The organism is Comamonas aquatica NBRC 14918 (assembly GCF_000739875.1).
Taxonomy (GTDB): domain Bacteria; phylum Pseudomonadota; class Gammaproteobacteria; order Burkholderiales; family Burkholderiaceae_C; genus Comamonas; species Comamonas aquatica.
Map to the genome: position 1 here is coordinate 1 of NZ_BBJR01000043.1, position 57,671 is coordinate 57,671.

Sequence of the window (57,671 nt, forward strand, 5' to 3'; positions counted from 1 at the left end):
GTACTTTCAGGAAGAATTTTTTCTTCTTGCTCGCTGTCAGTTGTCGTGAGCAGCGAAGACCGCAATTCTATACCTATTTTTGGCACCCCCAGGGAAATCCCTTGGATTTCCTGCACCCGCTTGCAGCGGGTGCCTGATACCGCACTCAGGCAGCGGCCTGGACCGCCTGCTCCAGCGCATCCACGAACAGCGCCGGCACGTCGCAGCCGGTCTGCTGCTGGATCTCTTGGAAGCAAGTGGGGCTGGTGACGTTGATCTCGGTGACCTTGTCGCCGATCACATCCAGGCCCACCAGCAGCAGGCCGCGTGCAACCAGGATGGGACCCAGCTTGTCGGCGATGGCACGGTCGCTGTCGCTGAGCGGCTGGGCCACACCCTTGCCACCCGCAGCCAGGTTGCCGCGCACTTCATTGCCCTGCGGAATGCGGGCCAGGCAGTACGGCACGGGCTTGCCGCCAATGATGAGGATGCGCTTGTCGCCCTGGGCGATGGCAGGCAGGAACTTCTGCACCATCACGCTGGTAGCGCCCTGCTGGTTCAGGGTTTCGATGATGGAGCCCAGGTTCATGCCATCAGCGCCGACGCGGAAGATGCCCATGCCCCCCATGCCGTCCAGCGGCTTGAGGATGATGTCCTGGTGCTGGGCATGGAAGGCGCGGATGTCCTGGGGGTTGCGGGTGATGAGGGTGGGGCCCAGCACCTCGGGGAATTCCATCACCGCCATCTTCTCGGGGTGGTCACGCAGCGCCGCCGGCTTGTTGAAGACCTTGGCGCCTTCGCGCTCGGCCTGGCTGAGCATGTGCGTGGCATAGAAGAATTCGCTGTCGAACGGCGGGTCCTTGCGCATCAGCACGGCATCAAAGTCGGCCAGCGCCTGCTGTGCCACACCCACTTCTTCGTACCAGTCGTGCAGATCGCCGGTCAGGCGCAGGGCCCGCACCTGGGCCACCACCTTACCCCCCACCTGCCAGCTGATGTCCCGGGGCTCGGTCGCGAACACCGTATGCCCACGGCGCTGGGCCTCGCGCATCATGGCGAAGGTGCTGTCCTTCTTGGTGTTGAAAGATTCCAGGGGATCGGCGACAAACAGAAATTGCATGGTGGGCTGGGGCAGCGCCCCGATCAAGAAAGAAGAAAAGGTTCAACGCGCTTTTGTACGCCAAGGTTGGTACTGTTGCACGAACAGGGTCAAGCCACCGGCGACCACGCCCCAGAAGGCCGAACCGATGCCGGCAATCACCACGCCGCTGAGCGTGACCAGAAAGGTGATGAGCGCCGCTTCACGGCTGCTGTCCTGCTGCAGCGCAGCCACCAGCCCCCCGCCAATGCTGCCCAGCAGCGCCAGCCCGGCAATCGCCATGACCAGCTCCTTGGGGAAGGCCGCCAGCAGCCCGGCCACCACGGCCCCGAAGATGCCCAGCAGCACATAGAACAGACCGCACCAGACCGCTGCGGTGTAGCGCTTGGCCGGGTCGGCGTGGGCTTCGGTGCCCATGCAGATGGCCGCCGTGATGGCCGCCAGGTTGATGCCGAAGGCCCCGAACGGCGCCAGCAGCAAGGTGACGACACCGGTGGTGCCCACCAGCCGGGACACCGGCAGCGCATAGCCGGCGGTGCGGATGACCGCCACCCCCGGCAGGTTCTGCGACGCCATGGTGACCACAAACAGCGGCAGCGCCACGCTGATGCAGGCCTGCCAGGTGAAGCTGGGCGTGGTGAACACCGGCAGGGCCAGGCGCCACTCCACCTGCGACCACTGCATCTGCCCCTGCCAGGCCGCACAGGCGATGCCGGCCATCAGGGTCAGCATGACGGCATAGCGGGGCCACAGCCGCCGCGACAGCACATAGGTCAGCAGCATGCTGAGCACCAGGGGCAGGGCCGTCTGCGCCGACTCGAACACCTGCAGGCCAAAGCGGGCCAGCACCCCGGCCAGCAGCGCCGCCGCAATCGCCGCGGGGATGCGGTCCATCACCCGCTCGAACCAGCCGCTGAAGCCACACAGCGCAATCAGTGCCGCGCTGACGATGAAGGCGCCCACGGCCTCGGCCATGCTGAAGCCGCCTGCCACCCCGGCGGCCGCCAGCACCGCGGCCCCGGGCGTGGACCAGGCCACCATCACCGGCTTGCGCAGCAGCAGCGAAGGCACGGCGCAGCACAGGCCGATGCCCCAGCCCAGGGCCCACATCCACGAGCTGATCTCTGCCGGCGTGGCCCCGAAGGCCTGGGCCGCCTGGAACACCAGGGCCACCGAGCTGGTCACCCCCACCAACACCGCCACAAAACCGGCACTCAGCGCCGACAGGCTGAAGTCTCTGAAAAATTGCATGGCGCACATTGTGCGCACAGCCACCGCGCAGCGCCACCCGGCTCTGGCACGCCGGGGACGACGGCATAAAAAAAGCGCAGACCCGGAGCTGCGCTTTGAAAACAGAAGCTGGTTGCGCTGGTTTTACAAGGATTTCTAATAGATTTATATCTGAATTCCTTGCACAACCAGCGCTGGCAGCTATTCTTTTTACACCACGGCCGTGTCGTGTCGTGTCCTGACCCAGACCTCAGTCGTAAACCTCGGCGTCGGGGTTGGTGGCTTCCAGCTCATAGCTGGCGGCCAGCATGGCCAGGCGCGCGATGACGCCGTACATGTAGAAGCGGTTAGGCGCGCTGGCACCGGGGTGCATGCCGGGCTGGGGCATGTGGGTGCTGTGCGCGAACGCCAGCGGCACGTAGCTGGAGCCGGGGGCGTTCAGGTTCTCGTCGATGCCGCGCTCGGGGTGCATGCGGTAGAAGCCGCCAACCACATAGCGGTCCAGGGTGTAGACCACGGGCTCGGCCACGGCGTCGTTCATGCGCTCCGAGGTCTGCACGCCTTCCTGGATGATGAAGTCCTGCACGGACAGCCCATCCTTGATGATGCCCATCTTGTTGCGCGCCTTCTTGGTCAGGTCGTCCAGCTCCTTGGCGTCGCGCACCGTCATCACGCCCATGCCATAGGTGCCGTTGTCGGCCTTGACGATGGCGAAGGGCTTCTCCTTGATGCCGTATTCCTTGTACTTGCGGCGCACCTTGGTCAGCAGCGCATCCACCTGGGTGGCCAGGTTGTCCAGTCCCGTGCCTTCGTTGAAGTCCAGCTGCTCCACCTTGGCGAACAGGGGGTTGATCAGCCAGTGGTCAATCCCCAGCAGCTTGCCGAAGCGCTTGGCCACCTCTTCGTAGCTCTGGAAATGGCGGCTCTTGCGGCGCACGCTCCAGCCCGCGTGCAAAGGAGGCAGCAGGTACTGCTCATACAGCTCTTCCAGGATGCCTGGCGCTCCGGCCGACAGGTCGTTGTTCAGCAGGATGGTGCAGGGGTCGAAGTACTTCAGGCCGATGCGGCGCTTGGTGCGGATCACCGGCTCCAGCAGCACGCTCTCGCCGTTGGGCAGCTTCAGCTCGGTGGGCTTCTTGATGTCCGGACTGATGGAGCCCAGGCGCGCATTCAGCCCCGCCATCTTGAAGATGCGCTGCAGCTGCGCCAGGTTCATCAGGTAGGAGGGGTTGCGGTTGTGGTTCTCCGGAATGATCAGGAGGTTGCGCGCCTCGGGGCAGATCTTCTCGATCGCGGCCATGGTGGCCTGCACCGCCAGGGGCAACATCTGGTCGGTCAGATTGTTCCAGTTGCCGGGAAACAGGTTGGTGTCCACAGGGGCCAGCTTGAAACCGGAATTGCGGATGTCCACCGAGCTGTAGAAGGGCGGCGTGTGCTCCATCCACTCCAGGCGGAACCAGCGCTCGATGGCTGGCATGGAGTCGATGATGCGCTGCTCAAGCTCGTTGATCGGCCCGGTCAAAGCGGTGATGAGATGTGGAACCATGTATGTCCTCGAACGACGGTGGTTATGTAATTGTAGGTAATCGCTGCAAACTTAAGTGTTTACCCTTATGCCCTGAATCATACGCAGGTGCTCACTCACCGGCGCCAGAATGCAGGGGTCAGCAGTGCGAGAAAGCTCAAAATCTCCAAGCGCCCCAACAACATACCGAGCGTGCAGACCCAGATCTGAAAGTCCGTCAGCCCCGCGTACGAAGAGGCCGGTCCGATGCTGCCCAGCCCCGGTCCCAGGCAGTGCACGCTGGCCACCACGGCCGAAAACGCCGTGATGGGATCCAGGTCCGTCAGCATCATCACCATGCTCAGCAGCACAATCGTGCCGCCATACACCAGCATAAACGCCAGAACGGCAAAAATCATGCGGTTATCCACGACACGCCCACCGAGCACCACCGGTTGTACGGCGCGCGGGTGCACCAGCCGTGTCAGCTCACGCCGCGCCTGGCTGAACAGAATCAGCATGCGCATCATCTTGATGCCCCCGCCGGTCGAGCCCGCGCTGGTGGCCATGCCCGACAGGAACAGCATGAAGAACGGGGCGAACACCGGCCAGCTCAGGTAGTCGACCGTGGCAAAGCCCGTGGTGGTGGCCACAGAGACGGTGTTGAACATGCCGTAGCGGAAGGCCTCCAGCGGGCCGTACACGCCCTTGATCCACAGCAGCAGCGACACCAGCACACTGCTGCCCAGCAGCACGCCGACCGTGGCGCGCATCTCGGGGTCGCGCCAGAAGCCCTGCCAGTTGCCCTTGCGCATGGCCACGAAATACAGCGCGAAATTGCAGCTGGCCGCCACCATGAAGACGAAGGCGATGGCCTCCAGCAGCGGTGACTGGAAGTGGCCGAAGCTGGCGTCGTGGGACGACAGCCCGCCCAGGCTCACCGTGGTGAACATGTGCATCAGCGCATCCAGCGGCTCCATCCCCCCCAGCCAGAAGGCCAGCATGCAGGACACGGAAAACACCGCGTACACCCCCCACAGGCCCTTGGCCGTGCCGGTGATGCGCGGCGTCAGCTTGGTGTCCTTGACCGGGCCGGCCGCCTCGGCACGAAACATCTGGCTGCCGCCCACGCCCAGCAGCGGCATGATGGCCACGGCCAGGATCAGGATCCCCATGCCGCCCACCCACTGCAGGAAGGTGCGCCAGAGGTTGAGCGACACCGGCAGTTCGTCCAGGTTGGACAGCACGGACGAGCCCGCCGTGGTCAGCCCGGACACGGCCTCGAAATAGGCATAGGTGAAAGGCAGCTCGCGCCCCAGCAGGTGGTAGACCGCCATCATCGGCAGGGCCGCCGACAGCGGCAGGCAGACCCACACCAGGGTCACCAGGATCACGCCGTGGCGCGGCTGCAGCTCGCGCTTGTGGTGGCGCATGCAGAACCACAGCAGCAGCCCGGCCAGCGCCGTGGCCGCCACGGCGGCCGGCCAGGCAGGCCAGACCCCGTCCTGCATCCACCAGGAGGCCGCCAGCGGCACCGTCATGCCGAGGGCGAAGAACACCAGCAGCACGCCCAACACGCGCAGTACGGGAAACAGGTCTTGCATGCAGCGCTCCTGCGCGTTAGAAGAACGTGGCGCTGACGCGGAACAGCCGCTCCACCTCCTGCACCAAACGCTTGTTGGGCAGGAAGAAGACCACGTGGTCGTTGCTCTCGATCACGGTGTGGCTGTGCGGGATGATGACCTCGGGCTCCACCCCTTCGGCCTGGGCCTGGATGTCCTCGGTGTCCGGCAGGCCGCGGATGATCAGGCCGATGTGCACCTCGGGCGGCAGCTTCAGCGCCTCCACCGGGCGCCCCACCACCTTGGAGCTCTTGCGGTCGCCGCGCGCCACGATCTCCAGCGCCTCGGCCACGCCGCGGCGCAAGCTGTGCACGGCCTGCACGTCGCCCTTGCGCACATGGGCCAGGAACTCGCCCAGCATGGCCTGCGCGGGCGACAGCGCGATGTCGATCTGCGTGCCGTGCATCAGGTCGGCATAGCTGCGCCGGTTGATCAGCGCCAGCACGCGGCTGGCGCCCATGCGCTTGGCCAGCAGGCTGGCCATGATGTTGTTCTCGTCGTCCTCGGTGAGCGCCAGGAACAAGTCCGTCTCCTCCACGCTCTCGTCGGCGAACAGGTCCTCGTCCGTGGGGTTGCCCTGCAGCACCAGCACCTCGCTGGGCAGGGCCGCCGCCAGCACCTCACAGCGGCGCGGATCGCTTTCGATGATCTTGACGATGAAGCGCCCCGGCTCGCTCGCCAGGGCCTGGGCCAGGTGCAGGCTGACCGGATCGCCGCCTGCTATCAAAATACGACGCACTGCCCGCGCCGGCTGGCCGCTGGGGCGGTGAAAGACATTCAGCATCTGCTGCAGATGCTCGCTGGCGGCCAGCACGAAGACTTCGTCGCCCGGCTCGATGCGGGTGCTGCCGTCACAGCGCACGAAGCGGTCGGGCTCGTCGGCAAAGCGCCGGTAGATGGCCACGATGCGCATCGCCAGCTCCGGGTGGTGCATGCGCACGTCGCCGATGCGCATGCCCACGCCGGGCGCCCCCAGCCGCGCGCGCACCGAGGACAGGCAGGCGCGCCCGCCGGCGAACTCGCGCACCTGCAGGGCATCGGGGTACTCGATGAGCTTCAGGATGTAGCGCATCACCGAGGTTTCGGGACAGATGATGGTGTCCACCGCAAAGCCCTCGGGGCCCAGCAGCGGCTGCGACACATCGAAGCCCGCCGCCCGCACACGCGCCACGCGGGTGCGCACGCCGAACACCATGTGGGCGATCTTGCAGCAGACCAGGTTGGTTTCGTCCTGGGCCGCGCAGGCGATCAGCAGGTCGGTGTCGGCGGCGCCGGCCTCGGCCAGCACCTGCACGTCGATGCCGTTGCCCACGACCCCGCGCAGGTCGAACCGGTCCTGCAGCTCCTGCAGGCGCTGGGCATCGGTGTCGATGACGGTGATGTCATTGCGCTCGGAGACCAGGCTCTCCGCCACGCTGTAGCCGACCCGGCCCGCCCCCAAGATGATGATCTTCATGCCCTGTCCTTGTGATGCAGGCACCTGCCCAGGCCGCGCGGCCAACCGCCGCCGTCCGGCCTGCGGTCTTCAGCTGCGCACGTCGCCTTCGCCCAGCACGATGTATTTGAGCGAGGTCAGCCCCTCGATGCCCACCGGACCGCGCGCATGGAACTTGTCGGTGCTGATGCCAATTTCCGCGCCCAGGCCGTACTCGAAGCCGTCGGCAAAGCGGGTGCTGGCATTGACCATGACGCTGGCCGAGTCGACCTCGCGCAAAAAGCGCTGGGCGTGCACGTGGTCGCGCGTCAGGATGGCCTCGGTGTGGCCGCTGGAGTAGCGATTGATGTGGGCGATGGCGGCATCCAGGCCGTCCACCACCTTCACGCTGATGATGGGGGCCAGGTATTCCTCGCTCCAGTCGGCCTCGGTGGCCTCGGCCAGCTGGGCGCCGGCGACCTGGCGCAGGATGGCCAGGGCTTCGGGGCAGCCGCGCATCTCCACGCCCTTGGCGGCAAAGATGGCGCCGATCTTGGGCAGGAACTCGTGCGCCACGCCACGCGCCACCAGCAGGCTTTCGGTGGCGTTGCAGGGGCTGTACTTCTGGGTCTTGGCGTTGTCCGTGACCTTGACGGCCAGCTCGATGTCGCAGGGGTCGTCCACATAGGTGTGGCAGTTGCCGTCCAGGTGCTTGATCACCGGCACCTTGGCGTCGCGGCTGATGCGCTCGATCAGGCCCTTGCCGCCGCGCGGAATGATGACGTCCACATAGGCGGGCATGGCGATCAGCTGGCCCACGGCCTCGCGGTCCGTGGTCTGCACCAACTGCACGCCATGCTCGGGCAGTCCGGCTTCGGCCATGGCCTGGGCCACCAGGCGGGCCAGGGCCTTGTTGGAGTCGATGGCCTCGGAGCCGCCGCGCAGGATGCAGGCGTTGCCGCTCTTGATCGACAGGCTGGCGGCCTCGATGGTCACGTTCGGGCGGCTTTCGTAAATCATGCCGAACACGCCAATGGGCACGCGCATCTGGCCGACGCGGATGCCGCTGGGCTGCTGCTTCATGCCCGAGATCTCGCCGATCACATCCGGCATGTGGGCCAGCTGCTCGCAACCCTGGGCGCAGGTCTCCAGCACCTTGGGCGTCAGGCGCAGGCGGTCGACCATCGGGTCGGACAGTCCATTCGCCACGGCCCGCTCCAGGTCCCGGGCGTTGTCCACCTGCAGCGCCGCGACGTTGTCGCGCAGCAGGCGTGCCAAGGCCAGCAAGGCCTTGCTTTTGGTAGCAGCATTCGCCCGTGCCATCTGGGCTGCAGCCACTTTTGCTTGCAAACCCATGGTCTGCATGGTTTCGGCAATGTTCAGCGCGTTCATGCCCAGATTCTCGCCGAGAAGCGAGGTCTGTGCGGTGACAGGGCTGTCTGCCGCGCCCTACACTGCATACCAACACCCCGCCACCGAGGAGAACGGCCATGACCGCCCACACCGACGCCCTGCTGCAGCTGCAGGCCCTGGACGACGCCCTGCTGCGCCTGGAGGACGGCAGCCTCAGCGCCGCACAGCTCAACGACCAGGCGCGCGCCGCCCACGCCCTGCTGGCGGCCCTGCCCGAGCGCTACGGCCCGGTGCTGCTGCAACTGCTGGACCGACTGGAGTCCAGCGCCCTGTTCACCGAGGAAAGCTGCTCCTTCAGCCAGAGCGACCTGCACACCCACCTGCACGGCTGGATGGCCAAGGCCCGCGCCCAACTGGTCGACTGATTCCATAGCAACCCGCGCAGTCTGGATGGGCGCTAGCGCGTGATTTGACCCAGATTTTGCGCACAAAAAAAGGCACGCAAGCGTGCCTGGTGTTGGCCTGGGCTGGGGGCGTGACCGGCTCCGCGGCCCGCCGTGGCGCCGGCCTCAGTCCTGGGGATCGACGGCGGCGATCATGCCGCCACCGAGGCAGACCTCACCGTCGTACAGCACGGCCGACTGGCCGGGCGTGACCGCCCATTGCGCCTCGGGAAAGTCCAGGCGGAACTGTGTGGCGCTGGGGCAGGCCCCCAGGAGGGCCGGCGAATCGGGCTGGCGGTAGCGGGTCTTGGAGCCATAGGTGCTGGGCACGGGCGCATGGCCCGCCACCCAGCTGGCGTTGTCCGCGTCCAGACGGTGCGACAGCAGCAGCGGGTGGTCATGGCCTTGCACCACGCGCAGGATGTTCTTCTCCACCTCCTTGGCGGCCACGAACCAGGGGGCATGGTCGCCCGCACCGCGCGCCGCGCCCTTGTCCTTGACGCCGCCGATGCCCAGGCCCGAGCGCTGGCCCAGGGTGTAGAAGCTCAGGCCCACGTGCTTGCCCAGCTTGCGGTTGCGGTCGTCCAGGATGGGACCGGGTTCCTTGCTGATGTAGCGGTTCAGGAAATCGCGGAATGGCCGCTCGCCGATGAAGCAGATGCCGGTGGAGTCCTTCTTCTTGGCGTTGGGCAGGCCGATTTCCTCGGCGATGCGGCGCACTTCGGTCTTGTGCAGCTCGCCCACGGGGAACAGCGTCTTGGACAGCTGGGCCTGGTTCAGGCGGTGCAGGAAGTAGCTCTGGTCCTTGGACGGATCCAGGCCCTTGAGCAGCTCGAACAGGCCGGTCGTGGCGTTCTGGCGCACGCGGGCGTAGTGGCCGGTGGCGATCTTTTCCGCCCCCAGGCGCATGGCGTGGTCCAGGAAGGCCTTGAACTTGATCTCAGCGTTGCACAGCACATCGGGGTTGGGCGTGCGCCCGGACTCGTACTCGCGCAGGAACTCGGCGAAGACGCGGTCCTTGTACTCAGCGGCGAAGTTGACGTGCTCGATCTCGATGCCGATCACATCGGCCACGCTGGCCGCGTCCAGGAAGTCCTGGCGGCTGGAGCAGAACTCGCTGTCGTCGTCATCTTCCCAGTTCTTCATGAAGATGCCGACCACGTCATGGCCCTGCTGCTTGAGCAAATAGGCGGTCACCGCCGAATCCACGCCGCCGGACAGGCCGACGACCACTCTGTGCTTAGTCATAGCGAAATTATCCCCGGAGGTGGGCGGCGGTGCTGGCGCGCGCGGGCTTAGGCATGCTCGCCGTGGGCCAGGGCCTGGGCGATCTGGCGGCTGCCCTGGTCGGACGAGCGCTGGTACAGGGCCAGTCCAAACTGCGGCAGCACGCCGATCAGGTGATCGATGACATCGCCCTGGATGCCTTCGTACTCCACCCACACGGTGGTGGCGGTGTAGCAAAACAGCTGCAGTGGCACGCCGGTGGCCGTGGGCTCCAGCGTGCGCACCAGCATGAACATGCCGGGCGCCTTGGAGATGCCGGGGTGGGCCTGCAGGTAGGCATAGGCATAGGCCTTGAAGGCGGCCAGGTTGGTCACCATGTCCGGCGCCACGGCGGCCTGCGGGGGCAGCACGCCGCCCTGGCCGTCCTGCGCCAGCAGGCCCTCGCGCTCGCTCCAGAAACCATCCAGCAGGCGGATGCGCGCCAGGTTCTGGCGCTCGGCCGGGGTCAGCAGGTGCACGGTGGCGGCATCCACCAGCAGCGAGCGCATGATGCGGCGCCCGCCGGACTGGAACATGCCGCGCCAGTTCTTGAAGCTCTCGGTCATCAGCCGCCAGGTGGGGATGGTGGTGATGGTCTTGTCCCAGTTCTGCACCTTGACGGTGTTCAGCGCGATGTCCACCACGAAGCCGTCGGCGCCGGCCTGGGGCATCTCGATCCAGTCGCCCACGCGCATCATGTCGTTGGAGGCGATCTGCACCCCGGCCACGAAGGACAGGATGGTGTCCTTGAACACCAGCATCAGCACCGCCGACATGGCGCCCAGGCCCGACAGCAGCAGCAGCGGCGAGCGGTCCATGATGGCCGCCGCGATCAGCAGCGCACCCACGATGTAGGCCACCAGCTTGGCCAACTGCACATAGCTCTTGATGGAGTGGGTCTGCGTGGCCTTGGGGCCGTCGTGGCGGTCGTGGGCATCGTTGATCTCGCCCAGCAGCGTGGCCACCACGCGCACCACGTGGTACACGGTCAGCGCCGTCGCCAGGTTGCCAATCGCCTTGGTCGCGTTGGGCGGCAGGTGCTGCACCCAGTGGATGCCCAACTGCACCACGACGGAGGGCACGATCTTGGCCAGGCGCACCAGCACATGGTCGTGCAGCAGGATGGGCGCCCAGCCCATGGCCGGCATCGCCCGGCGCCACAGGCGCACGAAATGCAGCAGCACGCCCTGCACCACGAAACGCGACACCAGGGCCAGCAGGGCCAGCAACACCAGGCCGGTACAGGCCTGGGCCCACGGCTCCATCCCGGCATACAAAGCAACAGCAGTCAAATCCACGGCACACACCCGCGTTTGGCACCAGTCCAAACGAATGTCAGAAAAAGTCAGTCAGAGAAGGGGATCTGCAGGCAAACCGCACCGAAAGGGTCGCCCGTTCGCGCGCCAAGGGAACCGTCCTAGCGCCTAAAATCCAGAGAAAGCAGTATTTTGACTGCACAACCGATCTACCAGCTCATGCAAGACAAATACAACCACACCGAGGTCGAACGCGCGGCGCACGACCATTGGGCCGCCCGCGATGCCTACCGTGTCGTAGAGGACAGCAACAAGAAAAAGTTCTATGCCTGCTCCATGCTGCCCTACCCCAGCGGCAAACTGCACATGGGCCACGTGCGCAACTACACCATCAACGACATGCTCACGCGCCAGCTGCGCATGCAGGGCTACAACGTCTTGATGCCCATGGGCTGGGATGCCTTCGGTCTGCCCGCGGAGAACGCCGCGCTGAAGAACAAGGTGCCACCGGCCCAGTGGACGTACGACAACATCGCGTACATGAAGAAGCAGATGCAGTCCATGGGTCTGGCCATCGACTGGAGCCGCGAGATCGCCACCTGCGACCCCGAGTACTACAAGTGGAACCAGTGGCTGTTCCTGAAGATGCTGGACAAGGGCATCGCCTACCGCAAGACCCAGGTGGTGAACTGGGACCCGGTGGACCAGACCGTGCTGGCCAACGAGCAGGTCATCGACGGCCGCGGCTGGCGCACCGGCGCCCTGGTGGAAAAGCGCGAGATTCCCGGTTACTACCTGGCCATCACCAACTACGCGCAAGAACTGCTGGACCACGTGCAGGTCGGCAACGACAAGGCCACGCTGACCGGCTGGCCCGACAAGGTGCGCCTGATGCAGGAAAACTGGATCGGCAAATCAGCGGGTGTGCGCTTTGCGTTCACCCACGACATCAAGAATGCCGCCGGTGAGCTGATTCAAGACGGCAAGATGTACGTCTTCACCACGCGCGCCGACACCATCATGGGCGTGACCTTCTGCGCCGTGGCGCCCGAGCACCCTCTGGCCCTGCACGCCGCTGCCGCCAACGAGAAGCTGGCAGCCTTCATCGAGGGATGCAAAAAAGGCGGCACCACCGAAGCCGAGCTGGCCGTCAAGGAAAAAGAAGGCATGCCCACGGGCCTGTTCGTCACCCATCCCATCACCGGCACGCAAGTGGAAGTTTGGGTCGGCAACTACGTGTTGATGAGCTATGGCGACGGCGCCGTGATGGGCGTGCCCGCCCACGACGAGCGCGACTTCGCCTTCGCCAACAAGTACGGCCTGCCCATCAAACAGGTGGTGGCCGTGGAAGGCCAGGCCGCTTATGACGACAAGCAGTGGAGCGACTGGTATGGCGACAAGGAGCGCGGCGTACTGATCAACTCCGGCGATCTCGACGGTCTGAACCACAAGGATGCGGTGCAGGCCGTGGCCAAGATCGTGGGCGACAAGGGTTTGGGCGAGCTCAAAACCACCTGGCGCCTGCGCGACTGGGGCATCAGCCGCCAGCGCTACTGGGGCACTCCCATCCCCATCATCCACTGCGCCGATTGCGGCGCACAGCCTGTGCCAGAGCAAGACCTGCCCGTGGTGCTGCCGCAAGACCTGGTCCCCGATGGCTCAGGCAACCCCCTGGTAAAAAGTGAAGCATTCCACGCAGGCGTGGTCTGCCCTTGCTGCGGAAAACCTGCCCGACGCGAGACCGACACCATGGACACCTTCGTGGACAGTTCGTGGTACTTCATGCGTTATTGCGATGCGCAGAACGCCGACAAAATGGTGGCCGACGGCGCCGACTACTGGATGCCTATGGACCAGTACATCGGTGGTGTGGAACACGCCATCCTGCACCTGCTGTACGCCCGCTTCTGGACCAAGGTGATGCGCGATCTGGGCCTGCTCAAGATCGACGAGCCCTTCACCAAGCTGCTGACCCAGGGCATGGTGCTGAACCACATCTACAGCCGCCGCACGGCCAAGGGCGCCAAGGAATACTTCTGGCCCAAGGACGTCGAGCACGTCCACGACGAGACCGGCAAGATCATCGGTGCCAAGCTGAAGACAGAGGTTGACAGCGCCGACGGCCTGCTGCCCGTGGGCACGGCCATCGACTACGAGGGCGTGGGCACCATGTCCAAGTCCAAGAACAACGGCATCGACCCGCAGGAGCTGATCGAGAAGTACGGCGCCGATACCGCGCGCCTGTACACCATGTTCACCGCACCGCCCGAGCTGACGCTGGAGTGGAACGACGCCGCCGTGGAAGGCAGCTACCGCTTCCTGCGCCGCGTCTACAACTTCGGCGCCAAGCTGCTGGCCGGCAACTACGCCGCCGCCGAAGCCGCCACCGACGGCCTGTCCGACCTGTCCCAGGTGCAGTTCGGCAAGGACGCCAAGGCGCTGCGCCTGGAAATCCACACCGTGCTCAAGCAGGTGGACTACGACTACCAGCGCATGCAGTACAACACCGTGGTCTCGGGCGCGATGAAGATGATCAACGCGCTGGAAGGCTTCAAGGGTCTGGACAGCGCCGACGGCCAGATCGCTGCCATCGAAGGCTTTGGCATCCTGCTGCGCGTGCTCTACCCTGCCACGCCGCACATCACCCATGTGCTGTGGAACGAGCTGGGCTACGCCAACAAGCAGGGCGACCTGCTGGATGCGGCCTGGCCCCAGGTGGATGCCTCGGCCCTGGTGCAGGACGAGCTGGAGCTGGTGCTGCAGGTCAACGGCAAGCTGCGCGGCGCGATCCGCGTGCCCGCCGCCGCCGACAAGGCCCTGATCGAAGCCACCGCCCTGGCCCACGAAGAAGCCCAGAAGTTCATCAACGGTGCCACCCCCAAGAAGGTGATCGTGGTGCCAGGCCGTCTGGTCAACATCGTCGTCTGACGACGCCTGAGGATGCACGCCATGCGCAAACGTACGCTGCTTTCCCTGATGGTGCTGGCCCCCGTGGTCAGCGCCTGCGGCTTTCGCCTGCGTGGCGCGCCGTCCTTCCCCTTCAAATCGCTGTATGTGCAGGCCCCGGCGGGCTCGCCCTTCACCCGCGAAGTGCTGCGCCACCTGGCCACGGCCGGTGGCAACCTGACCGTGGTGCTGCCGCCCGCCAAGCCCGACACGGCCGAGGCCACCCTGCACCTGCTGGGCGAGAGCCGCCAGCGCGTGGTGCTGGCCAAGACCGTGTCCGGCCAGGTGCGCGAGGTGGAGCTGCGCCTGACCGGCCGCTTCAAGCTGGTCGACCGCGACGGCCGCGTCTGGATCGAGGACGCGGAAATCCAGCAAAAGCGCGACATGAGCTACAGCGAATCCCTGGCCCTGGCCAAGGACGAGGAAGAAGCCGCCCTGTACCGCAACATGTACGCCGACATGGCGCAGCAGCTGCTGCGCCGCCTAGCCGCCGCCCACCCCCCGGCGGAATAAGCCCCCATGCAACTGGCACTGAACCAGCTGGCCGCACACCTGCACAAAGGTCTGCGGCCTTTGTACACCCTGTACGGCGACGAACCGCTGCAGCAGCAGGAGGCGGCCGACGCCATCCGTGCCGCCGCGCGCGCAGCCGGCCACACCGAACGCAGCGTGCACACCGTGCAGGGGGCGCATTTCGACTGGAGTGCGGTGCTGGCCGCCGGTGGATCGCTGAGCCTGTTTGCCGACAAGCAGCTGGTGGAGCTGCGCATCCCCTCGGGCAAGCCCGGCAAGGACGGCAGCGCCGCCCTGCAGCAGCTGGCCGCCCACGCCGCCCAGGACGAGCACACGCTGACCCTGGTCACCCTGCCGCGCCTGGACGCCCAGACCAAGAAGGGCGCCTGGTTCGCCGCGCTGGACGCCAACGGCGTGACCGTGGCCATCGACCCCATCGAGCGCGCCGCCCTGCCCACCTGGATTGCGCAGCGCCTGGCCCAGCAGGGCCAGCGCGTGGCCTCGGGCGAGGCGGGCCAGCGCACCCTGCAGTTCTTCGCCGACCGCGTGGAAGGCAACCTGCTGGCCGCGCACCAGGAGATCCAGAAACTGGGCCTGCTGCAGCCCGAGGGCGAGCTGAGCTACGAGGTGGTCGAACAGGCCGTGCTGAACGTGGCGCGCTACGACGTCTTTAAGCTGTCCGAGGCCGTGCTGTCCGGCAACCTGCCGCGCGCCATGCGCATGCTCGACGGACTGCAGGCCGAGGGCACGGCCGAGGTGCTGGTCCACTGGACGCTGGCCGAAGACATCCGCAACCTCAAGCGCGCCAAGGACGCGCTGGCCGGCGGCCAGCCCCTGCCCATGGTGCTGCGCGGCCTGCGCATCTGGGGCGCCAAGGAAAAGCTGTTCGAGCGCGTGGTGCCCCGCCTCACGCCCAATGCCGCCGTGCGCCTGCTGCACTCGGCCCACCTAGTCGACGGCATCGTCAAGGGCCTGCCCGCCGACGGCTGGCCGCGCGACAGCTGGCAGGCCCTGCGCAAGCTGGCCATGGACATGGCCAGCGCCCTGCAGGCCGCCCCCGCACGCCGCTGAGAGCTGAGAGCTGAGAGCTGAGAGCTGAGAGCTGAGAGCTGAGAGCTGAGAGCTGAGAGCTGCGGACTGCGGACTGCGGACTGCGGACTGCGGACTGCGGACTGCGGACTGCGGACTGCGGACTGCGGACTGCGGACTGCGGACTGCGGACTGCGGACTGCGGACTGCGGACTGCGGACTGCGGACTGCGGACTGCGCAGGGTTGCACCAACCAGGAGCTGTCTGCGCAAGCCTGGCAAGGATTTCAGATACTTTTCAGCTTCAAAGCCACTACTGAAGAGCGCTGACCGCTCTCTTTTCTGCGAGCACGCACAAAAAAAGCAGCCCTCGGGCTGCTTTTTTCAGCGGCGCGTGGCGCCTGCTCAGGCCATCAGGCGCTGCAGGGCTTCGCGGTACTTGGCGGCGGTCTTCTCGATCACCTCCTGGGGCAGACGCGGCGCCGGGGCCGTCTTGTCCCACAGCTTGCCGTTGACCTTGGCCTGCTCCAGCCAGTCGCGCACGAACTGCTTGTCGTAGCTGGGCGGGTTCTCACCCTTGGCCAGCGCGTCCTCGTAGCCTTCCACGGGCCAGTAGCGCGAGCTGTCGGGGGTCAGCACCTCATCCATCAGCACCAGGGTGCCGTCTTCGGTCAGGCCGAATTCGAACTTGGTGTCGGCAATGATCATGCCCTTGGTCAGCGCGATCTCGGCCGCTTCCTTGTAGATGCGGATGGCGGTGTCGCGGATCTGGGCGGCCAGTTGCTCGCCCACCATTTCCACGGTGCGCTCGTAGGTGATGTTCTCGTCGTGGTCGCCCATCTCGGCCTTGGCGGCGGGGGTGTAGATGGGCTCTGGCAGCTTGGCAGCGTTGGTCAGGCCGGCGGGCAGCTTCACGCCACAGACCGACTGCGAAGCCTTGTATTCCTGCCAGCCGCTGCCGGCCAGGTAGCCGCGCACCACGGCCTCGATCAGCACCGGCTTCAGGCGCTTAACCAGCATGGAGCGGCCTTCGACCTGCTTGACTTCCTCGGGCTTGACCACGGACTCGGGCGCTTCGCCGGTCAGGTGGTTGGGGCAGATGTGGCCCAGCTTGTCGAACCAGAACAGTGCCATCTGCGTCAGCAGCACGCCCTTGCCGGGGATGGGTTCGCCCATGATCACGTCGAAGGCCGACAGACGGTCCGAAGCCACCATCAGGATGCGGTCGTCCCCCACGGCGTAGTTGTCACGCACCTTGCCGCGCGCCAGCAGCGGCAGGGACGTGATGTTGGAAGTGTGCAGGGCAGAAGTCGTGGGCTGTGTCATGGAGAAGGCAGACAAAAGGAATTCGAAACTTGGCAAAGTCGCCGTGCCGGGCAGGCCGTGCTGCAGGCCAGGATTTTAGGGCGGGGCCAGACGCTGGCGCACGCAGCGCCCCTGGTTGCGTCAATGTCGATGCCGGTCCTGCGCAGCGGTGCACACGCCCAGCAGACCGCAGCAAAAACGCCCCATTTTGCGCTCATTTGCGCCCCCCGTCTGCCGGGCGGCCATTTCCCCGCGTGCTACCCCAGCATGCGCTTGCACACCCCGGTCAACAGGCGCATAGTGGTCCGCAAGCGACGAATGCGCATTCAACCGCCCCAGGCCGCACCCTCCGGTGTGCGGCCCCCAGCTTTGCCACCCTGAAAGCACAGGAGGTTGATTTATGAACTTGACCATCAGCGGCCACCATCTGGATGTCAGCCACGCCTTGCGGGCCTACGTTCTCGCCAAACTGGACCGCGTGCTGCGCCATGTGGACCAAGTGATCCACGTGAAGGTGCTGCTGTCCACGCACAACGAAGCGCAAAAGGACGGGCGCCAGCGCGCCGAATGCAGCATCCTCGTCAAGGGCAATGCCCTGCACGCCGGCAGCAAGCACTTTGACCTGTACGCCGCGATCGACGAGTTGGCCGACAAGCTGGACCGCCTGGCCCTCAGCCACAAGACCCGCACCAAGTGCTGGCGCTGCACGCCGACCAAACACGCCGTGGCGGCCTTCGCGGCCCCTTAAAGCACCTTGTCTTTTGCTTGAATGCAGATTTGGGTAAAGTCTGCCCTGACAGGCCGCCAGTTGGCGGCCTTTTTGCTCCGGCGCACCAGCCAGCATTCTGGGTCCGGGCGATGCATAATTCTTCCCAACATGAACCGTCTAGCTTCCATCCTGTCGCCCGCTCAAGTGCTTGTGAGCGTTGATGCCACCAGCAAAAAACGCGCTTTTGAAGAAGCCGGTCTTTTGTTTGAAGGACTGCACGGCCTGTCGCGCGCGCTGATCACGGACAGCCTGTTCGCCCGGGAGCGTCTGGGCTCCACCGGACTGGGCCATGGCGTCGCCATCCCCCACGGCCGCATCAAGGGCCTGAAGGCCCCGATGGCCGCGGTGTTCCAGCTGGCCCGCGCCATCGGCTTCGATGCCCCCGATGAGCAACCGGTGCAGCTGCTGATCTTTCTGCTGGTGCCCGAAGCCGCCACCCAGCAGCACCTGGAAATCCTGTCGGAAATTGCCGAGCTGCTGAGCGACAGCGGCCTGCGCGAGTCGCTCAAGAGCGCCAACGACGCCCTGGTCCTGCACGAACTGATTGCCACCTGGCAATCCGCTGCTGCCAACTAACCCCACCTTGCCTGCTGCGAGGGCCGGCAAGGTTTCACTGCCCCCGCCATGCGCCACAAAGCCATCAACGCCAACCGGCTCTTCGAAGCTTTTCGTACCACGCTGCGTTGGGAATGGCTGGCCGGCCTGGGCGCCTCGGAACGCCGCTTCGATGAAATGGCCGTGCGCTCCGCGCGCTCCGGCGCCGATCTGGTCGGCTACCTGAACTACATCCACCCCTACCGCCTGCAGGTGCTGGGGGAACGCGAGGTGGCCTACCTGCAGAACGCCACCCCCGAAGACTGCGCCCGACGCATTGCGCGCATCGTCAAGCTGGAGCCCCCGGTGCTGGTGCTGGCCGATGGCCAGGCGGCGCCCCCCGCCCTGCTGACCATGTGCGAACAGGCACAAATCCCCATGTTCGCCACGCGCGAAGCCTCGGCCTTCGTCATCGACGTGCTGCGCGCCTACCTGTCCAAGCACTTTGCCGACCGCACCACCATGCACGGCGTGTTCATGGACATCCTGGGCATGGGGGTGATGATCACCGGCGAGTCCGGCCTGGGCAAGAGCGAGCTGGGCCTGGAACTGATCACCCGGGGCAACGGCCTGGTTGCCGACGATGCCGTCGACCTGTACCGCATCAACCAGACCACCATCGAGGGCAAGTGCCCCGAGCTGCTGCAGAACCTGCTGGAAGTGCGTGGCATCGGCCTGCTGGACATCCGCGCCATCTTTGGCGAGACCGCCGTGCGCCGCAAGATGCGCCTCAAGCTCATCGTGCACCTGGTGCGCAAGGAAACCATGGAGCGCGAGTACGAACGCCTGCCCCAGGAGCCCCTGACCCAGGACGTGCTGGGCATCCCGGTGCGCAAGGTGGTGATTCCCGTGACCGCGGGCCGCAACATTGCGGTGCTGGTGGAAGCCGCCGTGCGCAACAGCATCCTGCAGCTGCGGGGCATCGACACCTACCAAGAGTTTGTCGAGCGTCACCGCAAGGCGATGGAGCGCGACATGGGCCGCGGCGCCCAGTAAGGCGGCATAAAAAAAGGCATCACGAGGATGCCTGGTCAGCAGCAGGGCACGCTCGGCGTGCCGGCGCTCAGCGCTTGCCCACCTTGGTCGTGCAGTCGGCACACTGGCCGTACAGCGACATGGAGTGATCCTGGATGCTCCAGCCCATGCGGTCGGCGATCATCTGCTGGCGCTTCTCGATCTCGGGGTCATAGAACTCCTCCACCTTGCCGCACGCCGTGCAGACGAAATGGTCGTGGTGCTGGCCCTCGTTGAGCTCGTACACCGCCTTGCCACTTTCGAAATTGCTGCGCAGCAAGATGCCGGCCTGCTCGAACTGGGTCAGCACGCGGTAGACCGTCGCCAGACCAATGTCCGAACGCTCATCGAGCAGGACGCGAAACACGTCTTCGGCCGTCATATGGCGTTGCTTGCCACCCTGGAAAATCTCCAAGATCTTCAGGCGCGGCAGCGTCGCTTTCAGGCCTGTGCTTTTGAGGTCGTCGATGTTCTTCATGGCGTAATTGAAAGTGGGTTGCGGCACAAGCTTACGACAGCTTGCCCCTGACAACAAAACGGCCCAAAACCGGGTGCGCAATTGCGCGCCAGCCCCGACAGCACCTGCCGCTACAATGGGCCAGATCATATCCTTGGCTTATTACCCATGCATGTACACGCCCGTTGTCGCCTCCGGGTGGCGCTGACCCTGTCTCTCGTCTCGCTGCTGGCCGCATGTAGCAGCGTGAGTGAAACCACCCGCAATGCCATGAGCTCCATCACCCCCTATAAGGTGGAAGTGGTGCAAGGCAATTTCGTCTCGCGCGAACAGGTGCAGGCCCTGCAGCCTGGCATGAGCCGCCAGCAGGTGCGTGAAATCCTGGGCACGCCCCTGGTCACCAGCGTTTTTCACGCCGACCGCTGGGACTATGTGTTCACCATCCAGCGCCAGGGGGTGGAAGCCCAGAACCGCAAGCTGAACGTCTTCTTCGAAGGCGAACGCTTCGTGCGGGCCGAAGGCGATGAAATGCCCTCGGAATCTGAATTTGTGGCCACTCTGGGCAAGCCCACCGGCAAGCTGAAGGTGCCCAACCTGCAGGCCTCCGAAGAGCAGCTGGCCAAGTTTCCGGCCGCCAAGCCCAAGGCTGCGGACGCTGTCGCCCGCGACACCGCGCAACCCCAGCGCAGCTACCCCCCGCTGGAAGCCAACTGAATTTCTCTGCACATGCGCCTTGGCATGCTGCACACGGGCCGCTCGGTGCCTCAGGCGCTGGAGCGGCTTTGCACGTTCGACACACTGACAGGATTGCTATGACCGCCACCTCTTCGACCCCTCGCCTGCGCATCGCCATCGCAGGCGCATCTGGCCGCATGGGCCGCATGCTGGTAGAGGCCATCCAGAACAGCAAAGACTGCATGCTGACAGCGGCCCTGGACCTGCCCGGCAGCCTGGCCCTAGGCACCGATGCCGCCGCCTTTCTGGGCCAGAACAGCGGTGCGCTGATCGAAAGCGACCTGCACAGTGCACTGTCCAAGGCCGATTTCCTGATCGACTTCACCCGCCCCGAAGGGACACTGGAGCACCTGGCCGTGTGCGCCGAGCTGGGCGTCAAGGTAGTGATTGGCACCACCGGTTTCAGCGATGCGCAAAAGGCCCAGATTGCCGCCTACGCGCAAAAGACCGCCATCATGCTGGCGCCCAACATGAGCGTGGGTGTCAACGTCACACTGAAGCTGCTGGAGATGGCCGCCAAGGCGCTGGATACCGGCTACGACATCGAGATCGTCGAGGCCCACCACAAGCACAAGGTGGATGCGCCCTCGGGCACCGCCATCAAGATGGGCGAAGTGATTGCCGAAGCCCAGGGCACCAAGCTGGAAGACCGCGCCGTCTACGAGCGCTTTGGCCACACCGGGGAGCGCAAGGAAAACACCATCGGGTTTGCCACAGTGCGTGGCGGCGACATCGTGGGCGACCACACCGTGTTGTTTGCCGGCACGGGCGAGCGCATCGAGATCACACACAAATCCAGCAGCCGCGCCACCTATGCCGAAGGCAGCCTGCGCGCCGTGCGCTTCCTGGCCACCCAGGCGCAGGGCCAGTTCGACATGTTCGACGTACTGAACCTGCGCGCCTGAACACCGCCTGCGCAGCCCGGCCCGCAGGCCCCGGGCTGCGCGGGCGGGCTCAGCCTTCCAGCTCGGCCACCTGCACCCGGTTGCGACCGGCGGTCTTGGCGCGGTACAGCGCCGCATCGCTTTGGCGCAGGATGCGCTGGTAGTCGGGATGGCCGTCGAAGGTCGCCACCCCCACGCTGATGGTGACGCCCTGGGTCTGGTTGCGCGGCAGCTGAAAGCGCACCTGCTCCACCTGCTTGCGCAGCTTCTCGGCCACGCGCTGGGCCCCTTCGCTGCCGGTATCGACCAGCACCATCAGGAACTCCTCGCCCCCCAGGCGGAACAGGTAATCCCCCCCGCGGATGTTGTGGCTCAGCAGCGCCGCCATCTGCTGCAGCACCATGTCGCCACCCTCGTGGCCATGCTGGTCGTTGATCTGCTTGAAGAAGTCGATGTCGATGGTCAGCACGCTGAACGCCGCAGCGCTCTTGCGCGCATAGGACACCTCCTTGGACAGCACCACGGGCAGGAACTTGCGGTTGAGCAGTTGCGTCAGCACGTCGCGCCCGGCATCCAGTTCGCTATTCTGCGTGAACAAGGCCTCCAGATTCATGGCCATGTGACGAACCTGTTCGTGCAGCTGCAGCAGCGGCTGCGCCACCTCGCCGCCCTTGGCACGCATCAGGGCGGGCAGCAGCTCCTGGTCGATGCGTTCGATGGCGTCCAGAATGCTCTGCGCGGCCGGGGCGCCCTGGAACATGTCGGCGCCTTTGTGGCGGAACCACAGCCCGAAATTGGACGAGGCTAGGCTGCTCAGCGGCTGGCTTTCCGCGCCCAGCGCGTGCAGGTACAGGCACTGGTTCTCCCAGGCCAGCAGCTCGGCGCGCCGCTGCTCGCGCACGGTCGTGAGGTTCTGCGTCACGGAGAACAGGCGGTACGCCTCCTTGGTGCGCGAATTGCTGTCGCGCGACACCGCATAGCCTTGCGACATCGCCTCCATGGCGTGGTCGATCACGGCGGCCACCATCTGGCTGGCCAGCGTCTGCTGCTCGGGATGGTGCTGCGCCAGCAGGTGGTGCCAGCCGTCCTTGAGCCGGCGCGCGCCGCGCAGCACCAGGTGCACGGGCACGTCCACCCGCGCATGGATTTCACCGATCTTGACTTGGTGCTGCACCAGGGGCTCCAGGTCATCCTCCGGCTGCGCGCTCAGCACCTGGGCAATCCACTGGCGCATGGACCCCATCAAACGGGCATGCACCTGTTCGTGCGACAGCAGGCCCGCCGCGGCCTCGTCTTCCAGCATGGCGCTGTAAAAGTGCTCGGCCAGCGCCTGGTTGTGGGCCTGTGCCATCTCCGCCACCAAGCACCGGATCTGCGGGGAAAAACTCGACAACAGGCGACGCCATTGGTTGGCATAGAAAGAAGGCATGGGACAGGCAGACAAAGCCAAAACCTTGCAGTCTGCCCAGAACTGCCCAAACCTGCGCCTGGGGCCCACAAACCCCGCGCCCGCATCCGAGTTCTAGGCCCCGGCTTGCGGGCATAAAAAAACCCGCAGCGGGTGAACCGTGCGGGTGGTGCGATCAGGCTGTGGCCGTTCAGAACGGAATGTCGTCGTCCATGTCGTCAAAGCCGGAGGCTGCGCGCTGGGGCGGTGGGGCCATGGGCGCGGGGGCCGCCGCGGGCGGGGCCATGCGCTGCTGGGGTGCGGCCTGGCGCGGTGCGGGCGCTGGCGCGCGGCGTGGGGCCTGGGCCTCGTAGCCACCGTTGTCGCCATAGCCGGCGTCATCGCCATAGCCCTGGTTCTGGTTGCCGCCGCCCATGCCCTGGCGGCTACCCAGCATCTGCATACTGTCGGCACGGATTTCGGTGGCGTAGCGCTCCTGGCCGGTGGCCTGGTCGGTCCACTTGCGCGTGCGCAGGCTGCCTTCCACATAGACCTGCGAGCCCTTGCGCAGGTACTGGCCGACGATCTCGGCCAGGCGGCCGTTGAAGACCACGCGGTGCCACTCGGTGGATTCCTTGTTCTCGCCGGTGTTCTTGTCACGCCAGCGGTCGGTGGTGGCGATGGTGACATTGGCGACCTGGTCCCCGCTGGGGAAAGTGCGCATTTCGGGGTCGCGCCCCAAGTTGCCGACGATGATGACCTTGTTGACGGATGCCATGGTGAATACCTTTGTGCAAGTAGCGCGGGCAAAAAGTGGGGAGGTTCCCGCGCCAGATCAGTGAGTGCAGCACCCCCCGGTATGACTGCAGGCTGGCAGCATACCGCACCTGCCGCGCGTCGTGCAGCCCCGCACAACAACACCTGTGCGCCTGCCGGACATGCGGCGCAGGACGTTTCAAAAATCAGAGCAGGCCGCGCTGATTTAGAAATGGCTTCCATGCATTTCCGCATGGAAGCCATTAATCAGCCAGCGCTAGATGCTCTGTTTTTTAATGACGTGGCGCACGCCCAATCGGCTGCAGCGGCCAGGTGATCACCAGCCACAGCAGCATCAGCGCCGCCGTGGCCGTGAACAGGGCCGGCATGCCGCCCCACTTGGCCAGCCCCCCGCCCAAAAAGCCACCAGCAAACAGCCCCAACGACTGCAGGGTGTTGTACGCCCCCAGGGCCGCGCCACGCAGCGCCGCAGGGGCCATGCGCGAGACCAGGCTGGGCTGGCTGGCCTCCAGCGCGTTGAAGCCCACGAAGAACAGGAACATCAGCCCGCCCAGCAGCGCCAGCGAGGCCGGCAGCACCGCCTGGGCCACGGCCCCCAGGCCGATCTGCACCACCAAGATCAGGCCGATGGAGCCCAGCAGGGCGGCGCGCAGACGCCCCCGGCGCTCCAGGGCAAACAAACCGCCCATGGCGACGAAGGACAGCACCACGGCCGGCAGGTACAGCTTCCAGTGCACATCCTTGGCCAGCCCGGCCGACACCAGCAGCGCCGGCACGGCCACCCACATCGCCATCTGCACGGTGTGCAGCAGGAACACGCCGGCGTTCAGGCGCAGCAGATCGGGGTGCTGCCACAGCTCGGACGCCTTGCCGCGCGGTGCGTCCGAGTGCCGGACCGGCTCGGGCGGCACCACCAACAGCACCACGGCGATGCCGGCCAGCGTGAGTGCAAAGGTCAAGCCGAAAATGCCGGGCAGCCCGCCCCAGGCCGCCAGCAGCGGGCTGAGCACCAGGGCCAGCGCAAACATCAGGCCGATGGAGCCACCCACCAGGGCCATGGCCTTGGTGCGCACGCTGTCACGCGTCAGGTCGGCCATCAGCGCCGTCACGGCGGCCGAGACCGCGCCCGCGCCCTGCAGCGCCCGCCCGGCCATCAGCCCGAGCAGGGAATCGGCCAGGGCGGCCACCAGGCTGCCCAGCGCGAACACGGCCAGCCCGGCCACGATGACGCGCTTGCGGCCCCAGCGGTCCGAGGCCAGGCCCAGCGGCAGCTGGAACACGGCCTGCGTCAGCCCGTACAGGCCCATGGCCAAGCCCACCAGGGCCGCGTCCTGGCCGCCCGGGTATTTGGCCGCCTCCAGCGCGAACACCGGCAGCACCAGGAACAGCCCCAGCATGCGCAGCGCAAAAATCAGCGCCAGGCTGGCGCTGGCGCGGCGCTCCAGCGGGGTCATCGTGCTGCCGACGGCGGTGTCAGGCGAGGTGGAGGGGGTATCGGTGTGGGGCTGGGACACGCAACAAAACCAAGGTGGAACGGCACAAAAAAGCCGCAATCCGCGGCGCACGGAGCCCCGGTACAGCGGCTCCAACAAGTCCTTATTGTCTGCGATTGGGCAGATGACCGCCACACACCGGGCGGGCCAAATCTCTATGATGGATGATTTCCTTTCGGACCCCAGCCCTGACGTGACTGCCGCCTTGACTCCCTTCCCGCCTGCCGATGCGCCCGACCCTGACGGCCGCTACCTGGGCCAGGCCCTTGGGCATACGCGCATCAGCATCCGCGGTGCCCGCACGCACAACCTCAAGAACATCGACCTGGACATCCCGCGCAACCAGCTGGTGGTGGTGACCGGTCTGTCGGGCTCGGGCAAGTCCAGCCTGGCCTTCGACACCTTGTACGCCGAGGGCCAGCGCCGCTACGTGGAAAGCCTGTCGGCCTATGCGCGCCAGTTCCTGGGGCAGCTCGACAAGCCGGACGTGGACCTGATCGAAGGCCTGTCGCCGGCGATTGCCATCGAACAGAAGGCCGCCAGCCACAACCCGCGCTCCACCGTGGGCACGGTCACCGAGATCAACGACTACCTGCGCCTGCTGTTCGCCCGCGCCGGCACGCCCTACTGCCCCGAACACGATCTGCCCCTGCAGGCCCAGACCATCAGCCAGATGGTGGACGCCATCCTGGCCCTGCCCGAAGGCACCCGGCTGATGGTGCTGGCCCCGGTGGCACGCGCGCGCAAGGGCGAATTCGCCGAGCTGTTCACGCAGATGCAGGCCCAGGGCTACATCCGCTTTCGCATCAACGGCAGCGTGCGCGAGGCCAGCGACCTGCCGGTGCTGGACAAGCACGCCAAGCACGACATCGACGTGGTGGTGGACCGCGTCAAGGTGCGCCCCGACCTGCAGCAGCGCCTGGCCGAAAGCCTGGAGGCGGCACTGCGCATCGGCGGCGATGCCGCCAGCGGCCGCGTGCTGGCCGTGGACATGGACAGTGGCCAGGAGCACGTCTTCAGCAGCCGCTTTGCCTGCCCGCTGTGCACCTATGCGCTGGAGGAGCTGGAGCCGCGCCTGTTCTCCTTCAACTCCCCGATGGGCGCCTGCCCCACCTGCGACGGCCTGGGCATCAGCGAGGACTTCGACCCGGACAAGGTCGTGCCCTTTCCCTCCATCAGCCTGGCCAACGGTGCCATCCACGGATGGGACCGGCGCAACAGCACCTACTTCAGCCTGCTGCAAAGCATTGCGCAGCACTACGGCCAGGATGTGGAGGCACCGTTCGACAGCTGGCCAGCCGCCGTGCGCCAGGTCGTGCTGTGGGGCTCCGGCACCGAGAAACTGGCCTTCACCTACGACGGTGACGGCAAGCCCACCGTGGTGGAGCATGTGTTCGAAGGCGTCATCCCCAACATGGCACGGCGCCTGCGCGAAAGCGATTCGCAGATCGTGCGCGACGACCTGGCCCGCCTGCGCAGCCTGCGCAGCTGCCCCGACTGCCACGGCAGCCGCCTGCGCCGTGAGGCACGCCATGTGCGCGTGGGCGACGGCGATCAGGCCCGTGCCATCTACGAGGTCAACGCCGCCACCCTGGCCCAGGCCCACCAGTGGTTCAGCACCCTGCAGCTGCAGGGCAACAAGGCCGAGATCGGCGAGAAGATCGTCAAGGAAATTTCCTCGCGCCTGCGCTTCCTGCTGGACGTGGGCCTGAACTACCTGAGCCTGGAGCGCAGCGCGGACACCCTGTCCGGCGGCGAGTCCCAGCGCATCCGCCTGGCCAGCCAGATCGGCAGCGGCCTGACCGGCGTGATGTACGTGCTGGACGAGCCCAGCATCGGCCTGCACCAGCGCGACAACGACCGCCTGATCGCCACGCTGCAGCACCTGCGCAACATCGGCAACAGCGTGATCGTGGTGGAGCACGACGAAGACATGATGCGTGCGGCCGACTGCATCATCGACATGGGCCCGGGCGCCGGCGTGCACGGGGGCCAGATCATGGCCCAGGGCACGTTCGACGAAGTCAAGGCCACGCCCCAGTCCCCGACCGGCCAGTACCTGAGCGGCACCAAGCGCATCGCCGTGCCCTCCCGCCGCACGCCCTGGCTGCCCGTGAAGTCGGCCGACACGGCGGCAGCGCCTGCCGCCAGCGGCTTTCCGGCCATCCCCGGCAGCGGCAATGCCCCCGATCACCACGCCCTGCAAAGCCTGCGCGTGGTGGGTGCCCGCAGCCACAACCTGCAGGACGTGACGGTGGACTTCCCGATCGGGCTGTTCACCTGCGTGACGGGGGTCTCCGGCTCCGGCAAGAGCACCCTGGTCAACGACACGCTGTACGCCGAAGTGGCGCGCCAGCTGCACCGCGCCGGCACCGAACCCGGCGCCCACCAGGCGCTCGAAGGCCTGGAGCACCTGGACAAGGTCATCAACGTGGACCAGGCCCCCATCGGCCGCACGCCGCGCAGCAACCCCGCCACCTACACTGGGCTGTTCGCCCCGATCCGCGACCTGTTTGCTGAGACCGCCACCGCGCGCGAACGCGGCTATGGCCCGGGGCGCTTTTCCTTCAACGTGGCCGGCGGGCGCTGCGAAGCCTGCCAGGGCGACGGCATGATCAAGGTGGAAATGCACTTTCTGCCCGATGTCTACGTGCCCTGCGATGTCTGCCACGGCCAGCGCTACAACCGTGAAACGCTGGAGGTGCAATGGAAGGGCAAGCACATCGCCGACGTGCTGGGCATGACGGTGGAAGAGGCGCGCAGCTTTTTCCAGGACGTGCCCAGCATCGCGCGCAAGCTGCAGACCCTGCTGGACGTGGGCCTGGGCTACATCCGCATCGGGCAGAGCGCCACCACCCTGTCGGGCGGCGAGGCCCAGCGCGTCAAGCTGGCGCTGGAGCTGTCCAAGCGCGACACGGGGCGCACGCTCTACATCCTGGACGAACCCACCACCGGCCTGCACTTTGCCGATGTGCAGCTGCTGCTCAACGTGCTGCACCAGCTGCGCGATGCGGGCAACACCATCGTGGTGATTGAGCACAACCTGGACGTGATCAAGACCGCAGACTGGATCATCGACATGGGCCCCGAAGGCGGCACCGGCGGCGGCCAGGTGGTGGCCACGGGCACACCCGAGCAGGTGGCGCAGCATGCCGACAGCCACACGGGCCGTTATCTGACCAGCTACCTCCAGGCGGCCTCGCGCTAAGTCCGCCCTCAGCCAGCTAGGCCGATGGCGGCCTAGCTGGCCCTCGGTCCGCTGCGCGGCCGACTCCACCAGTGGCTACAGATAGCGCGACCACTGGACCTGCACCTGGGCATTGGGGTCCGTGGACTCGCCGCCCGTGCCCGGGGTACCGGGCTTGCCCCCGCCAGGGTCCATGGTTTTGGGCAGGTTGCGCAAATCAAAGGTGGTGCTGCCTCCCATGGAATTCTTGGCCGCCGTACCCTGCGCCAGGGCGGTGACATAGCCATGCACCGTGGTGCTGCCGCCGCTGGTGAATTCGTTGCCGGCCTTGACGCTGCCATAGATGTAGGCCGAAGAGCCCAGCGTGATGTTGCCGCCAACATAGCTGGCCAGATCCGCATAGTTCTCATCGCTGCGGCTGCCTGCCAGCATGGCGTAATTGCCCAGGCCTTCCAGGCCAGTCTGCAGGTACTTGGCTCCGGCCTTGTCGCACAGGTCCGTGGGGTACAGCCCCGGAAAGTAGCTGTTCTCGCACACCCCGGTCGGCGCATACTGCACGCCATCCACCCGGCCGCTGTAGCCGGCGTAATTCGGGGCGTAGACGCTGGTGCCGCCTGCCGTGGTAATGTTGCTGCTGGCAATGAAGGTGTTGTAGTACACGCCATTGCCCACCTCGAGATTGCCCTGGAACCACGCGATGCCGGGCGCGGCACTGGTGCCGTTGATGGACCACGTCTGGGTTTTGCTGTTGAAGGCAAAGCAGCTGTTGTACTCCGAATAGCCCTTGCACAGCGTGATGGACTGAGCGGGCAGGGGGTCGGCGCAGCGCACGGAAGACCCGCTCCCCGTCACCTTGGTGCACAGACGATCCTTGTAAGGCCCGCTGTCATAGTCCGCCAGGAAGTATTCGCCATCCTGAATCCCGGCCACGTGGCGCACCACCACTTTCTTGGAACCGGCTGCATTCACGAAGAACACATAGTTCGCCAGGTGGCGCACATCGTTCGCATTGAAGGTCTCTTTCGCCGCCTCCACCTTGGCCACCGCCGACACATCGACCACCAATCCACTGGTGACCTGGACATTGATCTTGTTGTTCCAGTTGGGTTTGCTCACGGTGCCACCGACGCGCCCCCCTGCCACCGTCGCATCGCTGTTGACCGTCAGCTTGCCCTGGGCCGTCAGTGCGGTCACCGTACCCGAAGCCAGCGTGACATCGCCCGCCGTCTGCACCTGGCGCGCGCCGGCACTGCCGGCACTCAGGTCAACCCCCCGCACCGCGGGCGCCGCACAGGTGGACGCAGCGGCGGAATTCCAGGGCGGGCTGTAACCGGGGGCCGCACAGGCGCCCACGTCCTCGGGATTGACCCGGGCGTACACCTCGCCGTTCTGCGACACCCCGGACTCCAGCTTGGCTGAACCGTTGGCCCGCAACACGCCCGGCACGCTGGCCCCGCCCAGCACGCAGGCATTGCGGCGGGCGTTGATCGTCTTGGCCGTCACGCTGCCGTCAATGAACACGTCGCAGTTCGCGTGCAGCTCATCGAAGGAGGAGCCGCTGCCGATCCGGATCGAACCGGTCGAAGTGATCTTCTTGACCCCGGTGATGGAGTTGCCGTCGGTGGAGACATCGCCGATCACCGAAATCTCATAGGCCTCGGCCCCCGCATCCTGCAGCACATTGATGCTGCCCCCCAGCTTCAGGTTGCGGCTGAACGTGATCACCCGATGATCGGGCTGCGCCGGTGTGCCACCGTTGCCGCCCGTGCCCTCCTCGCCATTGCCACCACTGCCGGGCATGGCATAGACGACTTCCAGGCCCACACGGGCCTCGGCCGGAGACCCTTGCGCCGTCATGCCCACGATCTGCGCGGTCACGGTCTTGGCCGTCGTGTTCACGGCCGTGAGCTGCGCCTCGACCACCCCGTCGACGCCTTCGCCCTGCAAGGTCAGCGTCTGCGGGAACGTGGCCCCCATCAACTGGGTCCACTGACCCTGCTGCCGGACATGCTGCAGGTACTGACGCACCAGTTCCGCGCCGGTCCAGGCCTTGAGCTGCGCCTGCGTCTGGGCGTGGTTGCTCAGGGTATAGACCTGCTGCTGGCGCAAGTACGCCGACGAGCCCAGCACCATGACCGTCAGCGTCAGCCCGACCAGCAACAACAGCAACACGGTGGCCACACCCTGCTGCCTACCGGCATGCCCTGGCCTGTGACCCCGCGCAGATGCTCGCTGCCCAGGCTTGTGCCCCCCCCATGCCCGTACTTCCATCACGATGCCCTCATATTCGCCAGACAGATGCTGGTGTGCAGCACCTGGCCGCTGCTGCTGGTTGCACTGAACGTCAGGCGAACCTGTTCCGCGGCCGGCCCGATGCCGAACGGTGCACAGGTCGCCGTGCTTTGCGCCAGGGTGATGGCGCCCTGCGGCACACGGTCCAGACTGCGCGGCGTACCCCATGCCAGGCTGGACCAGGCCGTCACATTGGCGCAGGCCACCGGCCCCAGCAGGCGCAAGCCACCGCCTTGTGCCGGGGCCCACAGCACCCGGCACTGCAACGCCCCGGTGATGTTGTCGCTCCACACCACGGCATTGCCCTGGCCATCGGCACTGTTCTGGCCGGTCAGCCGCTGGTGCTCGGCATCCCATGCCAGGTCCTTGAGCACCATGCCATGCGTGCCCCAGACGGCATCGGCAATTCCGAAGCCGGCCGACTGCAGGATCAACCCGGCCGACACGAAGCTGGCGTTGCGCTGCGCATTGGATTGGGCGTCCTGGCGGGCGTTCACCGTGGTCTTGACCATGCGCTGGAACAGCGACAGCGCCGCCAGGATGACGAGCATGGAAATGGCTAGCCCCACCAGCAAGCTGATCAGCGTCACGCCGCGCGGGCGCCGCATGCGGAAACCGGCCCCGCGCCTCATTGGTGGATCACCACGCTGCCCTGGCCCAGCAACTGCGTCGCCTGCGCATCACTGCCGGGAGTGGCGTAGCGCAGCTGCGTCACAACCGAGGTGATGGGCGCGGTCATCGCGGGCAAGCCGCCGCCAGCGGGCACCGTCACGCTCACCGACTGGGTCTGGCACTGCAGCGTCGGTGTCAGTTGCGCCGCACCGATCTGCAACGGCCCCACCGCCCCACCGCACAGGGCCTGCAAGCCCTGCGACTCCAGGGCAAAGCGCATCTGGCCCAGGGCCAGATCCTGCGTATTGGCATAGCGCTGCTGCGCCAGGATGCGCGCCGTCGCGTACGACAGCCCCAGCCCCAGCACGCCCAGCAAGACCATGCCTACCAAAGCCTCCAGCAGCATCTCGCCACGCTGCTTTCGGCGCTCAGTACCACTGGATCGTCTCATCGTTCTGAGCCCCCCCTCTTTGCACGACCAGGGAAGCGCCGGTCGCACCGACCGGCAACCCGCGGTTGTCGATGCCCCAGCTGTGTTGCGCGCCTTCGGACAGGGCAGCGCCATCAACCAGCACCTGGACCCCGGCCGGCAACTGTGCCGACCACGTGGGCACGGTGCGGCTGGACAGGTAGTTGCATGTGGCACTGCCCTGCGCCGCCTCCACCAGCAACCGATAACCGGCGCCCGCCAGGTGTTCCAGCGTCAGCACGGCCGCGGCCTGGCCTTCATGCGTCTGACAGGGGTTGCGCAGCGCCAGGGCCTTGGCCACCCCCCACCCCTGCTCCAGATCGCTGCGGGCCTGTTGGGTGCGCGATCCGTTAACCCAGTCACCGCCCAGCGAGACGCCAAGCAGCAGCAGGAAGGCCATGACCGTCAGCGTGACCATCAGCTCGATCAAGGTCAGACCCGCCTGGGCCGACAGGCCTGGGCGACCGCTCACCATGCACCCAGGGCCGGGCACGCGCTGGCCGCATTGCGCACGTTGTTGGCATCGAGGCTCAAGGTGCAGGCACCACTCTTGCGCGTCGCCGTCAGGGTGTAGGTCGTGCTGTCCGAGGTCACCCGGTAATCAAACAACTCCCCTTGCGTCGGTACCCAGGCGCTGAAGTCGGTCTGCATGCTGCCTTCACGGGCCGCCACGGTCCGCGGGACCAGCGCGTTCGCGTAGGTGGGGTAGACCAGGGTCTTCTGGAACCGGTTCTCCAGCACCAGGCTCAGCGCCACCAGATCGGCCGACGCGGCACGCGCTTGGCTCTTGGCCATGTACTGGCTGTACATGGGCATGGCCACGGCCGCCAGGATGGCCACCAGCGCCACCACGATCATCAACTCAATCAGCGTAAACCCTCGAGCAGCCACCGACCGGCTTGCCCGAACACCTGCAGAAAAATCCATAACTCTGGCCAAAAAACTTCTATGTGCGCGTAGAACGCTGGAAACAACAGAATATCGTGCGACTCGCGCAAAGCGATTGCGAAGGGACATAGGCTACAGGCCAGGCCCTGCTCAGGCCGTTGGTCGGCCTATTTCTGACAAGGGTTAACATTTATGCTGGGTCTAAACAACACCGCACGCCCTGCCACGCCCACCGTGCACCAAGGTGATGCACGCTGCTATCGTATTGCATGGCAATTAACGCTGGCCGTTACAGCGTTTCGCGCACTTTTCAAAGCCAAATCCAGTACTGGCAAGCGCTGCGCGCTCTCCATAAATTCAAAGCATGGAAAAAGGAGCCGCAGCTCCTTGAGGGGGGACAGGCCACGCGCCTCAGGCCAGGGCCAGTGACGGGCTGCGGGCCGACCGCACGTGCGGCACGGCCACGGCCTGCGCGGCGGGGGCGCCGTCCCAGCGGAACAGGGACACCGCCTGCACCAGCTCCTGCCCCTGCAGGTTCAGGCTGTTGGCGGCGGCGGCCATCTCTTCCACCAGGGCGGCATTTTGCTGTGTGGCCTGGTCCATCTGCTGCACCGCTTCGCCCACCTGGGCCACGCCGCTGGCCTGTTGCTGGCTGGCGCTGCTGATGGCGGCGACGATGTCGTTCACCTTCTGGATGGCGGCCACCACATCGTCCATGGTGTCACCGGCCTTTTGCACCAGCACATTGCCCTCGCCCACTCGCGCCACGCTGGCCTCGATCAGTTGCTTGATCTGCTTGGCCGCATCCGCGCTGCGCTGCGCCAGGCTGCGCACTTCGCTGGCCACCACGGCAAAACCGCGGCCCTGCTCGCCCGCGCGGGCGGCTTCCACCGCCGCATTCAGCGCCAGGATGTTGGTCTGGAAGGCGATGCCGTCGATGACGCCGATGATGTCGGCAATCTGGCGGCTGCTGTCGTGGATGCCCTGCATGGTCTGCACCACCTGGCCCACCACCGCGCCGCCCTGCACCGCCACATCGCGGGCCGAATGCGCCAGGTGGCTGGCCTCGCGCGCGTTGTCGGCGTTGTGGCGCACGGTGGCGCTGAGCTGTTCCATCGAGGCGGCGGTTTCCTCCAGCGCACTGGCCTGGCTTTCGGTGCGGCTGGACAGATCCAGGTTGCCCTGGGCGATTTCGGCGCTGGCCAGGGCCACACTGTCCGCACCCCGGCGCACCTGGGCCACCATGGGACGCAGGTGCGCGCGCATGGCCTGCTGCGCCTGCAGCAATTCACCCACTTCGTTGCTGCCCACGGCGTGGTCTTCACCACTCAGGTCCCCCTGGGCCACGGCCTGGGCCATGGCCACCGCCTGGTGCAGCGGCTGGGTGATGGAGCGCACGAACACCACGGCCAGCCACAGCCCGCCCGCCAGGCCCGCTGCCATCAGCGCCAGCATCGCGGTCAGTTGCTGGCGCAAGCGGCGCTCCTCGGCGCGCAGGGCCTCGGTCAAGGCCTCGGTGCCGCCCACGGCCAGTCCATTCACGGCCTCGATGCTGCGCGTCAGCGCGTCAAAAAAGGTCGGCGCGGCCAGGGACAGCTGCGGCGCGTTGATCAACTGGTCGGCCGCCATCTTCAGGCTCTCGCTGCCCAGCTGCTGGGCCTGGCCCCACGGTGCCTCCAGCACCTGGCGGTAACGGGGGTTGAGCTGCATGGCGCGCTTCAGCGAACGGCCCACGGACGCTTGCAGGTCCGCCACCCGCTGGTGCAGGGCGCGCAGACTGCCGCGGTTTTCAGGCGGCAGCGTGCCCTGGGCCAGGAAGCCGGCGCCCTGCCCGCGCAGCAGCCCCAGGCTTTCACTGAGCAGCGGGGCCTGGGTCAGCAGCGCCTGGATCATGGCCTGGCTGTCATCACGGGCCGTGGTGTTCAGGGCATAGGTGTGCAGCAGCGCTTCGTTGAGCAGCAACAGCTGCACCACCAGCTGGGTGTGCTGCGCCATGCTGTCGGGGCCGCGGATGCTGCGGCTGGCCACCGCCTGCTCCAGCGTCTTCCAGCGCTGCACCAGCTGGTCCAGTTGCTGGCGCAGCTCGGGCGGCGCCTCGGCCTGCGCCAGGGCCTGCTGGGCCTGCGCCAGGCGCTGGTGGACCGTCTCGCGCACCGCGTCGCGGCGGGCGGCCATGGTGGCATCGCCGCCCAGCATGCCGGCGGCCGTGCCGCGGTGCACCTGCAGCTGCTGCACGGCGGCATTGACGGCCATCATGGGCGGCATGCCGGTGGCCTCGCTGCGCGCGTGGCGCAGATTGCCCAGCACATCGGTCACATACAGCGACAGGGGCAGCGCCACCATCACCAGCGCCACCAAACCCAGAATCAGCAGCTTGTGGGACAAGCGCATGCGATGCAGCACAGAGGTCATAGCAAATTGCGATACAGCCACTGCTGTCCGCACAGTCAGTGCCCACACCGGCTCGAAAAAAGTTGGTGAAGCAAGTATCCGCAGTAAGCCTGTCAGCGCAGCGATCCGGCGGGCAAAAAAGTGGAGGCTTGCATCCAAAATTGACACAGATCAAGCAAAACACCGCCTGGGAAACCCCTGGGCCGTCGCCACCACCCCTTCACAAGGGCCAGAACCCGCGTATCGTTGCAGGCATGAGCGAAGCAACTAGCAATATGCAGGCCCAGCAATGGGACATCGTGGTGATTGGCGCCGGCATGGCCGGGGCCAGCACGGCCTGGCAGCTGGCGCAGGCGGGCCAGCGCGTGCTGGTGCTGGAGCGCGAAACCCAGCCCGGCTACCACACCACAGGCCGCTCGGCGGCCTTGTTCGAAGAGCATTACGGCCCCCCCCAGGTGCAGGCGCTGACGCGCGCCAGCCGCGCCTTCTATGAAAATCCGCCCCCCGGCTTCACCGATGTGCCGCTGCTGCACCCGCGTGGCGTGATGTACGTGGCCACGGCCGCGCAAAAACCGCTGATCGATAGCGCCTATGCCGAGGCGGTGCGCCACTCCCCGGGCGCCCAGCGCCTGGACGGCGATGCGCTACGCGCCCTGGTGCCGGTGCTGAACGCCAGCATCGTCGATGGCTTTGTGGACGATGGCGCGCGCGACATCGAGGTCCACGCCCTGCACCAGGGCTTTCTGCGCGGCCTGCGCCAGCAGGGCGGCCAGGTCTGGTGCCAGGCCGAGGTCACCGGCCTGCAGCACGACGTGTTCGCCAGCCGCTGGACGGTCACGCTGGCCGACGGGCGTCAGCTGCAGACCCACGCACTGGTGAATGCCGCCGGCGCCTGGGCCGATGGCCTGGGCGAGCTGGCCGGGGCCCGCGCCATCGGCCTGGTGCCGGCGCGCCGCAGCGCCTTCACCTTCCCCGCACCCGAGGGGATGGAGGCCGCGCACTGGCCGGCCGTCATCAGCGCGGACGAGAGCTTCTACTTCAAGCCCGATGCCGGGCAGCTGCTGGGTTCCCCGGCGAATGCCGACGCCACCTACCCCCACGATGTGCAGCCCGAGGAGGAGGACATCGCCACCGGCATCTGGAACATCGAGCAGGCCACCACGCTGCGCATCCGCCGCCCCTCGCACACCTGGGCGGGGCTGCGCTCCTTCGTCGCCGATGGCGAGATGGTGATCGGCTGGGATGACGAGGTCCCCGGCCTGTTCTGGGTGGCCGCCCAGGGCGGCTACGGCATCCAGAGCGCCGCCGCCTACAGTCTGCTGGCGCGCAACCTGCTGCTGGACGAGCCCATCGACCCCAGCCTGATGGACGAGGGCGTGGACCTGGCCGCGCTGGAGCCGGCACGCCTGCAGCGCGAGCGTTGATCCACAAAGCAGAGCAGGTAGCGCAGGTTCTGCAACCCTTTCCAGCGCTTTCAGGCCTGCAACCCTTGCCAGACAAGCGCTAGCAGCTCCTTTTTTGATAAACCACCATAAAAAAATCCCGTCCGGCGCTAACCGGACGGGCTTTGGGGTGGGCTCAGGGCATGCCTGCGCAGCCGGCTTACAGTTCGATCTTCGCGACGTCGATGATCTTCTTGTACTTGGCGATTTCGCCGTTGATGTACTTGCCCGCATCCAACTTGCTGTCCATCACGGACGCGCCGGCGTCTTCCATCTTCTTGCGGAACTCGGGCGAGGCCATGGTCTTGTCCAGCGCCGCCTTCAGCTTGGCCGCGATGGGCGCGGGCAGGTTGGCGGGGGCCATCATGGCGAACCAGGAGTTGATGTCCACATTCTTGAACTCGGGCGTTTCCGCCAGGGCAGGAATGTCGGGGGTGGCGGCGTAGCGCTTGGCTTCGGTGGTGCCGATGGGGGTCACCTTGCCGGCCTTGATCAGCGGCAGGCCCGAGGACAGCACGAACACGCCGTACTCGATGTTGTCGCCCAGCACGTCGTTCGTCAGCGCAGGCACGCCGCGGTAAGGCACGTGCTGCATGTCGATCTTGCCCTGGTCCTTCATCATTTCACCGGCCAGGTGCAGGGCCGTGCCCACGCCCGACGAACCGTAGCTGAACTTGCCGGGGTTGGCCTTGACGGCCTTGACGAACTCGGCGGCATTCTTCACGCCGGCCTTCTTGGAAGCCACCAGCACCATGGGCTGCGACGCCACCATGCCGATGGGTGTGAAGTCGCTGATCTTGTACTTCACGGCCTTGTTGATCTGGTTGGCAATGGCGATTTCGTTGTTCGCGCCCACCAGCAGCGTGTAGCCGTCGGGCTTGGCGCTGGCCACCTTCTGTGCACCAATGGCGCCACCGGCGCCGCCCAGGTTCTCGACCACCACGGTCTGGCCCAGGTGCTTTTCGATTTCGTTGGCCACCAGACGGCCCACCAGGTCGGTTGAGCCGCCCGCAGGGTAGCCCACGACGATGGTCACGGGCTTGTTGGGGAAGGAAGCGGCGTCATCCGCCAACGCGGAGCCGGCTGCCAGCATGGCAGCACCGCAGGCAATCAGGGTGCGACGAAGAATGGTTGTGGTCATAAAAGGTCCTTGTTGCCCGGATTGTGAACAACTTTTCACAATGTTTGCATGAATATATGCAATGTTGACATGCCACATGCGCAAGACCGGCGACCCGAAACAGGGCGCCCGTCCCGTGCAGGGTGCACCCCGCACCAAGATGGCACCTGCAGCAAAGCCGCCACGCACCCATGAAAAAAGCCCGCAGGCAATGCCTGCGGGCCGGGGTCTGTCAGGCGCGGGGCGCCGGCAGCGTCAGTGCGCTCAGTTCACAACCTGGGCCAGTTCGCCCGCGGCGTACTTCTTGGCCATCTGCTCCAGGCTGTAGCCCTTGATCTTGCCGCCCTGGCCTTCGCAACCGAACTCCAGGTAACGCGCCTTGCAGACCTGCTTGGCGGCTTCGCGCGCGGGCTTGAGCCATTCGCGGGCGTCGAACTTGTCGGGGTTCTCGGCCAGGAACTTGCGCACCGCACCGGTCATCGCCAGGCGGATGTCGGTGTCGATGTTCACCTTGCGCACGCCGTACTTGATGGCTTCCTGGATTTCCTTGACGGGCACGCCGTAGGTTTCCTTCATCTTGCCGCCGTACTGGTTGATGATGGCCAGCAGTTCCTGGGGCACGGAGGAGGAGCCGTGCATCACCAAGTGGGTGTTGGGGATGCGGGCGTGAATTTCCTTGACGCGGGAAATCGCCAGGATGTCGCCCGTAGGGGGGCGGCTGAACTTGTAGGCGCCGTGGCTGGTGCCGATGGCGATGGCCAGGGCGTCCAGCTGCGTGGCCTGCACGAACTGGGCGGCTTCCTCAGGGTCGGTCAGCATCTGGCTGTGGTCCAGCTTGCCTTCGGCGCCAATGCCATCTTCCTCGCCGGCTTCACCGGTTTCCAGGTTGCCCAGGCAGCCCAGTTCGCCTTCGACGGTGGCGCCGATGCGGTGGGCCATGGCCACGACCTGTTTGGTCACGTCCACGTTGTAGTCGAAGGACGAAGGCGTCTTGCCGTCGCTCATCAGCGAGCCGTCCATCATCACCGAGCCGAAGCCCAGGTTCAGCGCACCCTGGCACACCTCGGGGGTGGTGCCGTGGTCCTGGTGCATCACCAGGGGGATGTGGGGGTACATCTCGGCGGCGGCCTGGATCAGGTGCTTGATGAAGGGCTCACCAGCGTACTTGCGGGCGCCGGCGCTGGCCTGCAGGATCACGGGTGCGCCGACTTCGTCAGCCGCAGCCATCACGGCCTGGACCTGTTCCAGGTTGTTCACGTTGAAGGCGGGGATGCCATAGCCGTTTTCGGCGGCATGGTCGAGCATTTCACGCATCGAGATCAGAGGCATGGTCGTGGTCCGGTCAAAAAAGTTGGAATGTAGCGCGGCCGTAACCGCGTCGTAACCGCCGATTTTAACCGCCCCTACCCCGGCTGACCATGGCGCGGCGCAATCGCCCGCCCGCCCGCTGGGGTGGCGGCGCGCCGCCCTCAGGGCACGCGGCAGATCTGCAGCATGTTGGTGCCGCCGGGCTGGCCCATGGGCTCGCCGCAGGTGATGGCGTAGACATCGCCGGACTGCACGATGCCGCGCATGCGCAGGTGGCTTTCGGCCTGCACCAGGGCGGTGTCACGCTCGGCGCTGGTGTCCATCAGCAGCGGGCGCACATTGCGGTACAGCGCCATCTTGCGCTGGGTGCTGACCTTGGGGGTCAGCGCGTAAATGGGCGTGTGGATGCGGTGGCGGCTCATCCACAACGCGGTCGAGCCGCTGTCCGTCATGGCCACGATGGCCTTGGCGTCCAGCTTGTGGGCGGTGAACAGCGCGCCCAGGGCGATCGCCTGGTCGATGCGGGTGAACTCGCGCTCGCCGAACTGTGCGTCCTGGCTGCGGTCCTCGGCGGCCTCGGCCGCGGCGCAGATGTGGGCCATCTCACGCACCGTCTCCAGCGGGTACTTGCCGGCCGCGGTCTCGGCGCTGAGCATCACGGCGTCCGTGCCGTCGAGCACGGCGTTGGCCACGTCGCTGACCTCGGCGCGCGTGGGCACGGGGTTGGTGATCATGCTCTCCATCATCTGGGTCGCGGTGATCACCACCTTGTCCATGTCGCGCGCCATGCGGATCATCTTCTTTTGCAGTGCCGGCACGGCGGCGTTGCCCACCTCCACGGCCAGGTCGCCACGCGCCACCATGATGCCGTCCGAGGCCTTGAGGATTTCCTCCAGCAGCGGGATGGCCTCGGCGCGCTCGATCTTGGCGATCAGGCCGGGGCGGTGGCCGCTGCCGGCGCAGGCCACGGTGCACAGCTGGCGCGCCATTTCCATGTCGGTGGCGTTCTTGGGGAAGCTGACCGCCACGTAGTCGGCGCCCAGGGCCATGGCGGTCTTGATGTCCTCCATGTCCTTGGCCGTCAGCGCCGGCGCCGTCAGGCCGCCGCCCTGCTTGTTGATGCCCTTGTTGTTGGACAGCTCGCCGCCGATGGTCACCGTGGTGTGCACGGCATCGCCCAGCACGCGCTCCACGGTCAGCACGATCAGGCCGTCGTTGAGCAGCAGCACGTCGCCCGCCTTCACATCGCGCGGCAGCTCCTTGTAGTCCAGGCCCACGCCCTGCAGGTCGCCCGGCTCCTTGCGGCTGGCATCCAGCACGAAGCTGGCCCCCGCCACCAATTGCACCTTGCCGTCTGCGAACTTGCCGACGCGGATCTTGGGGCCTTGCAGGTCGGCCATGATGGCCACTTCGCGCCCGGCCAGCACGGCCGCCTCACGCACGGCCTTGGCGCGGTCGATGTGGTCCTGGGCGGTGCCGTGGCTGAAGTTCAAGCGCACCACGTTCACGCCCGTGGCAATCATCTTGGCGAGCAGATCCACCTCGCTCGAGGCGGGGCCCAGGGTGGCCACGATCTTGGTGGCACGGCGGATGTACAGGTCTTGCAGGCTCATCAAACAGGTCTCTCTTGGGGGGGGTAATCGCGCATCAGGGCTTCGATCTCGGCCACCTCCACGGGCACGCCGCGGGTGATCAGCTCGCAGCCCGTGTCGGTCACCACGGCATCGTCTTCGATGCGGATGCCGATGTGGTGGAAGGCTTGCGGCACGCCGGGCGCTGGGCGCACGTAGATGCCGGGCTCGATGGTGGTGACCATGCCGGGGCGCAGGATGCGGCTGGGCCGGGTGGTCACCACCTGGCCGCTGAGCGCATCGGTGTGCTGCGTGCTCTGGTCGATCTCGCTCGGCTCCACGTAGCTGCCGCAGTCGTGCACGTCCATGCCCAGCCAGTGGCCGGTGCGGTGCATGTAGAACTGGAAGTAGGCGCGCTGCGCGATCACGTCCTGGGCCGTGCCGTAGACGTTGCGGTCCAGCAGTCCCACGTCCAGCATGCCCTGCGCCAGCACGGCCACGGCGGCATCGTGCGCATCGCTGAAGCGGTTGCCGGCCTTGGTCACCGCCACTGCGGCCTTCTGGCTGGCCAGCACCAACTGGTACAGATCGCGCTGCGGGCCGCTGAACTGGCCGTTGGCCGGGAAGGTGCGGGTGATGTCGCTGGCATAGCCGTCCAGCTCGCAGCCGGCGTCGATCAGCACCAGCTCGCCGGCGCGCACGGGCGCCTTGTCGGCGCGGTAGTGCAGCACGCAGGCGTTGGCGCCGGCGGCGACGATGGACTCATAGGCCACGCCATTGGCACCGCCCTGGCGGAATTCGTGCAGCAGCTCGGCGTCCAGGTGGTATTCGCACACGGCCTCGCCGGCGCGCAGCATGCGGGCCGAGCGCTGCATGGCACGGATGTGGGCGCGGGCGCTGATCTGGCCGGCGCGGCGCATGAGGTCCAGCTCGTGCGCGTCCTTGACCAGGCGCATCTCGTCGAGCAACGTGCAGACATCACCCTGCGCCGCCGGGCACAGCGCCCCGGCACGGGTGCGGGCGCGCACCTGGCCCAGCCAGCCTTCTACGCGCGCGGCCAGCCCCTCGTGGGTGGCAAACGGCCACCAGACGGTGGCCTGGTTTTCCAGCAGGCGCGGCAGGCGCGTGTCGAGGTCATCGATGGACAGCGCCTCGCTCACGCCCAGGGTCTGCACCGCGGCCTGCGGGCCCAGGCGGTAGCCGTCCCAGATCTCGCGCTCCAGGTCCTTGGGCTGGCAGAACAGGGTGCTGCTGCCATCGGCCCGCAGCACCAGGCAGGCGCCGGGTTCGGTGAAGCCCGTCAGGTAGTAAAAGTAGCTGTCATGCCGGTACAGATAGCTGTTGTCGCGGTTGCGACCGCGCTCCGGTGCCGTGGGAATGATGGCGATGCCGCCATCGCCCAATTGGGCGGCCAGGCGGGCGCGGCGTTGTGCGTAAACAGAAGTCATGCCACCGATGGTACTGCGCCGGAATGCCCCTGCGCGCCAGGGTTCAGGCCCATAGCAGGCTGACACCGGCCAGCATCAGCAAGGCGCACACCAGCCACTGCAGGGCCCGCTGCGGCAGCGGCGGCGGATGCCGCGCCACCAGCCACGTCACGGCGGCCACCACGGGCAGGGCCACCGCGCTGACCAGCACCGAGGACCAGGCCAGCTCGCCCATGGCGATGACCACCCCCAGGCGCAGTACATTGCCCATCAGGAACAGGGCCAGCAGGCTCTGGCGCACCACCAGCGGCGACAGCGGCTGGCGATACAGGTGGTAGACCAGGGGCGGGCCGGACGTGGAAAACAGGCCGCCCAGCACGCCCGCCAGGCCCCCGGCCAGCCACGTCGACGGCCAGGGCGAGGGCGCCGTGCGCTGCGCCTTCTGCAGCAGCAGGACCACGGCGCACAGCACGATGGCCGCGCCCAGGATCATGCGCAGCACGCCCAGGGCGCTGCCGCTGAGCCAGTGCAGCAGCGCCAGCCCCAGCAGCGTGCCCAGCAGGCTGGTGATGGCCAGCGGCTGGAGCACGTCCCAGCGCGGCTCGAACGGGTGGCTGCGCAGGTAGACCGCACCGTTGACCAGCGACAGCAGGCAGGCCACGTTGGCGGCGTCGGCGATCGGCATCAGCTGCAAGGCCCCGGCCACGCCCACAAAGATCAGTCCAAAGGCAAAGCCCGTGAGGTTCTGGCACATCGACGCCAGGGCCACCACCACGAACAATTGCGCGTATTCCCACACCACCATCTCGGGTCTCCCATGCGGCGCCCCCGGGCCCTGCCGCGGCGGAATGCGCCGCATCCAACGAAAAAAGGATCTGCACGCGCGCGTCCCACCTGGGTTTCAAAGCCCTAAGCCTTGAAAACCTCGGCGCAGCGCGCGCCACCTGCTCTTTTTTATACAGCCTGGTTCAAGGCCGCCAGGCGCTCGGGCGTGCCCACATCGGTCCAGCGGCCGGTGTACAGCGAGGCCCCGCAGCGCCCCGCATCCATGGCCTGGCGCAGCAACGGTGCCAGCGGCGCGGCCACGCCCTGCGGGTTGCCGGCGGCGATGTCGCACCAGGGCGCGGCAAACAGCGCCGCCTTGAGCAGGGCGATGGTGCTGTAGGTGTAGCGCGGCGGCGCACCGGCCTGGCCGGCCGGTGCGGGCGGCAGGTTCAGCGCGCGGCCCGTGCCGCTGCCGGGCGTGCTTTCCTGCAGGCCAAAGTCGCCACCCGGGTGGTGCGCCGGGTTGGGCACCAGCCACACATGGGCCAGATCGTCGGACGCGGCAAAGGCCTGCGCCTGGGCCGCGTCGAAGACGAAGTCCGGCGCGTACACATCGCCCGCCGCCAGCCAGAACGCGGCGCCCAGCCGGGGCACGGCGCGGGCGATGCCGCCAGCGGTTTCCAGGGCTTGGCCGAAGTCGTCCTGCTCGTGCGAGTACTGCAGCTGCAGGCCCTGCGCGGGCCAGACGGCATCCAGGTGCGCAGGGATCTGGGCGCCCAGCCAGGCGGTGTTGACCAGCACCTGGCGCACGCCATCGCGCTGCAGGGCCCCCAGGTGCCAGTCCAGCAGGGCACGGCCTTGCACCGTCAGCAAGGGTTTGGGGGTGGTGTCGGTCAGGGGGCGCATGCGCTCGCCGCGGCCGGCGGCCAGCAGCATGGCGGGAAGGGAGGCAAAAGTCATGGCGTAGCAGTTTTCTCTGGCGTGCGCAGGCACGCAGCAGCCCACACTGTAGGCGATGCAGGGGGCTATGTAATCGACTGGAAACCGCCGCCAGCCCACACCGGTAAAATCCCGCAATTCTTTGCACCAACACCAACCCCGGAGCCAATCTCCCATGGCAAACACCCCGATGATGGCCAACGCAATCCGTGCGCTGGCAATGGACGCCGTTCAACAAGCCAACTCCGGTCACCCCGGCGCCCCCATGGGCATGGCCGACATGGCCGTGGCGCTGTGGAGCCGCCACCTGCAGCACAACCCCACCAACCCCCTGTGGGCCAACCGTGACCGCTTCATCCTGTCGAACGGCCACGGCTCGATGCTGATCTACGCGCTGCTGCACCTGAGCGGCTACGACCTGCCCCTGCAAGAGCTGAAGAACTTCCGCCAGCTGCACAGCAAGACCGCCGGCCACCCCGAAGTGGGCATCACCCCCGGCGTGGAAACCACCACAGGCCCCCTGGGTCAGGGCATCACCAATGCCGTGGGCTTCGCCCTGGCGGAAAAGCTGCTGGCCGCCGAGTTCAACCAGCCCAAGCACGCCATCGTCGACCACCACACCTTCGTGTTCATGGGTGACGGCTGCCTGATGGAAGGCATCAGCCACGAAGCCGCCGCCCTGGCCGGCGCCTGGAAGCTGAACAAGCTGATCGCCCTGTGGGACGACAACGGCATCTCCATCGACGGCCAGGTCACGCCCTGGTTCGGCGACGACACCCCTGCGCGCTTCGAAGCCTACGGCTGGAACGTGATCCGCGCCGTGGACGGCCACAACGTGGACGCCGTGGACGCCGCCATCGCCCTGGCCAAGAAGAGCAAGGACAAGCCCACACTGATCTGCTGCAAGACCAGCATCGGCAAGGGCTCGCCCAACCGCGCCAACACCGCCAAGGCCCACGGCGAACCCCTGGGTGCCGACGAAATCGCCCTGACCCGTGCCGCCCTGGGCTGGACGCACGCGCCCTTCGAGATCCCCGCCGAGGTCTACGCCGACTGGGACGCCAAGGCCGCCGGCCAGAAGGCCGAAGCCGCCTGGAACAAGAAATTCGCGGCCTACGCCAAGGCCTTCCCCGCCCAGGCCGCCGAATTCACCCGCCGCATGGCCGGTGACCTGCCCGCCAACTTCCTGCAAGTGGCCGCCCAGATCGCGTCCGACGCGCACGACCAGGCCGCCACCGTGGCCAGCCGCAAGGCCAGCCAGCTGGCCCTGGAAGGCCTGACCGCCGCCCTGCCCGAACTGCTGGGCGGCTCGGCCGACCTGACAGGCTCCAACCTGACCAACACCAAGTCCACCCCTGCCTTCCGCGTGGACGCCAAGGGCGCCGTGGTCAAGACCGAAGCCGGCCAGATCGGCCGCCACATCAACTACGGTGTGCGCGAGTTCGGCATGGCCGCCATCATGAACGGCATTGCGCTGCACGGTGGCTTCATCCCCTACGCCGGCACCTTCCTGACCTTCTCCGACTACAGCCGCAACGCCATCCGCATGGCGGCCCTGATGAAGCAGCGCGTGGTGCACGTGTTCACGCACGACTCCATCGGCCTGGGCGAAGACGGCCCCACCCACCAGTCCATCGAGCATGCCGCCTCGCTGCGCCTGATCCCCGGCCTGGACGTGTGGCGCCCCGCCGACACCACGGAAACCGCCGTGGCATGGACCGTGGCCCTGAGCCAGAAGCACAAGCCCACGGCCCTGCTGCTGAGCCGCCAGAACCTGGCCTACGCACCCAAGAGCGAAGACGCGCTGGACCACATCGCCAACGGCGCCTACGTGCTGTCCGAGCCCAAGGATGTGGGCCTGAAGGGCAAGGCCCAGGCCGTGATCATCGCCACCGGCTCCGAAGTGCAGCTGGCCCTGGCCGCGCAAAAGCAGCTGGCCGCCCAGAAGATTGCCGTGCGCGTGGTCTCCATGCCCAGCACCACCACCTTCGACAAGCAGGACGTGGCGTACAAGACCAGCGTGCTGCCCGCCGGCCTGCCCCGCATCGCCGTCGAAATGGGCGTGACCGACTTCTGGTGGAAGTACGGCTGCGCCGCCGTGGTGGGCATCGACACCTACGGTGAATCGGCCCCCGCACCCGTGCTGTTCAAGCACTTCGGCTTCACCGCCGAAAACGTGGCCGCCACCGTGATCGAGGCGATCCAGCGCAACAAGTAATCACGACTGAAACACCCGCCCACGCCTTGGCCGAGGCGGGTGTTTTACGTACAGTGACCCGGTTTTGTTTTCACATTCCATAGCAACGAGGCAACTATGACTATCAAGGTTGGCATCAACGGTTTTGGCCGCATCGGCCGCAACGTGCTGCGCTCTGCAGTGCAAAACTTCTCCGACATCGAGATCGTTGGCATCAACGACCTGCTGGAGCCCGACTACCTGGCCTACATGCTGAAGTACGACAGCGTGCACGGCCGTTTCGACGGTGAAGTCGCCGTGGAAGGCAACACCCTGATCGTCAACGGCAAGAAGATCCGCCTGACCCAGGAACGCGATCCCGCCGCCCTGAAATGGAACGAAGTCGGCGCCGACATCGTGATCGAGTCCACCGGCCTGTTCCTGACCGACGAAACCGCCCGCAAGCACATCGCGGCCGGCGCCAAGAAGGTCATCATGTCGGCCCCTTCCAAGGACGCCACCCCCATGTTCGTGTTCGGCGTGAACGACAAGACCTATGCCGGCCAGGACGTGATCTCCAACGCCTCGTGCACCACCAACTGCCTGGCCCCCGTGGCCAAGGTGCTGAACGACAAGTGGGGCATCAAGCGCGGCCTGATGACCACCGTGCACGCTGCCACCGCCACACAGAAGACCGTGGACGGCCCTTCCAACAAGGACTGGCGCGGCGGCCGCGGCATCCTGGAAAACATCATCCCCTCCAGCACCGGCGCTGCCAAGGCCGTGGGCGTGGTGATTCCTGAGCTGAACAAGAAGCTGACCGGCATGTCCTTCCGCGTGCCCACCTCCGACGTGTCCGTGGTCGACCTGACCGTGGAGCTGAACGCCGAAGCGTCCTACGAAGAAATCTGCGCCGAAATGAAGGCCCAGTCGCAAGGCGCGCTGAAGGGCGTGCTGGGCTACACCGAAGACAAGGTGGTGGCCACCGACTTCCGCGGCGAGACCTGCACCTCCGTGTTCGACGCCGAAGCCGGTATCGCCCTGGACAAGACCTTCGTCAAGGTCGTGGCCTGGTACGACAACGAGTGGGGCTACTCCAACAAGTGCCTGGAAATGGTGCGCGTGGTGGCCAAGTAATCTTCCGGATTACCTGCCAAAACAGGCTCCAGCGCTTGCCCATCCAGCGCTGGCAGCTATGAAAAAAGCCAAGTCATCGACTTGGCTTTTTTTGTGCCATGGCCCCCGGGGCCGGTGGCGGCGCCTCAGCGCAGGATGGCGATGCTGCCCTCGTCCACGTAGTACATGAACTCCTCGCGCGCCAGCGTCACCGTGACCGGCTGGCCCTCGCTGGTCCAGGACACCACCATGCTGGCCAGGGCCACGTCCACCTGCACTTCCTGCCCTTGGGGGATATCGTCCAGCGGGCCATCGCCTACGCGGTGCTGGACCCGGCCTTCGATGCGTGCCTGAAAGCGTTCGGGCAACTGGGTGATGGCGTCGGTCTCTGGGATTGTTGTCATAGGTTCCTCCTAGTTTGCGGGGCGCGGCCGTGGCCGGCGCTGGGCCTGCCATCTGAACATGCCGCGCGCGCCCTGTCTGTCAGCCAGGGGGCCGTATCACCGCCCCGACCGCAGGAACCCAGGGCCGCTGATACACCGTTTTAGACACATGTTTTCGCACTGCTTCAGTGCGATATGCGACAAAAACCACTAATCTATGCAATTTATTCATTTTTATGCGATTTATTTAGGCAAATACACGCAAAAAGCACCTTGAAAGTGCAAATGCACGGCATCTATGCACAAATGCGGTGCAACCCATGCGCACGGCTTTCATAATCCCTGGCAATGCCCCGCGGCGCCCCCGGCCCTGCGACCGGGCACACGGCCCCGCCATCCGGGCCCTGCACGCCGCCTGTCCGGGCGGCGTTTGCACGTCTGGCGGGTCGGCACGCCATTCAACGAGAGAGCCACACCGCCATGCGCCAGGAACACGACTTTTTGGGTCCCAAGGACATCCCCGACCACGCCTACTGGGGCGTGCACTCCGCCCGGGCGGTGGAGAACTTCCCCATCACCGGCCACACCGTGGCGCAGATGCCGGCCCTGGTGCGCGCCCTGGCGCATGTGAAGCAGGCCGCGGCCGCCGCCAACCTGCGCCTGGGCGTGATCAGCCAGACCCAGGCGGATGCGATTGCCCAGGCCTGCCAGCGCCTGATCGCCGGCCAGCACCATGAGCAGTTCGTGGTGGACGTGCTCCAGGGCGGAGCCGGCACCTCAACCAACATGAACGCCAATGAGGTGATCGCCAACCTGGCGCTGGAAATCCTGGGCCTGCCCAAGGGCCGCTACGACGTGATCCACCCCAACGACCACGTCAACGCCTCGCAGTCCACCAACGATGCCTACCCCACGGCGGTCAAGCTGGCCACCTACTTCGGCATCCAGGACCTGCTGGCGGCACTGGCTGCGCTGCGCGGCGCCTTCCAGGCCAAGGCCGGGGAGTTCGCCCACATCCTCAAGATCGGCCGCACGCAGCTGCAGGACGCCGTGCCCATGACGCTGGGCCAGGAGTTCACGGCCTTTGCCCAGATGATTGCCGACGATGAGCAGCGCCTGCGCGAATCGGCGACCCTGATGTGCGAGATCAACCTCGGCGGCACCGCCATCGGCACCGGCATCAACGCCCCCGTGGGCTATGTGGACGTGGTGGTGCCCACGCTGGCCGCGCTGTCCGGCGTGCCCGTGGTCAAGGCGCGCGACCTGATCGCCGCCACAGGCGACACCGGCGCCTTTGCCGACATCTCCGGCATCCTCAAGCGCATCGCCGTCAAGCTGTCCAAGATCAGCAACGACCTGCGCCTGCTGTCCTCCGGCCCGCAGGCCGGCGTGGGCGACATCCGCCTGCCCGCACGCCAGGCTGGCTCGTCCATCATGCCGGGCAAGGTCAACCCGGTGATACCGGAGGTGGTGAACCAGGTTTGTTTCGAGGTCATCGGCCATGACGCGGCCATCACCATGGCCGTGGAAGGCGGGCAGCTGCAGCTCAACGCCTTCGAGCCACTGATGGCCTGGGCCCTGCACCAGAGCCTGAGCCACCTGGGCCGCGCCTGCCACACCCTGCAGCGCAACTGCGTCGAGGGCATCGAGGCCAACACCGCCCTGCTGGACGCGCGCATCCACGAGTCGGTGACGCTGGTGACCGCCCTCAACCCACTGATCGGCTACGAGAAGGCCGCCCAGATCGCCAAGACGGCCATGGCCTCGGGCAAGCCCATCACCCTGGTGGCCGAGGAGCTGGGCATCATGGACCAGGCGCAGATGCGCGCGCTGCTGGTGGCCGACAAGCTGACCACGCCCGGCGCGCTGACGGCCACGGCGGCCTGAACCAGGCAGCAGCGCAGGCCGGCCTTGCGCGGGCCCGGCCCATGAAAAAAGCCATGGCCGAAAGGCCATGGCTTTGGGGTACAGAAACTGTCGGTGGCGGTGTGGGAATCAGCCGTTCGTGCCGGTGGCCGCGTCGTCCACCCCGCGCACGCTTTCACGGCCGTTCTTGTCGCGCAGCTTGTCCAGATCGGCTTCCACGGTGCGGCGCAGCTTTTCCAGCGCGGCATTGAATGCGTCCTTGACCTTTTCCGCCTCGGCATTCACGGCCACCGGAGGGCGACCGTTGGCCCGGGTTTCCAGCACGCACTTCTTGCCCGGGCCGCCCGTGGCTTTCAGGGCATCCACCCCGGTCAGGAACACCTCGACGCGCACCACATGCTCCTTGAGCCGGGCCAGTTTGGTGTTGATTTCCTCATGGGCCCATGTCTCCAGCGAATCGCCACCCTGGATGGTTGCGTCGGTATGGACTTGTACTTGCATGCATCTCTCCTTGTCACCAAATGCCGTGCCCTTGATCGCACGACGGGTTTTGCTGAGGCCAGCGGAAATCAGGTTGCTGCACACATCCTAGCAGCGCTGCAGCCACCTGCCGCCCGACAACCACAGTGTGGGGTCAAAAACTGCCGCTGCAAGTCAGTCCAGGGCGTCTGATTGACCCGGATCAACCCGACCACCGCCGCCGCGGCGTCGGCCGGTCGCCACACCCCGGCCGGGCCGCGGGGCCGGATAGACTCAAAATACATAGCACGCCAGCCAGTCTGGATGGATGCCACCGGGCGGCGTTCTGCGGCAGTTGCGGCAGCTCTCCTACATGACAAAACCCGGGGACGCGGTTACAAACCCAAGCATCGCCATCCCTGCCGTGCCTGTCGCCATGTCCCCACCTGCCTCGCGCCGCCTCAAGATCGGGCTGTCCGCCTGCTTCTCCCACGCCGACCCCAGCCGCCCGTTGTTCACCGGCAAGACCCTGCAGTACGTGGAGCAGTCGATCGCGCACTGGATCATGTCCTCGGGCGCGATGGTGGTGATGGTGCCCTGCCCCATGGGCGAGACCGCCAAGGGCGATGTGACCCTGGCGCATTACGCGCAATGGCTGGACGGCGTGGTCATGCACGGCGGCGCCGATGTCTGGCCCGGCAGCTATGGCGAGGAGCCGCTGCGCCCCGAATGGCTGGGCGACCGCGTGCGCGACCTGTACGACCTGGCCGTGGTCGAGGCCTTCAGCCAGGCGGGCAAGCCCATCTTCGGGGTGTGCCGCGGGTTGCAGCTGATCAACGTGGCCTTTGGCGGCACGCTGTACCAGGACATCCTGACCCAGGTGCCGGGCGCGCAGATGCACCGCAACGCCACCACCTACGACCGGCACCAGCACGACATCCACATCGTCAAGGGCTCGCGCCTGGCCCAGCTCTACCCCAACACCTACATGGCGCGGGTCAACAGTATCCACCACCAGGGCATCAAGGACGTGGCACCGGGCTTCGAGGTGGAGGCCTGGAGCGTGCCCGACCACATCCCCGAGGCCATCTACCGCCGGGCCCCGGGCCAGAGCTACATCGCTGCCACGCAGTGGCACCCTGAGTTTCATCACCCGGACAGCCCCATCATCGACAGCAGCGTGCTGCTGGGCGACTTTCTGACCGCCTGCCAGCGCGCCAAGTTCCAGCCCGCGGTGGGCCACAGCCCGTTCCGCATCCGCGACCGCGCCGCGCGCCTGCTGCGCCGGGCACTGCTGCGCAGGCGCTAAAAAAAGGAGCAGTCCGCACCCATCCTGCGCTGGTCTTACATGCAAAACGCATCAAAAACCACCTAAGACGAGCGCGGACCGCTCACTTTTTTCACCAACCCCACCGCAGCGGGGCTGCCGGCCCGTCGCTCAGGCGCTGTCGCCCACCAGGGCCTGCGGGGCGCGCGCCGCCGCGCGGCGGGCGCGGCGCTTGCGCTCCCAGATGACGATGCCCGTGACCGACAGCATCACCACCATCAGCCCCATGACCGACATCAGGATGCGCCCGGGCAGGCCCAGGATGCGGCCGGAGTGCAGGGGCAGCTGCAGCTGCACGAAGACATCGGCCGCCGTGCCATGCCAGGGGCGGTGCTGGCCCAGTACCGCGCCGTCCTCGGCGCTGACGTAAAGGTTCGACAGCCCCATGCCCTGCGCACCCAGCTCGTTGCTGGGGTCGAAGAAGGAGACGTTGTAGAACGGAAAGTCGCCGCCGTACCAGATGCCCCCGGGCGGATGCTCGAAGCCCTGGCGCTCGCCCTCCGCGCGCGCGATGTCGATCGCCTGGGCGAACGAGATCTTGGGCTCGATGAAGCTGCCAAACGGTGCGGGCGTCAGCGTTTCGTAAGGGCCCGGCGTGGTGGTCGATATCTGGCGCATCACGGGATAGAACACCTCGCGGTACAGGTTCAGCGAGAACGAGGTGAAGGACACCACGATGATGATCAGCCAGACCCACAGCCCTCCGGCCCGGTGCAGGTCGAAGTTGAGCTTGTAGCCGCCAGCACGCCAGCGCACCACCCATGCGGGCTGCCAGCGGGCCCACCACGAGCGCGCCGGCGCGGGTGCCGCGCGTGCCCTGCGCACGGCCGCCAGGCGGCGTGGCAGCGTCAGGTACAGGGCCACGAAGCTGTCGATCAGCCACATCAGCGCCACGCCCCCCATCAGCCAGAAACCCCAGCGGTCGCTGCCCCAGAAGGCCGGCATGTGCAGGCTTTCGTGCAGGTGGCGCAGCCAGGGCATGAGGTTGCGCTGGCTCAGCACCAGGCTCTTGGAGTTGCGCTGGCCCGTCACCTGGGCGGTCACGGGGTCGACGAACACGTTGTTGTAGCCCAGGGCGTAGGGCGCACCGGTCGCCGGGTCCTTGCGCGGACGCACCAGGAACGAGGCGGCATGGCCTTCCTCCAGCCCCAGGGTCATGTACGACACCTCGGCGCGCGGATCGTGCGCCTCCACGGCCGCGGCCAGCGCCAGCGGGTCCTGCAGCGCGCCCCGGCCGGGCGTGTGCATGATGTCGGCGTTCAGCCACTCGTCGATCTCGTGGTCCCAGGAAATCACGGCGCCGGTGGCCCCGGCGACGATGAGGAACAGCGCCACCGTCAGGCCCAGCCAGCGGTGGACCACGGTCCAGAATTCACGCATGCGAGCCTAGCCTCAGAAGTCCACGCTGGCGCTGAGCGTGAAGGTGCGGGGCGCGCCCTGGACCAGGTAGCCGCTGCCTGGGTAACCACCGACCGAGGCCCAGTAGTCGCGGTCTGCCACGTTGTCGATGCGGGCGTTCAGCGTGACCAGCTTGCCGCCGACCTCCATCAGGTAGCGCGCACCCAGGTCCAGGCGGGTCCAGGCGGGCACGCGCAGGGTGTTGGCGGCATTCGCCTGCTGCGCCCCGGTGTAGATGGCGCGGGCGTTGAGCGACAGGCCCTGCACGCCGGGCACATCCCATTCCGCACCCAGGTTGGCCTGGCTGCGCGGGACCCCCACCACACGGCGGCCGTCGTTGGCCTGGTTGGCGGTGGAGCGGTAGGTGGCGTCCAGCAGCGTCAGGCCCCCCAGTACCCGCAGGCCCTTGACCGGTTCACCAAACAGGTTGAATTCCAGGCCCCGGTTGCGCTGCTCGCCAAACACGCCATAGACGTTGTTCTCCACATAGGCGCTGGGCATGTCGGTGGTGAAGAAGGCGACGCTGCCGCCGATGCGGCCGCCGTCGTACTTCAGGCCCACTTCCTTCTGGCGCGAGACATAGGGCGCGAACACCTGCCCGGCATTCAGCACCGGCTGGCCGCCATTGGTCGCGGGCGCCGTGCCGCCCTTGACCAGCCCTTCGATGTAATTGGCATACAGCGACAGGTCGGGGCGCAGCTTGAACACGGCTCCGGCCACCGGCGTCACGCGGCTTTTCTCGTACTGGCCTGAACTGGCACCCGTGGTGGCGTCAAAGCCTTCCACCTCGATGGTCTGGTGGCGCAGACCCAGCGTGAGGCGCACACGGTCGTCCATGAACCCCAGGGTGTCGGCCACAGCCAGGCTGGTGTTCTTGATGCGCTCGGTTTCACGTGGGCTGCCCAGGATGCCGCCAAAGCCGGTCAGGGGCGGCGGGGTCAGGGCCACGGGCTGGTAGATGTTGTTGCTCAGGCCGGTGCCATAGTTGTAGCCCCAAGCGTTGCGCTCGCTGGAATCAAACAGGTTCAGCGACGCCACGACCGCGTGCGTGACGGCACCGGTGGCGAACTGGCCACGCAGGCCCAGCTCGCCGGTTTGGATGTGGTTTTCGCGGGTGTTGTCAAAACGGTTGACTGTGGCATCGCCCGCAGCGCTGGACAGCGTCAGGCCCGACAGGCGGTTGTCCTCCTTGCCACGGCGCATGCCCACGGCGGCCCAGCCGGTCCATTGCGCGTTGAAGTCGAACTCGCCGCGCACGGTGCCAAACAGGTCCCGGCTGTTGGAGTACGTCCAGGGCTGGCCGTAGTTGGTGGCCGCGTCCGGCGCCTGGGGAATGGGCAGTGCGGCGCTGGGCGTGACGGCGGGGCGCGTGCCGCTCATGTTGTGCTCCTGCCAGCCCAGGTCGGCCGACAGGCGCGCACGGCGGCTGCGCCAGTCCAGGCCCAGCGATGCCACGGTGGTGCGGGCCTTCTCGTCATCCACGCCGGTGCCCCCGCTGCGGCGCGCCAGGTTCAGGCGCACGCCGGTGGCATTGTCGGGACCGAAGCGGCGCGACAGATCGGCCCCGCCATAGCTTTGCCCGCCACTGGCGCCGCCGACCGTGACCCGGTTGAGCGGCTCATTGCTGGCGCGCTTGGGCACCACGTTGATCAGCCCGCCCAGGCCACCACCGCTGACGCTACCGGCGCCCGCACCGCTCAAGAACGCGTTGGCGCCGCGAAACACCTCGACGCGCTCGACGAACTCGGTCGCCATGTACTGCCGCGGCACCAGACCGTACAGGCCGTTGTAGGCCACATCGTCCGAGTACAGGGTGAAGCCGCGCACGAAATAGGTCTGCTGGAAGTTGCCAAAGCCGCGCGCCTGGCGCACCCCGGCGTCATTGAGCAGCACGTCCCCCACGCTCTTGGCCTGCTGGTCCTGAATCAGGCTGCTGGTGTAGCTGGTGGCGGAGAACGGCACATCCATCATGTCTTGCGTGCCCAGCACGCCCGCACGCGCACCGCGCGCCACCTGGCCGCCGGCAAACGGCTTGGACAGGCCTTCGGCCGAGGCATCGGCACTGGCTTCGACCGTGACGGTCTCCAGGGTGGCGGCAGCCTGGTTCTGCGCGGATGCGGCCGAACCCAGGGTCCAGAACGACAAAGCGACCGCAACCGGTCGCAGGGGGAAGGCAGGAGAATGCATGAACTGAAGTATTATTGAGAACTATTTTTATTTATACCACTCCAAGCCCGCCTGCTCCAGGCAGGAGCCCCATTCGCAGTGGGGACTAACACACGCGCTCACCGATGGCACCGCGCCGGCATGGCAGTGCGCGCCCCTGGGATCAAGGGTGCCCTAGCCAAATGCGCTGGCCAGGTCCGTGCGCACCGCTCTGTGGCCTGCCCACCACCAACTCTCCCGGGCCCCAGCCAGCCCGCTGCACGGCGGGATCCATACTTTTCAAGCCTTTTCGGCATCCAGCCCTTGCCCTGCCTGCGCCAAGCGCTCCTGTTTTTCGAGAAAACACCATAAAAAAACCGCCTGACGGCGGTTCTTCCTGCGGGGTGCAGCGGGCTCAATGGTGGTGGCCGTGGCCGCCGTGCACGTGGCGGTGCGCTACTTCCTCTTCCGAGGCGGCACGCACTTCGGTGATCTTGCAGCTGAAGCGCAGCGCCTTGCCGGCCAGGGGGTGGTTGCCGTCCAGCTGGACCACGGGGCCCTTGATCTTCACCACGTTGTAGATCTGGGGCAGGCCCTGGTCGTTGGTGCCGCGCAGCTGGCCGCCCACCTTCACGCCCGCGGGGAATTCGCCCTTGGGGATGGTGCGCTGCAGGCTGGGGTCGTGGGGGCCGAAGGCCTCGTCCACGCTCAGGTCCACGGTCAGCGACTCGCCCACGGCCTTGCCGTCCAGCGCGGCCTCGACCTTGGCAAACAGGTTGTCGTAGCCACCGTGCAGGTAGGCCACGTCGCCCTTGTCCAGCAAGGCGCCGGCGATGCCGCCCTGCAGCAGTTCGTGGATCTTGTAGTTCAGCGTGACCGCCGTGTCTTGGGTGATGTTCATGTGCGTTGCCACAAAAAAGTGGCGGCCAGGCCGCCACGGTTGGAATGCGCTGCATTGTCCACCATCGCCCGCCTGCCCTGCAGGCACCGGGTGGGCATCACGTCAGGCGGATGCGGGCACTTCGTCCGCGGTCTGCCCCGGATGGCGCGCAAAACGGCGCGGCGTGGCGCCGTGCACCGGGGCCTGGCTGTCCCAGGGCCAGCCCCCGAACTGCGTGCGGCGGAAGTCCTGCATGGCCTGCATGATCTGCTGCTGCGTGTTCATCACGAAGGGGCCGTACTGCACCACGGGTTCACCCAGCGGGCGGCCCTGCAGCAAGAGCAGCTCGGCCACCTCGTCCCCGGTGTTGACCAGGGCCAGGTCGCGCCCGGCCTCCACCTGCAGCGCGGCGTGCGCGCCCAGGTCCTCGCCCTCCAGCTGCAGGGCATCGCCCACAAACCAGTACAGCATGCGGCGGGTGGCCGCCCCTGCGGCCCGGGGCAGGGTCCAGCGGGCGCCGGGCTGCAGGCGGAGGGTCCAGATGGCGACGTCGGCCTCGGCCTGGGAGGCCCAGGATTCGGGCGGCGGGGGCAACGGTGCCCCCGCCCCTGCCAGGGCACCGGCGACCACGGTCACCGTGGTCTGGCGCCCGGCGGCATCGGTGTGCTGCAGGCGCGGGATGCGCTCGTTCCACAGCATGGTGAAGTGGGGCGGGACCATCTTCTGGCTGGCCGGCAGGTTCAGCCAGATCTGGAACAGCTCCAGCGGGTTGGAGCGGTCGGTGTGCAGCAGCGGAAACATCTCCGAGTGCATGATGCCGGCGCCGGCCGTCACCCACTGCACGTCGCCGCCGCCAAAACGCGCGGCCGCGCCCAGCGAATCGGCATGGTCAATCAGGCCTTCGCGCACCAGGGTCACGGTTTCAAAGCCGCGGTGGGGGTGGCCCGGGAAGCCCGGCACATGGTCGCCGTGGTACATGGAAAAGCCGTCCTTGCCGCTGAAGTCGCTGCCCATGGGGCGGTCTTCCAGCTCGACGGCCTGCACGCCCAGGGCGCCGTCCCCGGCGGGGTAGGCGTCGTTGTGGTGGGCGCAGAACAGAAAGGGGTCGATGCACGGCCACTGATTGCCCAGAGGCAGGCGTTGAAGGATGGGGGATGCGGACATGGCCGTCGCTCCTGCTGGGTGCCGCCATCCCCGTCCCCTGCGGACGGGCAACACTGCGGCGTTGCACATGCTCCGAAGATAAGGGCGCGGGCCGCCCGCTCCAAGCCCTGCCACTGCAACAGAGCGTTCCAGCAGCAAGACGGTGGCAGCGCAGGCACCGCCAACGTCCCAGCGGACAAGCGCAGGGCCACGGCCCGCAGCGGGTGCGCGGGGTGCGCAGCCTCACCCCTGCCCGTGCGCAGCGGGCCCCTTGCGCGCCGTGCTCAGGCCGCCGCGGCAGCAGGCACGCACAGGCCGCGCTGCACGGCGGGGCGCGCCAGCCAGGCCTGCAACACGCGCTGCACGTTGGCGTAGTCGGCCAGGCCCAGCAGGGCATCGGCCTCGTAGTTCACCGACAGGCAGCGCACCCAGGGCAGCACGGCGATGTCGGCGATCGTGTAGTCGGTGCCCAGGATCCAGTCGCGGCCCTGCAGGCGCGCATCCAGCACCCCCAGCAGGCGCTTGGCCTCGGTCACATAGCGCTGCAGCGGGCGCTTGTCCTCGAAGTCCTTGCCGCCATAGCGCCAGAAGAAGCCCACCTGGCCGAACATGGGACCGGCACCGCCCATCTGCCACATCAGCCACTGCAGGGCTTCATAGCGCCGCGCAGGGTCCTGGGGCAGGAGCTGACCGGTTTTTTCGGCCAGATAGACCAGGATGGCGCCGGATTCGAACAGGCCCAGCGGCTGGCCGCCCGGGCCGTTCGGGTCCCAGATGGCGGGGATCTTGTTGTTGGGGTTGAGCGCCAGGAATTCGGGTGTGAACTGGTCGCCGGCCTGGATGTCCACGCGGTGGGCTTCGTAGGGCAGACCCACCTCTTCCAGCATCACCGAGACCTTGATGCCATTCGGTGTGGGCAGCGAATACAGCTGCAGGCGCTGCGGGAACTGGGCCGGCCACTTGCCGCCGATGGGGTGTGCGTGGGATTGCTGCATCAAGTCGTACCTCCGTCCATGGGCCGGCCACCATGGCGGCCCCGAGTCGTCCGATGGTAGCGGCGCCGGCAACAACACCGCGGCGCCTGCGGGCAAGGGCCTCAGGGCTTGGCCGCCGCGTCCTTGGCGACGATGGCCACGTCCAGCCCCTGCGGGGTCACGGTGATGGCGCCGGGCTGCAGGCCCAGGCTGTCGGCCAGCTGCAGCTCCTCGGGCTTGACGTGGTACAGCGCAAAGGCCTCCAGCGCCTGCGAGGCCAGGCGCGGGCCATAGGTGGAGACCATGTCGGCCACGGCGGGATCGG

At 66.8% G+C, this 57,671-nt stretch carries 48 protein-coding genes (1 of these 48 running past the window's edge); 15 read left to right on the forward strand and 33 right to left on the reverse strand.

All coding sequences use genetic code 11. The annotated features are described in order from the left end of the window. Window positions 1-145: 145 nt before the first annotated feature. From gshB to CA2_RS09425, 6 genes are all read right to left on the reverse strand, one after another. Window positions 146-1,099, reverse strand: coding sequence for a glutathione synthase (gene gshB, locus CA2_RS09400; RefSeq protein ID WP_042415997.1), 954 nt, complete (start codon window positions 1,097-1,099; stop codon window positions 146-148). A gap of 42 nt (window positions 1,100-1,141) precedes the next feature. Then, window positions 1,142-2,338 (reverse strand): benzoate/H(+) symporter BenE family transporter, encoded by a 1,197-nt coding sequence (locus CA2_RS09405; RefSeq protein WP_281176768.1) that lies wholly within the window; start codon window positions 2,336-2,338, stop codon window positions 1,142-1,144. A gap of 220 nt (window positions 2,339-2,558) precedes the next feature. Beyond that, the gene (gene gshA, locus CA2_RS09410; RefSeq protein ID WP_042415823.1) at window positions 2,559-3,854 is read right to left on the reverse strand and encodes a glutamate--cysteine ligase; all 1,296 of its coding nucleotides are present in this window, start codon (window positions 3,852-3,854) and stop codon (window positions 2,559-2,561) included. Window positions 3,855-3,949: 95 nt separating this feature from the next. Then, window positions 3,950-5,416: a TrkH family potassium uptake protein gene (locus CA2_RS09415; RefSeq protein ID WP_042415826.1), complete on the reverse strand. Its 1,467-nt coding sequence runs from the start codon at window positions 5,414-5,416 to the stop codon at window positions 3,950-3,952. A gap of 16 nt (window positions 5,417-5,432) precedes the next feature. Beyond that, window positions 5,433-6,890, reverse strand: a complete 1,458-nt coding sequence (trkA, locus tag CA2_RS09420; protein ID WP_042415828.1) for a Trk system potassium transporter TrkA — start codon at window positions 6,888-6,890, stop codon at window positions 5,433-5,435. Window positions 6,891-6,959: 69 nt separating this feature from the next. Further along, on the reverse strand, window positions 6,960-8,240 hold the full coding sequence (locus CA2_RS09425) for a glutamate-5-semialdehyde dehydrogenase (RefSeq protein WP_042415831.1): 1,281 nt from the start codon (window positions 8,238-8,240) through the stop codon (window positions 6,960-6,962). Between the two features lie 98 nt (window positions 8,241-8,338). On the opposite strand from CA2_RS09425, the gene CA2_RS09430 reads away from it, so the two are divergent. Further along, complete coding sequence (locus CA2_RS09430; protein ID WP_042415834.1) at window positions 8,339-8,626, forward strand: hypothetical protein; 288 nt, start codon at window positions 8,339-8,341, stop codon at window positions 8,624-8,626. A gap of 144 nt (window positions 8,627-8,770) precedes the next feature. Here CA2_RS09430 and mnmA read toward each other — a convergent pair whose 3' ends face one another. After that, entirely contained in the window at window positions 8,771-9,892 is a 1,122-nt protein-coding gene (gene mnmA, locus CA2_RS09435) for a tRNA 2-thiouridine(34) synthase MnmA (protein WP_042415838.1), read from the reverse strand. 47 nt (window positions 9,893-9,939) lie between these two features. After that, window positions 9,940-11,175 carry a mechanosensitive ion channel family protein gene (locus tag CA2_RS09440; RefSeq protein WP_042415842.1) on the reverse strand — a complete coding sequence of 412 codons (1,236 nt, stop codon included), beginning with the start codon at window positions 11,173-11,175 and terminating at the stop codon, window positions 9,940-9,942. Between the two features lie 210 nt (window positions 11,176-11,385). Here CA2_RS09440 and leuS point away from each other — a divergent pair, with 210 nt between their 5' ends. The 3 genes from leuS to holA are packed head-to-tail and all read left to right on the forward strand — an operon-like array spanning window position 11,386 to window position 15,696. Next, window positions 11,386-14,094 (forward strand): leucine--tRNA ligase, encoded by a 2,709-nt coding sequence (gene leuS / locus CA2_RS09445; RefSeq protein ID WP_042415844.1) that lies wholly within the window; start codon window positions 11,386-11,388, stop codon window positions 14,092-14,094. Window positions 14,095-14,115: 21 nt separating this feature from the next. Continuing rightward, on the forward strand, window positions 14,116-14,625 hold the full coding sequence (locus CA2_RS09450) for an LPS-assembly lipoprotein LptE (protein WP_042416002.1): 510 nt from the start codon (window positions 14,116-14,118) through the stop codon (window positions 14,623-14,625). A gap of 6 nt (window positions 14,626-14,631) precedes the next feature. Then, window positions 14,632-15,696: a DNA polymerase III subunit delta gene (gene holA, locus CA2_RS09455; RefSeq protein WP_042415846.1), complete on the forward strand. Its 1,065-nt coding sequence runs from the start codon at window positions 14,632-14,634 to the stop codon at window positions 15,694-15,696. Between the two features lie 362 nt (window positions 15,697-16,058). Here holA and CA2_RS09460 read toward each other — a convergent pair whose 3' ends face one another. Then, window positions 16,059-16,979, reverse strand: coding sequence for a phosphoribosylaminoimidazolesuccinocarboxamide synthase (locus tag CA2_RS09460; protein WP_042415848.1), 921 nt, complete (start codon window positions 16,977-16,979; stop codon window positions 16,059-16,061). 379 nt (window positions 16,980-17,358) lie between these two features. Here CA2_RS09460 and hpf point away from each other — a divergent pair, with 379 nt between their 5' ends. The 3 genes from hpf (at window position 17,359) to hprK (ending at window position 19,317) form a co-directional block, all read left to right on the forward strand. Beyond that, entirely contained in the window at window positions 17,359-17,706 is a 348-nt protein-coding gene (gene hpf / locus CA2_RS09465) for a ribosome hibernation-promoting factor, HPF/YfiA family (RefSeq protein ID WP_042415849.1), read from the forward strand. Window positions 17,707-17,835: 129 nt separating this feature from the next. Then, window positions 17,836-18,303, forward strand: a complete 468-nt coding sequence (locus CA2_RS09470; protein WP_042415852.1) for a PTS sugar transporter subunit IIA — start codon at window positions 17,836-17,838, stop codon at window positions 18,301-18,303. A 48-nt stretch (window positions 18,304-18,351) separates the two neighbouring features. Next, window positions 18,352-19,317, forward strand: coding sequence for an HPr(Ser) kinase/phosphatase (gene hprK, locus CA2_RS09475; protein ID WP_042415854.1), 966 nt, complete (start codon window positions 18,352-18,354; stop codon window positions 19,315-19,317). Between the two features lie 67 nt (window positions 19,318-19,384). Here the strand turns inward: hprK and fur are convergent, their stop codons facing one another. Continuing rightward, on the reverse strand, window positions 19,385-19,813 hold the full coding sequence (gene fur, locus CA2_RS09480) for a ferric iron uptake transcriptional regulator (protein WP_042415857.1): 429 nt from the start codon (window positions 19,811-19,813) through the stop codon (window positions 19,385-19,387). 147 nt (window positions 19,814-19,960) lie between these two features. On the opposite strand from fur, the gene CA2_RS09485 reads away from it, so the two are divergent. Together CA2_RS09485 and dapB are read left to right on the forward strand one after the other, a co-directional pair. Beyond that, window positions 19,961-20,506, forward strand: a complete 546-nt coding sequence (locus CA2_RS09485; protein WP_042415860.1) for an outer membrane protein assembly factor BamE — start codon at window positions 19,961-19,963, stop codon at window positions 20,504-20,506. A gap of 98 nt (window positions 20,507-20,604) precedes the next feature. Next, window positions 20,605-21,432, forward strand: a complete 828-nt coding sequence (gene dapB, locus CA2_RS09490; RefSeq protein ID WP_042415863.1) for a 4-hydroxy-tetrahydrodipicolinate reductase — start codon at window positions 20,605-20,607, stop codon at window positions 21,430-21,432. Window positions 21,433-21,481: 49 nt separating this feature from the next. Here dapB and CA2_RS09495 read toward each other — a convergent pair whose 3' ends face one another. The 3 genes from CA2_RS09495 to CA2_RS09505 form a co-directional block, all read right to left on the reverse strand. Further along, window positions 21,482-22,762 (reverse strand): GGDEF domain-containing protein, encoded by a 1,281-nt coding sequence (locus CA2_RS09495; protein WP_245620922.1) that lies wholly within the window; start codon window positions 22,760-22,762, stop codon window positions 21,482-21,484. A 247-nt stretch (window positions 22,763-23,009) separates the two neighbouring features. After that, the gene (gene ssb, locus CA2_RS09500; protein WP_042415868.1) at window positions 23,010-23,576 is read right to left on the reverse strand and encodes a single-stranded DNA-binding protein; all 567 of its coding nucleotides are present in this window, start codon (window positions 23,574-23,576) and stop codon (window positions 23,010-23,012) included. A 271-nt stretch (window positions 23,577-23,847) separates the two neighbouring features. Further along, window positions 23,848-25,029 carry an MFS transporter gene (locus CA2_RS09505; protein WP_042416005.1) on the reverse strand — a complete coding sequence of 394 codons (1,182 nt, stop codon included), beginning with the start codon at window positions 25,027-25,029 and terminating at the stop codon, window positions 23,848-23,850. Between the two features lie 199 nt (window positions 25,030-25,228). Here CA2_RS09505 and uvrA point away from each other — a divergent pair, with 199 nt between their 5' ends. After that, window positions 25,229-28,276 (forward strand): excinuclease ABC subunit UvrA, encoded by a 3,048-nt coding sequence (uvrA, locus tag CA2_RS09510; protein WP_081888940.1) that lies wholly within the window; start codon window positions 25,229-25,231, stop codon window positions 28,274-28,276. 75 nt (window positions 28,277-28,351) lie between these two features. Here uvrA and CA2_RS09515 read toward each other — a convergent pair whose 3' ends face one another. The 6 genes from CA2_RS09515 to CA2_RS09540 all read right to left on the reverse strand — a co-directional run bounded on the left by CA2_RS09515 (window position 28,352) and on the right by CA2_RS09540 (window position 34,907). After that, complete coding sequence (locus CA2_RS09515) at window positions 28,352-30,436, reverse strand: hypothetical protein (RefSeq protein WP_042415871.1); 2,085 nt, start codon at window positions 30,434-30,436, stop codon at window positions 28,352-28,354. Window positions 30,437-30,525: 89 nt separating this feature from the next. Then, complete coding sequence (locus CA2_RS09520) at window positions 30,526-31,155, reverse strand: PilW family protein (RefSeq protein ID WP_042415874.1); 630 nt, start codon at window positions 31,153-31,155, stop codon at window positions 30,526-30,528. A gap of 20 nt (window positions 31,156-31,175) precedes the next feature. Then, window positions 31,176-31,565, reverse strand: a complete 390-nt coding sequence (locus CA2_RS17190; RefSeq protein ID WP_052369897.1) for a hypothetical protein — start codon at window positions 31,563-31,565, stop codon at window positions 31,176-31,178. 22 nt (window positions 31,566-31,587) lie between these two features. Next, a complete protein-coding gene (locus tag CA2_RS09530; protein ID WP_162524647.1) occupies window positions 31,588-32,100 on the reverse strand; it encodes a type II secretion system protein in 513 nt (170 codons plus the stop codon). After that, on the reverse strand, window positions 32,097-32,486 hold the full coding sequence (locus tag CA2_RS09535) for a type IV pilin protein (protein ID WP_279823940.1): 390 nt from the start codon (window positions 32,484-32,486) through the stop codon (window positions 32,097-32,099). The genes CA2_RS09530 and CA2_RS09535 overlap by 4 nt, the downstream gene beginning before the upstream one ends. 441 nt (window positions 32,487-32,927) lie before the next feature. Then, a complete protein-coding gene (locus CA2_RS09540; protein ID WP_245620923.1) occupies window positions 32,928-34,907 on the reverse strand; it encodes a methyl-accepting chemotaxis protein in 1,980 nt (659 codons plus the stop codon). A 275-nt stretch (window positions 34,908-35,182) separates the two neighbouring features. On the opposite strand from CA2_RS09540, the gene CA2_RS09545 reads away from it, so the two are divergent. After that, entirely contained in the window at window positions 35,183-36,331 is a 1,149-nt protein-coding gene (locus tag CA2_RS09545) for an NAD(P)/FAD-dependent oxidoreductase (protein WP_042415886.1), read from the forward strand. 178 nt (window positions 36,332-36,509) lie between these two features. On the opposite strand, the gene CA2_RS09550 is transcribed toward CA2_RS09545, so the two are convergent. The 6 genes from CA2_RS09550 to CA2_RS09575 all read right to left on the reverse strand — a co-directional run bounded on the left by CA2_RS09550 (window position 36,510) and on the right by CA2_RS09575 (window position 43,500). After that, on the reverse strand, window positions 36,510-37,490 hold the full coding sequence (locus CA2_RS09550; RefSeq protein WP_042415888.1) for a Bug family tripartite tricarboxylate transporter substrate binding protein: 981 nt from the start codon (window positions 37,488-37,490) through the stop codon (window positions 36,510-36,512). Between the two features lie 243 nt (window positions 37,491-37,733). Further along, entirely contained in the window at window positions 37,734-38,798 is a 1,065-nt protein-coding gene (gene fba, locus CA2_RS09555) for a class II fructose-bisphosphate aldolase (RefSeq protein WP_042415891.1), read from the reverse strand. A gap of 140 nt (window positions 38,799-38,938) precedes the next feature. After that, a complete protein-coding gene (gene pyk / locus CA2_RS09560; protein ID WP_042416014.1) occupies window positions 38,939-40,375 on the reverse strand; it encodes a pyruvate kinase in 1,437 nt (478 codons plus the stop codon). A 14-nt stretch (window positions 40,376-40,389) separates the two neighbouring features. After that, window positions 40,390-41,796, reverse strand: coding sequence for an aminopeptidase P N-terminal domain-containing protein (locus tag CA2_RS09565; protein WP_042415894.1), 1,407 nt, complete (start codon window positions 41,794-41,796; stop codon window positions 40,390-40,392). 43 nt (window positions 41,797-41,839) lie between these two features. Beyond that, window positions 41,840-42,580, reverse strand: coding sequence for a TSUP family transporter (locus CA2_RS09570; protein WP_042415898.1), 741 nt, complete (start codon window positions 42,578-42,580; stop codon window positions 41,840-41,842). Between the two features lie 149 nt (window positions 42,581-42,729). Continuing rightward, window positions 42,730-43,500 (reverse strand): nucleotidyltransferase family protein, encoded by a 771-nt coding sequence (locus CA2_RS09575; RefSeq protein ID WP_042415901.1) that lies wholly within the window; start codon window positions 43,498-43,500, stop codon window positions 42,730-42,732. A 154-nt stretch (window positions 43,501-43,654) separates the two neighbouring features. On the opposite strand from CA2_RS09575, the gene tkt reads away from it, so the two are divergent. Further along, window positions 43,655-45,697 carry a transketolase gene (tkt, locus tag CA2_RS09580; RefSeq protein ID WP_042415904.1) on the forward strand — a complete coding sequence of 681 codons (2,043 nt, stop codon included), beginning with the start codon at window positions 43,655-43,657 and terminating at the stop codon, window positions 45,695-45,697. A 96-nt stretch (window positions 45,698-45,793) separates the two neighbouring features. Next, on the forward strand, window positions 45,794-46,792 hold the full coding sequence (gap, locus tag CA2_RS09585; RefSeq protein WP_042415907.1) for a type I glyceraldehyde-3-phosphate dehydrogenase: 999 nt from the start codon (window positions 45,794-45,796) through the stop codon (window positions 46,790-46,792). A gap of 125 nt (window positions 46,793-46,917) precedes the next feature. On the opposite strand, the gene CA2_RS09590 is transcribed toward gap, so the two are convergent. After that, window positions 46,918-47,175: a hypothetical protein gene (locus CA2_RS09590; RefSeq protein ID WP_042415910.1), complete on the reverse strand. Its 258-nt coding sequence runs from the start codon at window positions 47,173-47,175 to the stop codon at window positions 46,918-46,920. A gap of 459 nt (window positions 47,176-47,634) precedes the next feature. Here CA2_RS09590 and CA2_RS09595 point away from each other — a divergent pair, with 459 nt between their 5' ends. Beyond that, on the forward strand, window positions 47,635-49,041 hold the full coding sequence (locus CA2_RS09595) for an aspartate ammonia-lyase (protein WP_042415918.1): 1,407 nt from the start codon (window positions 47,635-47,637) through the stop codon (window positions 49,039-49,041). Between the two features lie 108 nt (window positions 49,042-49,149). Here CA2_RS09595 and CA2_RS09600 read toward each other — a convergent pair whose 3' ends face one another. Continuing rightward, window positions 49,150-49,521, reverse strand: coding sequence for an HPF/RaiA family ribosome-associated protein (locus CA2_RS09600; protein WP_042415921.1), 372 nt, complete (start codon window positions 49,519-49,521; stop codon window positions 49,150-49,152). 394 nt (window positions 49,522-49,915) lie between these two features. On the opposite strand from CA2_RS09600, the gene CA2_RS09605 reads away from it, so the two are divergent. Continuing rightward, a complete protein-coding gene (locus CA2_RS09605) occupies window positions 49,916-50,788 on the forward strand; it encodes a gamma-glutamyl-gamma-aminobutyrate hydrolase family protein (RefSeq protein WP_042415923.1) in 873 nt (290 codons plus the stop codon). Between the two features lie 129 nt (window positions 50,789-50,917). Here the strand turns inward: CA2_RS09605 and CA2_RS09610 are convergent, their stop codons facing one another. From CA2_RS09610 to CA2_RS09635, 6 genes are all read right to left on the reverse strand, one after another. Continuing rightward, complete coding sequence (locus CA2_RS09610) at window positions 50,918-52,186, reverse strand: PepSY-associated TM helix domain-containing protein (RefSeq protein WP_042415925.1); 1,269 nt, start codon at window positions 52,184-52,186, stop codon at window positions 50,918-50,920. Window positions 52,187-52,198: 12 nt separating this feature from the next. After that, window positions 52,199-54,391 carry a TonB-dependent receptor gene (locus tag CA2_RS09615; RefSeq protein WP_042415929.1) on the reverse strand — a complete coding sequence of 731 codons (2,193 nt, stop codon included), beginning with the start codon at window positions 54,389-54,391 and terminating at the stop codon, window positions 52,199-52,201. Between the two features lie 373 nt (window positions 54,392-54,764). Continuing rightward, complete coding sequence (locus tag CA2_RS09620) at window positions 54,765-55,250, reverse strand: FKBP-type peptidyl-prolyl cis-trans isomerase (RefSeq protein ID WP_042415931.1); 486 nt, start codon at window positions 55,248-55,250, stop codon at window positions 54,765-54,767. Window positions 55,251-55,352: 102 nt separating this feature from the next. Next, complete coding sequence (locus CA2_RS09625) at window positions 55,353-56,393, reverse strand: pirin family protein (RefSeq protein WP_042415933.1); 1,041 nt, start codon at window positions 56,391-56,393, stop codon at window positions 55,353-55,355. A 263-nt stretch (window positions 56,394-56,656) separates the two neighbouring features. Further along, window positions 56,657-57,367 (reverse strand): glutathione S-transferase N-terminal domain-containing protein, encoded by a 711-nt coding sequence (locus CA2_RS09630; RefSeq protein WP_042415936.1) that lies wholly within the window; start codon window positions 57,365-57,367, stop codon window positions 56,657-56,659. Between the two features lie 101 nt (window positions 57,368-57,468). Beyond that, window positions 57,469-57,671, reverse strand: the end of a protein-coding gene (locus tag CA2_RS09635; protein ID WP_042415939.1) for a DUF1439 domain-containing protein. Its footprint extends 367 nt past the window's final position; the window shows 203 of its 570 coding nt (coding positions 368-570); the start codon falls outside the window, past its right edge; the stop codon is at window positions 57,469-57,471.

Coding starts and splice junctions, on each gene's coding strand:
- gshB (WP_042415997.1), bottom strand. CDS start 1,099: ATGCAATTTCTGTTTGTCGCCGATCCCCTGGAATCTTTCAACACCAAG.
- CA2_RS09405 (WP_281176768.1), bottom strand. CDS start 2,338: ATGTGCGCCATGCAATTTTTCAGAGACTTCAGCCTGTCGGCGCTGAGT.
- gshA (WP_042415823.1), bottom strand. CDS start 3,854: ATGGTTCCACATCTCATCACCGCTTTGACCGGGCCGATCAACGAGCTT.
- CA2_RS09415 (WP_042415826.1), bottom strand. CDS start 5,416: ATGCAAGACCTGTTTCCCGTACTGCGCGTGTTGGGCGTGCTGCTGGTG.
- trkA (WP_042415828.1), bottom strand. CDS start 6,890: ATGAAGATCATCATCTTGGGGGCGGGCCGGGTCGGCTACAGCGTGGCG.
- CA2_RS09425 (WP_042415831.1), bottom strand. CDS start 8,240: ATGAACGCGCTGAACATTGCCGAAACCATGCAGACCATGGGTTTGCAA.
- CA2_RS09430 (WP_042415834.1), top strand. CDS start 8,339: ATGACCGCCCACACCGACGCCCTGCTGCAGCTGCAGGCCCTGGACGAC.
- mnmA (WP_042415838.1), bottom strand. CDS start 9,892: ATGACTAAGCACAGAGTGGTCGTCGGCCTGTCCGGCGGCGTGGATTCG.
- CA2_RS09440 (WP_042415842.1), bottom strand. CDS start 11,175: ATGGAGCCGTGGGCCCAGGCCTGTACCGGCCTGGTGTTGCTGGCCCTG.
- leuS (WP_042415844.1), top strand. CDS start 11,386: ATGCAAGACAAATACAACCACACCGAGGTCGAACGCGCGGCGCACGAC.
- CA2_RS09450 (WP_042416002.1), top strand. CDS start 14,116: ATGCGCAAACGTACGCTGCTTTCCCTGATGGTGCTGGCCCCCGTGGTC.
- holA (WP_042415846.1), top strand. CDS start 14,632: ATGCAACTGGCACTGAACCAGCTGGCCGCACACCTGCACAAAGGTCTG.
- CA2_RS09460 (WP_042415848.1), bottom strand. CDS start 16,979: ATGACACAGCCCACGACTTCTGCCCTGCACACTTCCAACATCACGTCC.
- hpf (WP_042415849.1), top strand. CDS start 17,359: ATGAACTTGACCATCAGCGGCCACCATCTGGATGTCAGCCACGCCTTG.
- CA2_RS09470 (WP_042415852.1), top strand. CDS start 17,836: ATGAACCGTCTAGCTTCCATCCTGTCGCCCGCTCAAGTGCTTGTGAGC.
- hprK (WP_042415854.1), top strand. CDS start 18,352: ATGCGCCACAAAGCCATCAACGCCAACCGGCTCTTCGAAGCTTTTCGT.
- fur (WP_042415857.1), bottom strand. CDS start 19,813: ATGAAGAACATCGACGACCTCAAAAGCACAGGCCTGAAAGCGACGCTG.
- CA2_RS09485 (WP_042415860.1), top strand. CDS start 19,961: ATGCATGTACACGCCCGTTGTCGCCTCCGGGTGGCGCTGACCCTGTCT.
- dapB (WP_042415863.1), top strand. CDS start 20,605: ATGACCGCCACCTCTTCGACCCCTCGCCTGCGCATCGCCATCGCAGGC.
- CA2_RS09495 (WP_245620922.1), bottom strand. CDS start 22,762: ATGGCACAGGCCCACAACCAGGCGCTGGCCGAGCACTTTTACAGCGCC.
- ssb (WP_042415868.1), bottom strand. CDS start 23,576: ATGGCATCCGTCAACAAGGTCATCATCGTCGGCAACTTGGGGCGCGAC.
- CA2_RS09505 (WP_042416005.1), bottom strand. CDS start 25,029: ATGACCCCGCTGGAGCGCCGCGCCAGCGCCAGCCTGGCGCTGATTTTT.
- uvrA (WP_081888940.1), top strand. CDS start 25,229: ATGGATGATTTCCTTTCGGACCCCAGCCCTGACGTGACTGCCGCCTTG.
- CA2_RS09520 (WP_042415874.1), bottom strand. CDS start 31,155: ATGCGGCGCCCGCGCGGCGTGACGCTGATCAGCTTGCTGGTGGGGCTA.
- CA2_RS17190 (WP_052369897.1), bottom strand. CDS start 31,565: ATGCTGCTGGAGGCTTTGGTAGGCATGGTCTTGCTGGGCGTGCTGGGG.
- CA2_RS09535 (WP_279823940.1), bottom strand. CDS start 32,486: ATGATCGTGGTGGCGCTGGTGGCCATCCTGGCGGCCGTGGCCATGCCC.
- CA2_RS09540 (WP_245620923.1), bottom strand. CDS start 34,907: ATGCGCTTGTCCCACAAGCTGCTGATTCTGGGTTTGGTGGCGCTGGTG.
- CA2_RS09545 (WP_042415886.1), top strand. CDS start 35,183: ATGCAGGCCCAGCAATGGGACATCGTGGTGATTGGCGCCGGCATGGCC.
- CA2_RS09550 (WP_042415888.1), bottom strand. CDS start 37,490: ATGACCACAACCATTCTTCGTCGCACCCTGATTGCCTGCGGTGCTGCC.
- fba (WP_042415891.1), bottom strand. CDS start 38,798: ATGCCTCTGATCTCGATGCGTGAAATGCTCGACCATGCCGCCGAAAAC.
- CA2_RS09565 (WP_042415894.1), bottom strand. CDS start 41,796: ATGACTTCTGTTTACGCACAACGCCGCGCCCGCCTGGCCGCCCAATTG.
- CA2_RS09570 (WP_042415898.1), bottom strand. CDS start 42,580: ATGGTGGTGTGGGAATACGCGCAATTGTTCGTGGTGGTGGCCCTGGCG.
- CA2_RS09575 (WP_042415901.1), bottom strand. CDS start 43,500: ATGACTTTTGCCTCCCTTCCCGCCATGCTGCTGGCCGCCGGCCGCGGC.
- tkt (WP_042415904.1), top strand. CDS start 43,655: ATGGCAAACACCCCGATGATGGCCAACGCAATCCGTGCGCTGGCAATG.
- gap (WP_042415907.1), top strand. CDS start 45,794: ATGACTATCAAGGTTGGCATCAACGGTTTTGGCCGCATCGGCCGCAAC.
- CA2_RS09590 (WP_042415910.1), bottom strand. CDS start 47,175: ATGACAACAATCCCAGAGACCGACGCCATCACCCAGTTGCCCGAACGC.
- CA2_RS09595 (WP_042415918.1), top strand. CDS start 47,635: ATGCGCCAGGAACACGACTTTTTGGGTCCCAAGGACATCCCCGACCAC.
- CA2_RS09600 (WP_042415921.1), bottom strand. CDS start 49,521: ATGCAAGTACAAGTCCATACCGACGCAACCATCCAGGGTGGCGATTCG.
- CA2_RS09605 (WP_042415923.1), top strand. CDS start 49,916: ATGTCCCCACCTGCCTCGCGCCGCCTCAAGATCGGGCTGTCCGCCTGC.
- CA2_RS09610 (WP_042415925.1), bottom strand. CDS start 52,186: ATGCGTGAATTCTGGACCGTGGTCCACCGCTGGCTGGGCCTGACGGTG.
- CA2_RS09615 (WP_042415929.1), bottom strand. CDS start 54,391: ATGCATTCTCCTGCCTTCCCCCTGCGACCGGTTGCGGTCGCTTTGTCG.
- CA2_RS09620 (WP_042415931.1), bottom strand. CDS start 55,250: ATGAACATCACCCAAGACACGGCGGTCACGCTGAACTACAAGATCCAC.
- CA2_RS09625 (WP_042415933.1), bottom strand. CDS start 56,393: ATGTCCGCATCCCCCATCCTTCAACGCCTGCCTCTGGGCAATCAGTGG.
- CA2_RS09630 (WP_042415936.1), bottom strand. CDS start 57,367: ATGCAGCAATCCCACGCACACCCCATCGGCGGCAAGTGGCCGGCCCAG.